Genomic DNA, 55,643 nt, shown 5'->3' on the forward strand with positions numbered 1-55,643 from the left:
CGGTTCATGATGGCGACCAGCAGGCCGCGCAGGCGCACGAAAGTAGTTTCATCCGCCAGGTTAAAACCAGCGAGATCCAGCGCCACCGGCTGCTGTACGGGGGAGGGGAGTAACGTTTCAATGGCGTTCAGCAGGCGGCGAAGAACTGCGGGCTGCGTAATGTCAGATTCGGGCAGCAGCGACAGGCGCTGGCAAACGCCCAGCAGGCCAAAAGAGGTGGTTTGTGCTTCATCGTGATGCGCCATCTCTATTAATAGCGGCTGAAGCGCATTCGGCCAGCGGCTGCCGGAAGTGTTCCACAGCAGTAGATGAGCCTCTTTGAAACTGGCGTCGGGTGAAATTAACTGGCATTTCATTGGATGACCTCGGCGGTGATGCGTTGTTGATAGGCGTCCAGCCATGCACGGTCTGCGGGGCGAATAAGCGTTTTGTTGCCTTCGCGAGCGGTGAGGAAGACCTGAGCCGGTTGGTCAGGGGTGGCGACCGAGAAAGAGAAGTTATCGATAGTTGTGGCGGCACCGTATTCGCCGCGATTGTTCATGCAGACGACGGACAGGTCGCCCGCGCGGCCATAGCGCGCAATCAGTTTCGCTTCAAGATCGTAAACCGCCGACTCGGCTGCCTGCTGCGGCGACATGCCGCGCGCCATGCGGCTGACGATTTCATAGCTGATGCAGCCTTTCATCAGGTCTTCACCGAGGCCGGTAGCGGTAGCGGCACCAATTTCGCTGTCGGCATAGAACCCCGAGCCGGAAACCGGCGAGTCGCCAACTCTGCCGGGGCGTTTCATAAACAGGCCGCTGGTGGAGGTGGCTACCGACATTCTCTGCTGAGCGTCCAGGGCAATCACGCCGACGGTATCGTGCCCGGTGTAAGGGCTGAGGCCGCGATCCAGGGTTTCACGCTTGCGTTTGAGGTAGTGGTTATGGGCGCGGCTGGTCAGCATTGTTTTGCTTTCAAAGCCCCGGCTTCGCGCCCACTCTTCGGCACCTTCGCCGACCATAAAGCTATTAAATCGCTCCTCGCTGAGCGCTCTTGCCAGCAGAATAGGGTTGGCGATGTTTTTTACTCCGGCAACCGCGCCCAGCGCAAGGCTGGTACCGTCCATAAAGGCGGCATCCAGTTCCACCTCTCCGCGTTCGTTAGGCAGCCCGCCGAAGCCGACCGATTTGTAGAAGGGATAATCTTCCACGCATTTTACCGCGTGAACGACCGCATCGCTGGCCGAACCGCCCTGTTGTAGCTGCCCGGCGGCCTCGCCGATACCTTCCCACGCCATACGCCAGGTGGCGATCGTTCCCCATTTTGCTGATAACGTCATGTTTAACTACTCCGTGGCGGGTTTACTTTCAGTCGTGGCAACGGGCGCTTCGCTGGCCCGATACTGCCGGTCGACGACTTTGAGGAAGGGCAGATAGATGATTGCCCCGATGCACAGGTTAATAAGCTGGATAACCGCGCCGCTGAGATGGCCGGTAACGATAAACCCGCTCAGCACCGGCGGCAGCGTCCACGGGATATAAACCCCGGTGGTGGTGGCGACCATGCCGACCGACATCGCGATGTACTGCACCGTAACCAGCACCAGCGGCACCAGATTAAACGGGATAAGCATTATTGGGTTCATGATAACGGGCAGGCCAAACAGCACCGGCTCGTTAATATTGAAGAGGGAGGAGCCTGCGGCGAGGCGCGAAACGTTTTTGATGTGCTGGCTGCGGGCGAACAGCAGCATAGCAATCACCAGAGACAAAGTTGCGCCCGCGCCGCCCATCCAGATCATGTCATAGAACTGCTCGGTAACCACGTGCGGCGGCGGCATTCCGGCCTGGGTGGCGGCGAGGTTGTCCATCTGGTTTTCCATCCAGAATGGCCGAAGAATACCGTTTACCATCGAGCCGGAGTTAATACCCACCGACCACAGGCTGGTAATGCTGAAGCAGGTAAACAGCGCGCCGATATAAGAGGTGCCAAAGTGGCGAATCGGCGTGGCGAGCACTTCATAAACGAATTGGTGAATGGTGTGGTAGTCGGTTTTAGCGAACAGCACCCGCACCGCCAGGGCGATGACCAGAATCAGTAATGAAGGGATAAGAGCGGCGAAAGAGCGTTGCACGGCAGGCGGCACGCCGTCGGGCATTTTTATCACCCAGTTCTGGCGCAGCATCCAGGCAAACAGTTCGGTGCTGGCAAGCGCGCCCAGCATAGCGACGAACAGCCCTTTTGAGCCCAACCACTCCATGGGAATAATATTGCCGACATCAGGATGTTTGGCGAACGGCGTGAGGATCAGAAAACAGGAGAGCGATAAAATACCGGAAGACATTCTGTCTATGTCGTAGCGCTCCGCCAGCCGGTAGGCCACCAGGAAGCTGATAAACAGCGCCATGGTTGAGAAGATCGCATTGAAAGGAATTTCGACGGTGGCGGACCATCCCTCGCCAAAAATGGAGGCCATAAACTGCTGGTATACGGTGCTCGGGAACGAAGAGATCACCAGCAGAATTGAGCCAACGATAATAAACGGCATGAACGAGATATAGGCATCGCGAATGGCGCCTAAATGACGCTGCTGCGCCATCTTAGCGGCCAGGGGCATCAGCCGGGCTTCTATTGCGGCCATCAGGTTTTTCATTTTACCGCTCCGTAAGTAATCACAAGAGACAATTCTTGCGTGTGATTACCTTAGTGATTGTTCAGAGCGAATAAAGTGAGTTAATTCACAGATGAGCCATATAAGTATCATATGATTACTTGATTTTTTTTGTGGGGTTTTTAGCGCAGAGAGAATAAAAAAGCCCCGCATAACGGGGCGTGGTGACGGTACGCGGGGCTATTTGTAGATGGTGGCTGTGCCGTAGAGGCGATTATCGCCGCCGGCCGAGTTGATGACATAGCCGGTCGCACCCTGTTCTTTGGCTTTTTCGGCCAGCTTGGCTTGCAGACCGTCAAGCGTGCCGGCTTTGGCGGTTACCGTACCGACCGGACGCATCTGGCCAAGGTTTGCGTCACTCATTTCCTGGGCTGCCATTGAGGCAAAAGGCAGTGCAGCAAGAGAGATAACCGCAGAGAAATACAGCAGTTTTTTCATCTTTACATCCTCTTGAGCGTTAGGAGCGGAACACCTTTATCTTGTCTGACAGTTAAAGTCTAGTTCCCCTGCGGGCAGGTAATGACGGAAAAAATTGATGGACTTGTGCTTATTTTTTGAACGATAAAACTTGACCAAAAGCTGACAAAAAAGCCACAAATAAGTGGCTGATTTATCGTGTTTTTAGCGGGCGTCCGGGCGGATCAGATCGAAACGCAGCGATTCGTCTATGGTGTAATAGGCCGAGGGGCCACCAGCCCGCAGTATCGGTTTTGCCAAAGCGGTCTGGTAAACGCCGTCGATAAGCAACTCTTCATCTATATGCACGGCAACCACTTCGCCCAATACCAGCCAGCTGTTCAGCTCGTCGCCATCGGCGGCGGTCAGGCGAATGCATTGAGAGAGGCGGCATTCGAAGTTAACCGGGCTTTCGGCCACCAGACAGGCTTTAACCTTTTTCCCGGCAACCGGCGTTAAGCCTGCCCGCTGGAACTCATCCTCGCCTCTGGGCAGCGTGGCGGAGGTTTCATTCATCTGTTCGGCAAGGGGGCGGGTCGCCAGGTTCCAGACGAATTCTTTGGTGTCGAGAATGTTTTGCACGCTATCTTTCCAGCCGCTGCTGGCGAAACCAATTATCGGTGGGCGATAATTGAAGCAGTTAAAGAAGCTGTAGGGCGCAAGATTGCGCTGCCCCTGCGGATTGTAAGAGGCTATCCAGCCGATAGGGCGAGGGCCGATGATGGCGTTCAGCGGATCGTGCCCTAAGCCGTGGCCCTCTGAAGGTTCGTAGTAGTAACGTTTTTTACTCATAGCGCACCTGAATTCGTGTTGGAAGAGCCAAATCGCCGGGGATGTATTTACCCGGCGCGGAGAGCAGAGTATCTTACGCGCCCACACAAGGAGAAGCCCCGATGAAAACCCCAGCCGCAACTAAACCCGGTTTACACCCGCGTAACCGCCACCGCAACCGGTATGACTTTGCCGCTTTAACCGAAAGCAGCCCGGCGCTGGCGGCGTTTTTGCGTCAGGGGCCGCACGGCGACACCACGGTAGATTTTGCCGACCCGCTGGCGGTTAAGGCGCTTAACCAGGCGCTGTTGGCCCACTTCTACCAAATTAAGCAGTGGGATATTCCCGAAGGTTTTCTCTGCCCGCCGGTTCCGGGGCGCGCGGATTATATACATCATTTAGCGGATTTACTGGCTGAGAGCAACGGCGGCGTGGTGCCGACTCAGGCTACGGTGCTGGATGTTGGCGTGGGTGCCAACTGCATCTATCCGCTGATTGGGCAGCACGAATACGGCTGGCGCTTTACCGGCTCGGAGCTTGATGAGGACGCGCTGCGTGGCGCAATGCAAATTCTTGAGGCGAACCCTGGCCTTAACCGCATGATCCGTCTGCGCCGCCAGAAAAATGCCGACAATATTTTAGACGGCATCATCCACAAGAACGAAACCTACGATGCGACGCTTTGTAATCCGCCTTTCCATGATTCGGCACAGGCAGCCCGCAGCGGCAGCGAACGCAAACGCCGTAATCTGGGCCAGGATGCAGGAGCTGCGCTCAACTTCGGCGGCCGCGAGCAGGAGCTGTGGTGCGAAGGCGGTGAAGTCGCGTTCGTCAGCAAAATGATCAAAGAGAGCAAGGCTTTTGGCCGCCAGGTGCTGTGGTTCACTTCTCTGGTTTCTAAAGGCGAGAACCTGCCCGCGTTGTACCGCGTGATGCAGGAAACCGGGGTGGTGAAAGTGGTGAAAAAAGAGATGGCGCAGGGCCAGAAGCAGAGCCGCTTCATCGCCTGGAGCTTTATGGATGACGCCCAGCGGGCCCGCTGGGCGAAAAACCGCGGTAAATAATTAAACCGTGGGGTTAGCGGGCGGCAGCGTTTCCATCGCCGTTGCCGCCTGAGCCGTATCGGTGCCCGGCTGGATAACCTGCACGCTTTGCACCGGCGGTCTTATCCCGGCCGCATCGAAGTGTTTTTTTACCATCCCGTCCAGGGCGTAGCGCACCGTCCACTGCTTTAACGGCAGCGTGGTGAAGGTGACCCGGACGGTAAAGGCCTGGTTGGTGAGCCCCACAATTCCTGAGAAAGTGGGTTCCCCGATGACCAGCATGCGAGTCTCTTCTTTGCCCATTAGCTCTTCCACTGCCTCTCCCAGAATGCGGTTAACCTTATCCACATCTTCCCGCCTGTCGACGTCATAATTGGCGACAAATGAGCCTATCCCCCGCACGAAGTTCGCAAAGGTGGTTATCGAAGACCACGGAATAATGTGGTAAGCCCCGGTGTCCTGGCGTACGCCAACCGAGCGGATGGACATTTTTTCAACTGTGCCGGTAATCGCGCCGATGGTGACGTAATCCCCGTTATTCATGCCGTTCTCGAACTGGATAAACACCCCGGTGATAATATCTTTCACCAGCGTCTGGGAGCCGAAGCTGATAGCCAGACCCAGCGCCCCGGCCCCGGCCAGCAGTGGCGCAATGTTTACGCCGACTTCCGAAAGCAGGATCATGATTGTGATGGTGCTGATAATAACCGCAAGCGCGTTACGAAATAGCGTCAGCAATGTTCGGGTACGCGCGCTCGGCAGGGGGCGACCATGAATATCTGAGGTGAGCCGGTTCTCAATCAGGCTTGCCAGCAGCGTCCAGCCGACCGCCGAAAAGAACAGGATCAGCAGAATGCGGATCAGGATATCGACGGCTTTCTCTCCGGCACCGTGGGCCAGCCATTGCCAGACGTCGAACAGGCCCCAGGCATCCAGCAGCAGCATCACGGCGACGCATACGGTAAGAATGCGCGCCAGCTTCAGCGTGGCGGAGATCCAGCCGTTCAGGCGCTTTTGCAGCTCAGGATAGCTGCGCTGTACTTCCGGGGAGAGCGTGATGGTTTTGGCTATCCAGCGCGAGAGCATGCCGGAAATAAATGCCGCCACGCCGATAATCGTCAGGCTGTGCAGCGTGGCGCCCATCATAAATTTCAGGCTGTTGCCGGGATCGAACAGCGACAGGAAAAATAGCGCCACAAAATAGGCCGAAGCAAGCCAGTGCCAGATCAGCGCAAAGGCGCGAATAAACAGGCTGAAAAAGGCCATCGACCGGTCGGCAAGGTGAATCAGGCTCTGCTGGATAGGGCGCTTATTGTGAAAAATCAGATACTGCGCCCAGAGGGTTATCAGCAGCATCACGATGATATTTATGGTGGCGCTGGCCTGCGGGTTGACCTGGCTTGCGGTAATTGGCACGGCCACCATCAAACCATAGCCGATAAAAGTGCTCAACCAGGCAAGCCGCACGCTCCAGTAGCGGGCGGTCTGGTCGCTGATGGGAAAGGGGCGCAGGGCCGGAAAGCGGGGGCTGAAAATGAGCCGCAGTACGGCCCTGAAGAACTCTATTAGCCCAAAGGCATTAAGAAACAGCCCCTGCTGGCGGGCAATAGTCGGATTGCCAGCGTTCATTTTGTCGCTGAGCATTTGGCCAACGAACAGCGTGAGCGCCAGCAGAACGATATCTACCGCAAAGGCCGCGAGGATGGCTAACGGCAGGTGAAGCCAGCTGGCACGATCCCGATTTTTTTTTCGCCCCCAGTCGCCCATTTTTGCCCACAGCGGCGTAACGCAGGCGCGCAGCAGAAAATAGAACACAAAGACGGCACAGGCCAGCAGCGCAAAATGGCTCAGCGCATTGAAGAAAGTCTGCTGGTTAAAGGCTTTCCTCGGTGCGCTGGTGATGCTCTGATGCAGCTGTTCGAAGCGTTCGACCAGTTCACCGCCGTAGCGGCGGCTGACGTCGGTGACGTTCTCAAGAACCGTTTTATCGCTGGCAAGCTTATCGGGCGGGGTAATGGCGGGAACGGTTCGGGAGGCATCGTCGGCGGCAACTTTGCGCAACTGATCGATCAATTCCGTGCGCGATTGTGGGTTCTCCAGCACGTCGGCAAGCGCTGCGTAAGCTTTTTTCTTCTGTTCAACGGTGGGTTCTGCAGGGGCAGAGTGACTGGTTTGAGTGGTCGCCGCAGCAACCGCTCCTGGCAGGGTAACAGCGTGGCCTGGCAGTGTTATCAGGCTAATAAGCAGTAGCAAGATCCCTCGCACGACGCTCCTCCGGGCTGAAAATTTCGGGCAAAGGAGTAAGTATAGTGGGCTGGGCGAGAGTGAATAAAAAAGCGGGATTTTTCCGGGGAGTGCAGGGCGGCAGGCCGGAGCCGCCGCCCTGAAAGGTGATTATGCGACGTGCTGCAAGAACTCGCGCAGGCGCGGGCTTGGCGGGTTGTCGATAAGCTCCTGAGGGTTACCGTCTTCCGCCACGCGACCTTTATCGATAAAGATCAGGCGGGAGGCCACTTTGGCGGCAAAGCCGACTTCGTGGGTCACGATAACCATGGTCATGCCTTCTTCTGCCAGATCCTGCATAACCTTCAATACTTCGTGGCGCAGTTCCGGGTCGAGAGCAGAGGTTGGCTCATCAAACAGCATCATCTTCGGCTTAACCGCCAGCGCACGGGCGATTGCCACGCGCTGCTGCTGGCCGCCGGAAAGCTCGGACGGATAGTGATGAGCACGCTCGGCCAGGCCCACTTTAGCTAACAGTTCTTTTGCCAGCTTTTCGGCCGCGTCTTTCTTCATGCCGCGCACGCGAATCGGGCCAAAAGCGACGTTTTCCAGCGCCGTCAGGTGCGGGAACAGGTAGAACTGCTGGAACACCATACCGGCTTCCTGGCGGATCAGCCGGTCATCAACTTTTGGATCGTTAACTTTCAGGCCGTCAACAATCAGGTCGCCGCTGGTAATCTCTTCCAGCTTGTTGATGCAGCGCAGCAGGGTGGATTTGCCGGAGCCGCTTGGCCCGATAATAACCACCACTTCACCCTGTTTGATGTTCAGGTCGATATTGTGCAGCACCTGGGTTTGGCCGAAGTGCTTGGATACGTTTTTAAATTCAATCACAGGATTTTCATCCTTCTTTCAAGGCGACGCAGCACGAAGCTCAGCACCAGAGTAATAATCAGATAGAAGACCGCAACGGCGCTCCAAATCTCCAGCGCGCGGAAGTTACCGGCGATAATTTCCTGACCCTGACGAGTCAGCTCTGCTACACCGATAACGATGAACAGCGAGGTGTCCTTAATGCTGATGATCCACTGGTTACCCAGCGGCGGCAGCATACGGCGCAGCGCCAGCGGCATAATAACGTGGCGAATGGTTTCACGCTTAGACAGGCCGAGCGCCAGGCCAGCTTCCTGGAAACCTTTATGAATAGAGAGCACCGCGCCGCGGGTAATTTCCGCGATATAGGCTCCGGAGTTGATCATGATGGTGACGACCGCCGCGCTGAACGGATCGATGCGCAGATCGTTAAAGGCCATCGGCAGGGCGAAGTAAATAAACATGACCTGCACAACGATTGGCGTGCCGCGAATCACTTCGATGAAAACCAGCGCTACGTGGTTAGCAATCCAACCGCCGTAAGTACGGGCAAAGCCCGCCACTAAACCAATTACTAAACCGCCGCAAAGCCCCAGGATTGAAATCCATAGGGTCATCTTAGCGCCTTCAAACAAGATGGGAATTGCAGGCCAAATGGCGCTCCAGTCAAACTGCATGATGTGTTCCTGTTGTCTACCGTGGTTTCTCCCCCTGGCCTGAGGGACAGGGGAATTTAATAATAAGAGGGGCGAAAGGCGCCCCTCAGGTATTACGTTAAAGCCTTAGAATTATTATTTTGGCTCGGTGCCGAACCATTTTTTGTAGATTTCGTTGTACTGGCCGTTCTCTTTCAGGGTTTTCAGCGCGCCGTTGATTTTGGTACGCAGTTCGTCGCTGCCTTTCGGCAGAGCGATACCGTATTGCTGCGCTTCCAGAGACTCGCCTACCGCTTTGAACTGACCGTTACCGGCGGTTTTGATGAAGTAAAGAATGTTTGGTGTGTCGTGCAGTACCGCGTCGGCGCGGTTAGTGCCCAGTTCCATGTAGGCGTTATCGATGTTCGGGAACTGACGCAGATCTTTAGTTTTGATGTTCGCTTTCGCGTAATCAACGGAACCTGTACCGCCTTTCACCGCGACGATTTTACCGTCCAGGTCTTTCACGCTTTTAATGTCGTTGTTGTTAGCTTTAACCATGACCAGCAGGCCGCTTTTGTAGTAGCCGTCGGAGAAATCGATTGCTTTCTCACGCTCAGGGGTGATGGTGATACCGGCCAGCGCGACGTCAACGTTTTTGGTTTGCAGCGCAGGGATGATGCCGCTGAAGTCCATTGGCTTCAGGGTGTAGTCCAGCTTCAGCTCTTTAGCGATGGCCTGCCACAGATCCACATCGAAGCCGACATATTTGTCGCCTTGCTTGAATTCAAAAGGAACGAATGCGGTATCGGTCGCAACGACCAGTTTTTTGTCAGCGGCATGGGAAGATACTGCAAAAGCGAGGGTGAGTGCAGCCAGTGAAACTTTCAAAATCGACTTCATAGCATTTCCTTTGTTAATCCACGGGGCGATCCCCTGCGTAAGCGGCGACTCATGAAAGAATCGTGCCAGATTTGCAACTTACTGTTTTGCAAGGATGTGATTTTTTAACATTGCATATTGAGCGTTGCAAGCCGGTCATAACGCACCGTTATGGTGCTCCATTTTGGTGCGAAAATTCGGCGAACAGGGTGGGGGTTAGTTTTACCGCGAAATCAGTGGACAAAACAATCACTCATTAACGATTGTGTGAGGTGATTATTACATTTGATTAACTTAAGGCTATGAATTGAGCAATGGTCTGCGCTGTTTTGGTGCAACATCCTTCCCCGGGCGGGGAAGGATTCATAGGAAATTTATATGTCTTACTCGATGTTAGACTCGATAAACCACAGGAATTTGTCCAGATCGCGTGAAGCGGCGGTCAGAATATCTGCGGTATCTTCGTCTTTAGCTTCGCCCACGGCTTTACGGACGTCGTTGGCGACGATGGCATAGCGGTCGGCCAGCTCTTTCAGATGCTCCTGGACGGTGTGAATGTCCAGCGGATAGCTTTTCAGAGGCGTTTTGCTGTTAATAACCTGAGTGGTCCCCAGTGCTACGCCGCCCAGCTGTACCGCGCGTTCTGCCATGGTGTCGAGATGCTCGGTCAATGCAGTACGGAAGCCGTCCAGCATTTCATGGACCGCAATAAAGTTAGCACCGCGCATGTTCCAGTGAGCCTGTTTGGTAATCAGCGACAAGTCGATGAACTGGACGACCTGGCGATTCAGCAGCTCAATGGTGGCTTTTTTCTCGCTGTCTTTCACATCATTGCGGGTATATAGCAGGTTTGTAGATTTAGTTTTTACCAGTTTAGCGGTACTCATAATCTTTCATCCTCTTGATGTTGGTGTCCCAATGAATTACCGGGAATAAGTATAGCACCGCTTTTAAATTTTGCGGGTTGAGAGAATACCTATCAAACCAATAGCAAAGAGAAGGTGGAAAAGATAAATGCATTGTGAAACAGATGGTTATCTGTACATTAAAACTTATGTCAGAAAACATGAATAAATATGACAGCGGAAAGAAAATAATTCTTATTGAGTATTACATATTGCAATAAATATAGTGCTGACGGCTGTCTTAGCATTTAATGCGATGAATTATCACCGCATTAAATGAAGGGGCGTGGGTTAATTGATATCAACTTCTTTAATCTGAGTTTCACGCTTCATGGTCAGCGTGGAACCGGCGGACGCGGCGATGATACAAAGCAGGGCCAGCCACTGGATAAGCGTGAGGTGCTCGCCGAGGAACAGCATCCCGGACAGTGCCGCAAGGCCCGGCTCAAGGCTCATTAACGTCCCAAAGGTACGTGTGGGCAGCCGCGTCAGGGCAATCATCTCCAGAGAGTAGGGCAGCGCGGTGGACAGCACGGCAATCGCCAGCCCTATCGGCAGCAGCGACCATTGCAGTAGCGAGCCGCTCGCCTCCCAGACGCCGAGCGGCACGAAGATAACCGCCGCAATCAGCGAACCAAAAGCTACCGTTGCCGGGCCGTGCTCCGCCCCGGCTTTTTGCCCGGTAATAATGTAAACCGCCCAGCAGGCCCCCGCGCCCAGCGCAAAGGCGGCCCCGGTGAGGTCAACCTGCGAGATATCCTGGCCGAGAGGCAGCAGGAACCACAGGCCCGCCACCGCCAGCACGACCCAGATAAAGTCTACCGCTCGCCTCGAACCAAAGAGGGCAACGGCCAGCGGCCCGGTAAATTCCAGCGCCACGGCGATACCCAGCGGCACGGTGCGCAGGGAAACATAAAACAGATAATTCATGCTGCCCAGGGCCAGGCCGTAAAACAGCAGGGGTAAGCGCTGCTCAGGCTTAAAGCGCAGGCGCCACGGCTTAAATATGACCACCAGAATGAGCGTACCGAGCAGCAGGCGCAGGGCGGTAACCCCCTGAGGCCCGATAGCCGGGAACAGCGACTTAGCCAGCGAAGCGCCGCTTTGAATTGAAGTCATGGCAATAAGCAGCACCACGATGGGTAACCAGCGCGGCATGTTACGGGGAGTTTGCGGCATCCTGCATCCTGTCAGTTTTTGTCTGCATTTAGTCAATAAAGTAAAAGTTCGCCCAGTCTAATGGATTAACTTATGGCTGGTTGATAATTCATTAAGAAAATTTCTCATCACCTGGAGTAGGATCTTCGCAGTTTTTGTCAATTTACGTCAGAAATAAATTCAGAATTATCTGAATGACGATGTTGTTAAAGGGGTTAATATTTGCCGCTGGAGTGCATAATTCCCCTGATATTTTAGCGAGTTAACATGTAGTGGAAATGTTATGTTACATGAAAAGGTTCGTTAGACAACACAATTGGCGAAGAGTTTCTGTCATGGTTTTGTTATATTTAAAACTTAGGACTTACTTGAAGCACATTTGAGGTGGATATTATGAAAAAAATTGCATGTCTTTCAGCACTGGCCTGTGTTCTGGCCGTTTCCGTAGGTACCGCATCTGCAACTAGCACCGTAACCGGTGGTTATGCGCAGAGCGATATGCAGGGCGTTGCGAACAAAGCTGGCGGTTTCAACCTGAAATACCGTTACGAAAATGATACCCCGCTGGGCTACATCGGCTCCTTCACCTACACCCAGAAAAGCGATACCTCTTCTGACGGTATCTACACTAAAGGCCAGTACTACGGTATCACCGCTGGTCCTGCTTACCGCATCAACGACTGGGCAAGCATCTACGGTGTTGTAGGTGTTGGCTACGGTAAATTCCAGGCGACCGAATACCCAGCTGCTCACGATTCCGTTAGCGACTACGGCTTCTCTTACGGCGCAGGCCTGCAGTTCAACCCTATCGAAAACGTTGCTCTGGACTTCTCCTACGAGCAGAGCCGTATTCGTAGCGTTGACGTTGGCACCTGGATCGCTGGCGTAGGCTACCGTTTCTAATATCCCCCTCAGGGATAGAAATAAAAAATCCGCCCCTGTGGCGGATTTTTTTTATCTGTCATTCGCTGACCCGCTTACCGCGTTCTGGTCTCAAAAACATCCGTCTGCAGGTGAGTATAGTCCACTTTCTTCAGCCTGAAGTTGGTGATGTACGTCGGCCCGGCTTTTTGCTCGGAAATAAACTTGTACTTCGGCGTCAATTCTTTTGCCTTAATCCCGGTCCACGCTGAGAAGAAGTTCAGGAAATCATTGGCGCTGCGGCGCGCTTTAATAAGCCTGTGGCTGGTGTCATCGCTGGACACCACCATAAAGGGCACCTGGAAGTTTTGCTGGAACTTGTCGTCATGGGCCAGATATTGCACGTCGGTACCGCGCTCTTTAAACGCCAGGCCGTGGTCAGAGAAATAAACCATAGAGAAGGTGTTGCCGGTGTTTTGCAATTGCAGGTAGAGCTGCTTTAGCAGGTCGTCGGTCTGCGTCATGCTGTAGATGTAGCAGGAGGTTTCTTTTGACTGCACAAAGTCTTTGTATTTGCCCTGAGTACGGTCGCAGGCCTGAGGATGCGAGCCCATCAGATGCAGGACTATCAGCTGCGGGGTGTTACGCTGAGTGGCGAATACCTGTGCGGTCATCTTTAACAGCGCTTCATCACGGGTGTTTTTGTCCGCTTCAAAGTCACCGCTTTTCAGGAATTGCACTTCGTCGGCACGCTTCGCAATGCTGGCGATGGCCGTGTCGTACTCGCCTATCTGCCCCTGGTTTGAGAACCACCAGGTCTGGAAACCTGCGCGGTTAGCCAGCGTCACAAAGTTATCCTGATATTGAGGCTTGTCATCCACCACGCGATTCAGCGTCAGCCCCAGCGATTTTTGCGTGGAGCCGCTGGCGGAGACGTAATCCATAAAAATATTACCTTTAACCTGGCTGGCGAAAGGGGTGTTATCCCAGTGGCCGCCAAATGCGCCCAGGGCGTCACGGCGGGCGCTTTCACCAATCACTACTACATAAGTGTGATATTTGGGCTGTACCGCCAGGACATTCCAGGAGTCCTTCTGCTGCGAAAGCTCCTTCATCCGGGATTGCTCGTCGAGCACTTCCTTGTTATTTACCACCACGTCTTTAACAAAACGCACCACCGGGTAGCCGGTATCTTTAAATTTAAAGACGCCGCCGTAGGCGAGGTTTGTTACCGGGGCGACAAAAAAGCTCACGAGGCTGATAGCCAGACATACGCTATCGAAATGACGCCACGCGCGTTTTTCTTCACGCCTGCGGCGCACGGCCAGCACGCCCAGCGCCAGAATAAACAGCGACACCACATAGCTGTACCACGGGAAGATGGTCATTATCTCCGTGGACTCTTCGAAATTGGTTGAGTGCAATGCCAGCAGGGTATTGAAATTTGGCGCGCCGTAGGCCTGGCCAAACGGGAAATACATTGCCGCAACCAGGCTGCAAACTGCCAGCAGGGCTTTTTGTACGCGAGGAGCAGCCCGCCAAAGCAATAGCAGGACGCAGCTAAAAGCCACGGCATAAAGCAGGCTGAATTCGTAGCCGAGTGCAAAATTAATCAACAGGGATTGTAGAAAATAAAAGCCAGTCCACGGATTCAGAGCGATTCCGCGAGCAGTCAGGGTATCTTTAACTGTTACATTCATCTTTATTATGGTCTTGCAAAACGCCATGCGGTGACCCTGGCGATAAGGGTAGAGCCTGCCTGACAGACGGAAACGAAGGGGAATAGCACCGCATCTGCGAGCCGCTTCATGTGCAGGGCTGCAAGAAGATAGAGCCGTAAGATAAGAATATCAACTGATAACGGGCAGCTGTTTTGCGAGACGGATTGCAAATCCGACAAATGATGGGGTTAAAGCCGGGCCTGACGGGCCGCTAAGAGGGATTTTGGATAATGATTGTTACAAAAAGATGACCATTAGCGAAAAAAATAAGGGCAGAAACAGGCAGGGCGACTGCCTGAAATTACTGCTTTTCTTCGCCCTGCTGGGGTTTGCCTGAAACCCAATCACAAATCATGTTCAACAGCATTAAGCGTACCTGGAAAGGGGAGTGAGTAAACACGTTGATGCACCTCTTGAATTCGTTCATAGCGTCCTCCTGTTAGCCAAACGGTCGTTTATCCATAAACAAACCTGACTGCATTACATACAGGTATAGCACAGGCTATATTTTATAGCCATGGCTATTTCGTTAAATTTTTGTGGATAGCCAATGCTGGTTTACAATAAAGCCTTCCGTCGTCAGATGACGACGCCGCGCCACTGGAAGAGGAAGCACTATGAGCCGTCGGGTAGGGCAAAAGAACAGCGAAAAAGTGACGCCATTACCGAATATTGAAGAGCATGTCGAAGGCTTCAGGCAGGTGCGTGAGGCGCACCGCAGGGAATTAATTGATGATTATGTTGAGCTGATTTCTGATTTGATTCACGAGGTGGGCGAGGTTCGCCAGGTGGACATGGCCGCACGTCTTGGGGTTTCCCAGCCGACGGTAGCCAAGATGCTTAAACGCCTGGCCTCGGTTGGCCTGATCGAGCAAATTCCGTGGCGTGGGGTATTTTTAACGCCGGAAGGTGAAAAGCTGGCTCAGCAGAGCCGCGAGCGCCATCAAATCGTCGAGAATTTCTTTCTCGCTCTGGGCATCAGCCCGGAAACCGCACGTATTGACGCTGAAGGGGTAGAGCACCACGTTAGCGAAGAGACGCTGGAGGCATTTCGTAAGTTCAGCGCAGAGCGGGGTCTCGGCTGATAATGCTCATTCGCCTTGCGCGGCCTTTCCTGCGCGATCGTTTCCTGCATTTATTACTGTTGATCGGCATCGCCCTTAGCCTGGCGGTGCCGTTCCGTCCTGCTCTTTGGCCTGCCGCCATCGACTGGCACACCATTATTACCCTAACCGGCCTGATGATGCTGACCAAAGGCGTCGAGCTAAGCGGCTACTTTGATGTGCTTGGGCGCCGGATGGTGGCGCGCTTTGCCAACGAGCGGCAGCTGGCGCTGTTTATGGTCAGCGCTGCGGCACTGCTTTCTACCTTTCTGACCAATGATGTGGCGCTGTTTATCATCGTGCCGCTGACTATCACGCTGAAAAAACTCTGTTCGATTCCGGCAAGTCGGCTGATTATTTTTGAGGCGCTCGCGGTGAACGCCGGTTCGCTGCTGACGCCAATCGGCAACCCACAAAATATTTTGCTGTGGGGGCGCTCCGGGCTTTCGTTCGCCGCATTCAGCTGGCAGATGGCTCCCCTGGCGCTGGCGATGATGTTAAGCCTGCTGGTGCTGGCGTGGTTCTGTTTTAAAGCCAAATCGCTGCATTACCATAATGATGCAGGCGACGGTGGCTGGCAGCCAAAGCTGGTTTACTCCAGCCTCGGCTTTTATATCGTTTTTATCGTCGCGCTGGAGATGCAACTGGAATTATGGGGGCTGGGGCTCGTCGCCGTTGGTTTCCTGGTGCTGGCGCGTCGCGTGCTGCTGAGCATTGACTGGAGCCTGCTCGCGGTTTTTGTGGTGATGTTTATCGACGTTCACCTCGTTACTCAGCTTCCGGCGTTGCAGCATTCGCTTCACGACGTAGCTCAGCTTTCTTCACCCGGTTTATATACGCTTGGCATCGTGCTGTCGCAGTTTATCAGCAACGTCCCGGCAACCATCTTGTTGCTCAACTATGTTCCTGCCTCGCTGTTGCTGGCTTTTGCAGTGAATATCGGCGGCTTTGGCCTGCTGCCCGGCTCGCTGGCGAACCTTATCGCGCTGCGCATGGCGAACGATCGCCGGATCTGGTGGCGCTTCCATCTCTACTCCCTGCCGATGCTGCTGTGGGCGGCGCTGGTGGGATACGGTTTATTACGGATATTGGTATGAACTGATTCAGGCAGAAACAGGCAAGGAATGAGCAGAAATCCCCCATTCCACAAAGTGGCGCTGCGCGTATAACTGTCAGTCCGCGCTTTTCCTTCCTGAAACCCTGAACACGAGGTACCGCTATGCGTTATAAAACATTAGGTAACACCGGCCTGTTTGTTTCAGAACTTTGCCTGGGCACCATGACCTTCGGCGGAGAAGACGGCATCTGGGGAAAAATCGGCCAGCTGGAGCAGGGCGAGGCCGACAAGCTCGTTGGCCGCGCGCTGGATGCCGGGATTAACTTTATCGACACCGCCAACGTCTATTCCGGCGGTCGCTCGGAGATAATCACCGGACAGGCGCTGAAAAACCTGAAGGTACCGCGTGAAAACGTCGTTGTGGCAACAAAGGTCTTCGGCGAAACCGGCACTGCCGGGCCTAACTCCCGAGGCTCATCGCGTTTTCATATTCTCAACAGCGTAAAAGAGAGCCTGCGGCGGTTGCAGCTCGATTATATCGATCTTTATCAACTGCACGGTTTTGACCCGGCAACGCCAATTGAAGAAACCCTTCGTGCTCTGGACTCGCTGGTACAGCAGGGGCTCGTTCGCTATATCGGCGTCTCTAACTGGGCGGCATGGCAGATAATGAAGGCGCTGGGCATCTCAGAACGCCTAGGGCTGGCGCGTTTTGCTTCTTTACAGGCCTACTACACGATAGCCGGGCGCGACCTGGAGCGTGAACTGGTGCCGATGATGCAGAGCGAAGGCGTCGGGCTGATGGTCTGGAGCCCGCTGGCGGGTGGCCTGCTGAGCGGTAAATATGACCGCGACGGTAAAGCCGAAAGCGGCAGCCGCCGCCTGGCGTTCGACTTCCCTCCGGTCAATAAAGACAGAGCGTTTGACTGCGTAGACGTGATGCGAGAGATAGCAGAGTCTAAAGGGGTTTCCGTGGCCCAGATTGCGCTGGCGTGGCTGCTGCATCAGCAGGCTGTTACCACCGTTATTATCGGCGCGAAGCGTGTTGAGCAGCTTGATGACAATGTTGCCGCCACCGGGATTCGCTTTAGCGAGGAAGATCTACAGCGGTTGAATGAGGTCAGCGAGCTGCCGCGCGAATATCCGGGCTGGATGCTGGAACGCCAGGGTGAATATCGCCGGGAGCAGCTTAAGAATCAGTAAAGAAGGATCCTCCTCTCCGTTGAGGAGAGGAGAAGATTACCGTGCCAGCTTTAAATGCAATAAAGGGAAAGGATTCCCTTCGCCATCCAGGTCTGAACGCCCCGTCTGTACAAAACCCATATGCCGGTAAAAACCAACGCCCTGCGGGTTTTGCTCGTTAACGTCCACCTCATCAACCTGCAAATGCTCAATGGCGTATTGCAGCAGCAGTTTGCCTACGCCCGTCCCACGGCTTTGCGGGGCAACAAACAGCATTTCAATGCGGTTTTCATGGCAGCCAATAAAGCCCAGCGGCTGCCCGGCGTCGTTCTCTGCCAGCTGCATTGGGATTTGCGGCATATACAGCTCGCGCACCTGCGGCCTCAGGTTGCTGATGTCGTCATCGGTTAAAAAATCATGGGTAGCCCGCACGGCGGCTTCCCAGATTTCTGCCAGGGCATCAAAATCTTCTGGCGTAGCTTTTCTTATATTTATCATCGTCTTTTATCTATCCTGCGGGATAGCGCTCATCAGTTAAACGGTGCTTCTTTTTTCAGAACCTTATCAATCACGTCCAGCACGCCCTGCTGGTTGCAGTTGCCCGCCTGGAAGCGTGCGATGCGTTTGATTTTGTCCGGCGCGTTAGCCATCGCAAAGCCAAAACCGGCCTGAGTCAGCATCTCGATGTCGTTGCCGCCGTCCCCGAAGGTGACGACTTCGCTGTCTTTAATGCCCCATTTGTCCTGCAGGATACGCAGTCCGTTGGCCTTGTGGATACCCGGAATTATCAGATCTATAGAGCCGTGGCCGCTGGTGACCGGCACCACGATGCCGTCAAACTCAGCGCTCAGCGCATCCATCGTTTCGTCCAGCAAATTGTCCGGCAGGTTGAGGGCGAATTTAAAGAACACATCGTCGAGATTCGAGAAACTGTCGACGTGCTCAAGGCGGTGGTAATACTTAGCCGCCATCTGCTTAAAGTCATCGTCGTAGTCGTTCAGGGTGTAGCCGTTGCGTTTGCCGCAGGCAATTATCTCGACGTGAGGCAACGTCAGCAGGTGATCGACAACGGTATTGAACTCCTGTTTTGTCAGCTCGCCGTTAAACAAGTCCTCGCCTTCGCTGACGACCCAGCCGCCGTTATCCGCCACGAAAGAGATTTCATGCGCGATATCCGGGAAGAACGAGATCAGCTGGAAATACTGGTTGCCGCTGGCGACCACAAAGCGGATCCCTTGTTCCTTCATCTGCTGGTATTGAGCGGCAAAGCGTTCACGGTTGTAGTTTTTACCGTCGTCGAGAAAAGTGCCGTCCATGTCCACTGCAATCAACTTGATGCTCATTGAACTCTCCGTTATTCCGTTTCAAAAACTTGTTGAGCGGGCTGCTGCGGTTTAGCCACGGCGCGGGCAACCAGGGCCGCAATCGCCATCAGCGTCAGTACAACCAGCATGGCGTGGCGCAGCCCATAATGTTCTCCGAGGAAGCCCAACAGCGGCGGCCCCACTAAAAATGCAACGTAGCCGGATGCGGCGACAACGCTCACGCGGCTGGCCGGGTCCGGGCCGGTATCTCCGGCGGCGGAAATGGTCAGCGGGAAGCCCAGCGATGTTCCCAGTCCCCAGAGAATGACGGACACGCCGGCCAGGAAAGCGCTATCTACAAATATAATCATGCCGATGCCGAGCACGCCCATAATGGCGCACGCCCGCACCACGATAACGCGGCTATAACGGTCAATAAACCAGCCGCCGGTAAAGCGCCCGACGGTCATGCCGAGGGTAAAGCCAACGTAGATAAGCGACCCGGAGGTGGGGCTAAAACCGTGGCCGTCGACCATCAGCAGCGGTAGCCAGTCGTTGGCCGAGCCTTCGGCAAAGGCCATCGCCAGCACCACGAAGCCAATCAGCAGCAGCTGAACGTCTTTATAAAACGGGCGATGCGGTTCGTGCGCCTCGCTTTTTTCCGGGTTGTCTTTCCCCACGCCGTGCGGCACGGCGGTAAGCGCTACCAGAATGGGCACTATCACCACCAGAGCAATCATCAGCAAATGGCCCCAGGAGATAACGTTCCAGGCGGTGAGGCTCAGGCCAATCCCGGCCCCAACCAGCGTACCGAGGCTAAAGAAGCCGTGCATCATCGGCAGCACGGTTTTCTTCATCAGGCCTTCGATAATCGCGCCCTCGACATTCATTGCCACTTCGGCTGACCCCAGGCCGCTGCCGAGCAGAGCCAGACCAAAGGCAAACAGGGCAGGCGAAGCGAAGTAGAGCGCGAGGCTCATCACCAGCATACCGATGACCATCAGCGCCATGCCGCTGCGAATAATGGTGCGGGTGCCAAAGCGCTTAACCAGCCAGCCGGAGCAGAGAATTCCGCCCATCGAGCCTACCGACAGGCCAAACAGCACAATGCCCATCCCGGCCGTTGAAACGCTGAGCGTATCGCGGATTGCGGGCGTGCGCGTTGCCCAGGATGCCATCACCAGGCCCGGGAGGAAGAAGAAGGTAAACAGCGCCCAGGTGCGGAGCCTGAGGGCTTTTCTCTGCGTGACTGACATGAACAACAACCCATAAAGAAGGGAACATGAGCGGCAGATTAGCAAGGATGTGTACATTTGTACACATACCTAATAGACTCTTTTAATACTCCGAATTTCAGGCAGGTAATAATGAGCAAAGCCCCGCGCCGTAACGATCCTGAACGCCGCTCGCGCATTCTGCGGGCGACGCTGGATATGGTAGTCAAACACGGCATCAGCGATATTACTCACCGCAAAATTGCCGAGCAGGCGGGCGTATCTTTAGGCTCGATGACCTATTACTTTTCCGGGATCGAGTCGCTGCTTTGTGAAGCTTTTACCCTGTTTGCTCACCAGATGTCGGACAGCTACCGGGAGCGTATGCAGCAGGCCAGAACCCGCGCCGACGCCTGCGAAGCCATCGTCGATATGATCTGCGGCGGCTGTGTAGCCACGCCTTACAACATGCAGGTGATGTACCAGCTCTACGCCTATGCCAGCTGCAATCCGCAGCTAAAAGACATCATGCAGGAGTGGATGATCCGCAGCCAGCAGGCGCTGGAGCCGTTCTTCGACCCGCTGACCGCCAGAGCGTTAGATGCATTCCTGGAAGGGATGACCCTTCACTACGTCACCGACCGCGCGCCGCTCAGCCGCGACGATATGCGGGTGATGGTGGCAAGGATAGTTGGGGAAGAGGGTTGACGCCCTGCGCCGCCGCGACAGCCTCCAGATATGTACTGATGGTTGTTTTGTGTTCAAATAAGGACTAGACTCCCAGCGTTAGTTGATGAGAGTCGCATTGTGCCGATCAAGATAATCCGACCTTCTCTCCGGCCTCACCAGCCGGATTAAAAAGCCCAACCTCACCCGTTGGGCTTTTTTTGTGCAGCATCTCGAGCAAATCCACATGGTTTTACCGGTTAATCCAATAATCCCTTATCATCCGTTTCGTTAGCTAAGAGCGCTTAACTGGCCGTCAGCATTCAGGGAGCTGTGCTGACAAACCGACTTGCGGAGTGCGAGTGTTTGTTAAGTCCTGGCCGAAACCCGGATGGTGCCGGAGCGGGTATCTTGGTCAGAGTGCGACTCTCATCAGCTAACATGGCGAGAAACCGTACGACAGGCAATGTAGAGATTTCGTATCGGTACTATCGTGCTCCAGATATGGAGTGATAACGGATGAACGCAGTCATTGATACTGTAATCATCGTTCTAAGGGTGCTGATAGCATTTCTGGAACTGATCCGGGCTTTCGTTGAAAAACGTTAACTAGTCGGAAACGTAAATAAGGCCGCTAAGCTAACCACTTAGTGGCCTTTAATATTGGTTAAAAGCTTAGTTTTGGTGTTCGAGCAGGAAAAAGGTTTTAACGCTGAGGGAAGGTATTATTTTCAGGGACGTTAAAAAAATAAAAACCCATCAACCTTGAACCGAAAACGGCGGGGTTGATGGGCTCCACAAATTGGGGACATCAAAGAAAAGCAGTGGCACTAATTCAGACTGACGCCCCGTCAGAAAGTTCGCTCAGGTATAAAAAAAAAGTATATTTCTTTGTCTGTGCCCGAGATCACAATCCGGGCCATATCACGACTATCAACGTACCGGCCAGAGTTAACAACACGTTAGCGATAGCGTAGGTGCCCGCGTAGCCCAAAGCAGGAATGTTGCTGCGGGCCGTGTCGCTGATGATTTCCATCGCTGGCGCACAGGTTCGTGCCCCCATCATCGCCCCGAACAGCAGCGCGCGGTTCATGCGCAGGACGTAAGCCCCGAACAGGAAGCAGATAACCACCGGCACCAGGCTGACGATAAGGCCGGAGATAAGCATCTGCCCGCCAACCGCGCCGAGGCCGTTGCTGATGCCGCTGCCCGCGCTCAGGCCAACCCCGGCCATAAACACCATCAGGCCAAACTCTTTCACCATATTCAGCGCACCCTGAGGGATGTAGCCGAAGGTCGGATGGTTGGCTCGCAGGAAGCCGAGCATGATGCCGGAGAACAGCAGCCCGGCGGCGTTGCCGATGCCGAAGCTAAACGAGCTGAACTGGAAAGTAATCATCCCGACCATCAGGCCGATGATAAAGAAGGCGCAGAACGCCAGCAGGTCGGTAATCTGGCTGTGAATGGAGATAAAGCCGATGCGCTCCGCAACCGTTTTTACACGCCTTGCGTCGCCGCTGACCTGCAATACGTCGCCTTTGTTGAGCACGATGTTGTCGTCAATTGGCATCTCAATCTGGCTGCGGATCACGCGGTTCAGGAAGCAGCCGTGGTCGGTCAGCTTCAACTGCCCGAGGCGGCGGCCAACGGCGTTATGGTTTTTGACCACAATCTCTTCGGTGACGATACGCATATCCAGCAGGTCGCGGTCGAACACCTCTTTACCGTTACGGAAGCTCGGGTCGAGGCGCGAGTGCGCGTCCGGGTAGCCCACAAGAGAAATCTCGTCGCCCATCTGCAATACCGCGTCGCCGTCCGGGTTCGCCAGAATACCGTTGCGGCGAATACGCTCGATGTAACAGCCGGTCTGGCGGTAAATGCCCAGCTCGCGCAGGTTTTTGCCGTCCGCCCACGCAACCAGCTCCGGGCCAACGCGGTAGGCGCGGATCACCGGGAGATAGACCTTGCGGTTAGCGTCGGTGTCCAGGCCGCGCTCGCGGGCGATGTGCTGGGCGCTGGTTTGCAGATCCTGATGTTGTAGCTTCGGCATATAGCGCGCGCCAACAATCAGGCTGACCAGGCCAATCAGATAGGTAAGGGCGTAACCGAGGCTTAAATTATCCAGCGAAGTAGCCAGCTGCGCGCTGGCCATGCTCGAATGCCGCAGCGTATCCCCCGCGCCAACCAGCACCGGCGTAGACGTCATAGCGCCCGCTAGCATACCGGCGGTGAGGCCGATGTCCCAGCCAAACAGTTTGCCCAGGCCAAGGGCAATCACCATCGCGCTGCCAACCATTACCAGGGCCAGCATCAGGTAATTTTTGCCGTCGCGGAAGAAAATAGAAAAAAAGTTCGGCCCGGCTTCTACGCCGACGCAGAAAATGAACAGCATAAAGCCAAGATTTAACGCATCGGTATTGATCGCGAAGTGTTGCTGCCCGAGTAATAAAGAAACCACTAAAACACCAATGGAATTACCCAGTTGCACCGAACCGAGGCGTAATTTACCCAGGCAGAGTCCAAGCGTGAGTACCACAAATAACAAAAGGATGTAATTCCCGTTTAACAAATCTGCGACGTTTATATTCACGAAGGCTAACTTCTTGTTTACCAGTAAGCTGTTGAAAGAGATAGAGTTATGAGCTAATGTTTTGACGGGTCAGTTGATAACGACCGGCAATTATCAGGCATTAAAATATCTCACGAGACGACCGAATTTCCGCCGCTAGTTTAATCTTTATGAGTATCAGCGGCTAGTAAGAATATTGTGCTAATTGTGGCAATGCTTTATCGGCATGGATGGCCAAAGTTTTATCAAACTGGGTAAAGGCTCTGCGTGGAAACCCGCAGATTATTTTCTACCAGAAGCAGATGTCAGGAGGTGAGATGCACAAGCGAGGGCAACGGTGGCTGGGGATAACCTGCTGCTTTGTGCTATTTATTTTGGTTTTTCTTTCGCTACATTTACATGTAATGGGGCGGTTTATAGCCAGCGGGCATTATGAGCTGGGGCTGCTTTTCTTTCTCTTCCCCGGCGCGGTAGCCAGTTTCTTTTCTAAAAGCGACAAAGTGGTGAAACCCCTGGTGGGCGCCATGCTCGCTTCGCCTGTCTGCCTGTTAATTGCTCAACTTTTTTTGTCCACTCCCCGCTCATTCTGGCAGGAGATAGCCTGGCTGCTTAGCGCGGTGTTCTGGTCTTCGTTGGGCTCGCTGTGTTATCTGCTGTTTGTGCTGTACCGCAGCAACGCCCGCGCCAATAAAAAAACCGACCTTTAACAGTCGGTTTTTTGGGCAAGCTTTAACTCATTGCGCGGTCTGGAACAGGTTCAGATGCTCTTTCGCATAAGCTTCAAAGTCAGTGCAGCCGCCAATATGCTTTTGATCGAGGAAAATCTGCGGTACGGTTTCAACCGGTTTACCCACGGTTTTTTCCAGGTCAGCCTTGGTGATGCCTTCGGCGTGGATATCCACATAGCGGAAGTTAAAATCATCACGCTCGGCGGTCAGTTTCTCAGCCAGTTCTTTAGCGCGAACACAATATGGGCAGCCAGGGCGTCCAAAAATCACTGCAAACATGCTCTCTCCTCAGTTTTTTTATGGCCGATACGAAACGGCGAATGAACTTATAATGCCGATATCCGTCACATTTTGAAAGAAGGCTGTGCCTGTTAGTTTGATGACCGTAAGCTATCTGGCATCAATTTCGAGCCTTTTCGACTCAACCTGATTTAAAAAAACCAAAGGAAAAAAGATGACGCCGACCATCGATCTGCTTCGTTCGCACCGTTCAATTCGCCATTTTACCGCCGAGCCGATAACCGATGAGCAGCGCGAGGCCATTATTGCCGGTGCTCAGGCGGCCTCCACCTCCAGTTTCTTACAGTGCAGCTCTATTATTCGTATTACCGATAAGGCGCTGCGCGAGCAGCTGGTGCCGCTGACCGGTGGGCAAAAGCACGTCGCAGAGGCCGCGGAGTTTTGGGTGTTCTGCGCCGATTTTAATCGTAATTTGCAAATTTGCCCGGACGCCCAGCTTGGGCTGGCGGAGCAGTTGCTGCTTGGCGCGGTCGATACCGCAATTTTGGCGCAAAATGCTCTTACCGCCGCGGAATCGCTGGGGCTGGGCGGTGTGTATATCGGCGGCATTCGTAATAACATCGAGGCGGTTGGTGAGCTGCTCGGCGTGCCGAAATATGTGCTGCCTCTGTTTGGGCTTTGCCTCGGCTGGCCGGATGCACAGCCAGACGTGAAGCCGCGCATGCCCGCAGCGATGCTGGTGCACGAAAACCGCTACCAGCCGCTGGATCGTGAGCTATTGAACGAATACGACGAACAGCTTGCACAATATTATCTGAGCCGCGACAGCAACACTCGCCGGGATACATGGAGCGCCCATATCAGCCGCACCATCATCAAAGAAAACCGTCTGTTTATGCTCGACTATCTGCACAAGCAGGGGTGGGCTACACGCTAAGTAAAATGGCGGCCTGGCCGCCATTTCTTCAATCAATACATTTTCCGTATTAATCATTGCCGCAAACGGTATTGGTTCCTTAAGACGCTGAGTCGCTATAACTGCTGCAGTTATTTCGACAATCTGACAAGGAGCATCTGATGCCGACTACTGCTTTTGACAACTCTCCGTTTTACGCCGCCGATATTATCCGTTCCCGCATTAACGGCCTGGTGCCGCGCGTCGCTTTTATTCTGGGCTCCGGGCTTGGCGAGCTGGCGGAAAAAATAGAGCACCCGGTGGTCTTTTCCTACGACGAGCTGCCAGGCTTCCCGGTTAGCACCGTTCACGGTCATGCCGGTGAGCTGGTTATCGGCACGCTGGCGGGCGTCCCGGTAGCCTGCATGAAGGGACGCGGACACTTTTATGAAGGCCATGGAATGTCGGTCATGACCAGCGCAATTCGCACCTTCAAACTGCTGGGATGCGAAATTCTGTTCTCTACCAATGCCGCAGGCTCCCTGCGCCCTGAAGTTGAGCCCGGCAGCCTGGTTGCGCTTAACGACCACATTAACACCATGCCGGGCACGCCAACCGTCGGGCCTAATGATGAGCGGTTTGGCGAGCGTTTCTTCTCGCTGGCAAATGCCTATGACGCCGACTTTCGTGGCGTATTGCAGCAGGTCGCGCAGGAGCAAGGGTTCCCGCTACACGAAGGGGTATTTGTTTCCTATCCCGGCCCGAACTTTGAAACCGCAGCCGAAATCCGCATGATGCAAATTATCGGTGGCCATGTTGTTGGCATGTCGGTGGTGCCGGAAGTGATTAGCGCCCGCCACTGTGGCCTGAAGGTTGTTGCCGTCTCGGCTATCACTAACCTTGCGGAAGGTCTGGGCAAGATCCAACTTTCCCATGAGCAGACGCTGAAAGCTGCCGCGTTGTCGCGCCAGAACTTTATCAATCTGATTTGCGGCTTCCTCGGCAAACTCGCCTGAGCCTGACCGACCAATCCGGGGAAAACGCATGGCGATTAAACTGCGCTTGAAAATCATGTTGTTTTTGCAGTATTTCATCTGGGGAGCGTGGCTGGTTACGTTCGGCTCTTACATGATCAATACCCTCGGTTTTAAGGGGGCAGACGTAGGAATGGTTTACAGCACCAAAGGCCTTGCCGCTTTGCTGATGCCGGGGCTGGTCGGGATCATTGCCGACAAATGGCTACCGGCGAACCGGGTCTACTCTGTGTGCCATTTGGTGTGTGCGGGCATGCTGGTCTGGGCGGCCTGCATTAACCAGCCGGGGCTGATGTTCTGGGCAATGCTGGGCAACGCGCTGGCATTTATGCCTACCATTGCGCTGTCAAATACCGTCTCTTATGCCTGCCTGGAAAAAGCGGGGCTGGACACGGTAAGCCATTTCCCTCCCGTAAGAGTCTTTGGCACGGTAGGCTTTATTGCCGCGATGTGGACGGTCAGCCTGATGCAAATCGAGCTGAGCAATATGCAGCTTTATATCGCGGCGGTCGCTTCGGTATTGCTGGCGCTGTATGCCCTGACTTTGCCGACTATTCCAGTGGTCAAAAACCAGGCCGCCCGCAGTTGGGTAAGCCGCCTGGGGCTGGACGCGTTTGTGCTGTTTAAGAAGCCGCGTATGGCGGTGTTCTTCCTGTTTGCCATGCTGCTCGGGGCGGTGCTGCAAATTACTAACACCTTCGGCAACCCTTTCCTGCATGACTTCGCCCGGCAGCCCGAGTTTGCCAGCAGTTTTGTGGTGCAGTATCCGTCTATTTTGCTGTCGGTCTCGCAGATGTCGGAAGTGGCCTTTATCCTGACGATCCCATTCTTCCTGCGCCGCTTTGGCATTAAGCAGGTGATGCTGATGAGCATGGTTGCCTGGGTGCTGCGCTTTGCGCTGTTTGCCTGGGGAGACCCATCGGCCTTCGGTTTTGTGCTGCTGTTGCTCTCGATGGTGGTTTACGGCTGCGCCTTCGACTTCTTCAATATCTCCGGCTCGGTATTTGTTGAGCAGGAAGTTGACTCACGCATCCGCGCCAGCGCGCAGGGGCTGTTTATGACTATGGTAAACGGGATTGGTGCTTACCTCGGTGCGATTATCAGCGGTTATGTTGTTGATTATTTCACGGTGGACGGCGTGAAAGACTGGACCACAATCTGGCTGGTATTTGCCGCTTATGCGCTGGTGCTTGCCGTGGTCTTTCACTTCAGCTTCCAGTATCGCCACCGGCGTGAAGTCGATTCTTCGGCATCGCTCGCACATTAAGGCTCCCGGGCTTACAGCACCGGCCCGGGATGGTAATTTATGGGGCTTGCTACTCAGGGAGCCTCATGAATACTTCTCAGCGCATCTACCGAACCGATCTTAAATTACTGCGTTATTTTCAGGCCGTGGCCGAGGAACTGCATTTTGGCAGGGCGGCCGCGCGGCTGAATATGTCTCAGCCGCCTCTGAGTTTCCACATTAAAGAGCTGGAAGCGCAGCTTGGCACGGTACTGTTTATCCGCCATTCCAGGCACGTTGCCTTAACTCATGCCGGAGAAGTCCTGCTGGAAGAAACCCGGCAACTGCTGAGCAATGCAAACCTGGCGCTGGCCCGGGTGGAGCAGATTGGGCGCGGCGAGGGCGGGCGCATTCATCTCGGCATCGTCGGAACTGCTATTTGGGGCGGCCTGCGGCTGGGGCTACAACGCTTTATTGCCGATTACCCGGCTATTGATATTACCTTTCGCGAGAAATCCCCCGGCGATCAGCTGGCGCTGCTGGAACGCCACGAAATAGACGCCGGGATCTGGCGCATGGAAACCTCACCGCCGGGTGGCCTGAAGAGTGAAAAACTGCACGATGCAACTTTTATGGTCGCCATGCCGGAGCAGCACCCGCTGGCCTGCCAGCAAACGGTAGACATTGCCCAGCTCAGGCGGGAACCATTTGTCACCATGACGGCGGTACACTCAGACTGGACGTTTTTGCAGCGAGTATGTCGCGAAGCAGGGTTTACGCCGCGAGTCGTCAGGGAGGCGGTAGAGCCGCAAACGGTGCTGGCGCTGGTGAGTATCGGCTTTGGGTTGACGATTATGGCGGACAGCTACGCGCAAATGAGCTGGCCAGGCGTAGTGTTCCGCCCGCCGACTAAACCGATCCCCGCCGATCTCTATGCGGTGTTCGATCCGGTGCATCTCACTTCGACAACTCAGCAGTTAATTGATGCCCTTAAGAAGTCTCCGGGCCGTTTGCCCCATCGTTGAAAAGCGAGGGGAGTGATATGATATCCGGGCGGTTAATTTTGGTCTGGTTGCTCAGAGGTGCAGGTTGAAAATCGCTATTTTATCCCGGGATGGAACGCTCTATTCGTGCAAGCGCCTGCGTGAGGCGGCCATGCGCCGTGGTCATCTGGTGGAGATAATCGATCCCCTTTCTTGTTATATGAACATTAATCCGGCTGCGCCTTCGGTGCATTATAAAGGGCGGCAATTGCCGCATTATGATGCGGTTATTCCGCGTATTGGCTCGGCGATTACTTTTTACGGCACGGCGGTTCTGCGGCAGTTCGAAATGCTCGGCAGCTACCCGCTGAATGAGTCGGTGGCGATAACCAGAGCGCGCGACAAGCTGCGCTCATTACAGCTGCTGGCTAAGCAGGGAATCGATCTCCCGGTGACAGGTTTTGCCCACTCGCCCGATGACACCAGCGACCTTATCGATATGGTTGGCGGTGCGCCGCTGGTGGTTAAACTGGTAGAAGGCACCCAGGGGATTGGCGTGGTGCTGGCAGAGACGCGGCAGGCGGCAGAAAGCGTTATCGACGCTTTTCGCGGCCTCAATGCCCATATCCTGGTGCAGGAATACATCAAAGAGGCGAAAGGGCGCGATATTCGCTGCCTGGTAGTTGGAGACAAGGTCGTTGCGGCGATTGAGCGTCAGGCCAAGCCTGGAGATTTCCGTTCCAATCTTCACCGCGGCGGCTCGGCCCGGCAGGTCACGATTACCGAACGCGAGCGTGAGATTGCGCTCAAGGCCGCCAGTACGCTCGGGCTGGACATCGCCGGGGTGGATATTTTACGCGCCGAGCGTGGTCCTCTGGTGATGGAGGTTAACGCTTCACCCGGTCTGGAAGGTATTGAAAACACGAGCGGCGTTGATATCGCCAGTCTGATGATTGGCTGGGTCGAGCAGCAGGCACAGCCTGGCTACTGTCTTAAAACTGGTGGGTAATCGCCAAATCGGCGCTTATTCATAGTATGACGTGTCATTTTTGCGTAAGATGACGCGTTAATTTTTGAACCGGTAATGAGGTTTTTGCGTTTATGGATTCACTCGTCGTCCCGACTCTGGACACTTTACGCCGCTGGCTGGATGAAATTGGCGTGAGCTTCTTCGAGTGCGATACCTGCCAGGCATTGCATTTGCCCCATATGCAGAACTTTGATGGCGTATATGACGCGAAACTCGATCTTGTAGACAACATCATACTGTTTTCCGCCCTGGCTGAAGTTAAGCCGTCTGCTCTGCTACCGCTGGCTTCCGACTTGTCGTCGATCAACGCCAGTTCTCTGACGGTAAAAGCCTTCCTCGACATTCAGGACGATAATCTGCCAAAGCTGGTGGTTTGCCAGTCTTTATCCGCTTCTGTTGGCATCACGCGCGAGCAGTTTGCCGCTTTCGTTCAGCAGAGCGAAGAGCAGGTGTCGATGGTCATTCTCGAGGCCTGCGCTAACCAACTGTTGTTTATCTCTGAAGAAGAAGAGCAAGACAGCACAATTATTCAGACTCACTCTGTGCACTGATCCTTCTCCCTTTTAACGCAGTGGCTGCCACAGCCGCTGCGTTCCGCATATTTTTATTCTGCATTACTGGCTTTCAGCCGAAATAAATCCCTGCCATATCGCGACTTTTCGCCGACTGTATAGACGAAAGATGCATAAAAAGTTGATAAAAGGCGTTTTTTCATCCGGGCTATAGTCTCGAACCCTGGCTACAGTTATTCTTGCGTGGCTCTAAAATCGAGCGACATCTGCGCGAAGGCTGCCCGCTTTTTTTCTTTGGGCAATGAATAGAGATGCATGAATCTTGCATGTCTTAAACGGCATGCGGCTACCGCTGATAAGTCACATTGCGTAAATTCGGCTCATTCGAGCCTGGTTTGGCCTTTATTCAGAAGGAATGAAATTATGTTCGACCAACGTAAAAAATGGTTGTCGGGAATGGTTGCCGGCGCGCTGATGGCCGCTTCGGTTACGGCAATCGCCGCCGAGCAGAAGACGCTGCACGTCTATAACTGGTCTGACTATATTGCGCCGGATACTCTGGCAAACTTTACGAAAGAGACCGGCATCAAAGTGGTCTATGACGTGTTTGATTCCAATGAAGTGCTGGAAGGCAAATTGATGGCGGGCAGCACCGGTTATGACCTGGTGGTGCCGTCTTCGCAGTTCCTGGAGCGCCAGGCGCAGGCCGGTATCTTCCAGCCTCTGGACAAGAGCAAGCTGCCGAACTACGCAAAGCTTGACCCGGAAATGCTCAAGCTGGTGGCCCAGAACGACCACGATAACAAATACGGCATCCCTTATATGATGGTCACCACCGGCATCGGCTACAACGTCGAGAAGGTGAAGGCGGCGTTGGGTAAAGATGCTCCGGTTAACAGCTGGGATCTGATCCTCAAGCCGGAAAACCTCGAAAAACTGAAAGGCTGCGGCGTCTCATTCCTGGATGCGCCGAGCGAAATCTATGCCACAGTGCTGCACTACCTGGGCAAAGATCCGAACAGCACCAACCCGGCGGATTACACCGGGGCGGCTAACGACCTGCTGATGAAGCTGCGTCCAAATATCCGCTATTTCCACTCTTCTCAGTACATTAACGATCTGGCTAACGGTGATATCTGCGTCGCTATCGGCTGGTCCGGCGATATCCTGCAGGCGGCAAACCGCGCTAAAGAAGCTAAAAATGGCGTGAATATTGCTTATTCCATTCCTAAGGAAGGGGCGATGGTCTACTTCGACATGTTTGCTATGCCGACGGATGCGAAGAACAAAGACGAAGCTTACCAATTCCTGAACTACCTGATGAAGCCGGACGTGGTGGCCAATATCAGTAATCATATTTACTACGCAAATGCTAACAAAGAGTCGGTACCGCTGCTGAGCGCCGAAGTGCGCGATAATCCGGGCATATACCCGCCTGCGGATATTCGTGCCAAGTTGTTCACACAAACCGTTATGCCAGCAAAAATTGACCGCGTGATCACCCGCGCGTGGACTAAGGTTAAAACAGGCAAGTAAGCCCTGAACCGCAATGCAGCGGGCGGCTGCACCAGAGTTGTGCAGTTGCCCCAGCCTGAACAGAAGCCCTTGTTTCTGAACGGGCTAAAAGTACGGCAACCGGGCCGTACCTTCTTTTTGCTTTTGCCGGAGAGCAACAGAATTGAACGACGCAACCCCTCGCCCGCAGTCCAAAACACGTAAAGCGCTAACCCCGCTGCTGGAAATCCGCAACCTGACTAAATCTTTTGATGGCCAACATGCCGTGGATGACGTCAGCCTGACTATCTACAAAGGCGAAATATTTGCTCTGCTCGGCGCTTCCGGCTGCGGCAAGTCCACGCTGCTGCGCATGCTGGCCGGGTTTGAGCAGCCGAGCACCGGGCAAATCATGCTTGATGGCGTGGACCTGGCGCATGTCCCGCCGTACCAGCGGCCGATCAATATGATGTTCCAGTCTTACGCGCTGTTTCCGCACATGACCGTAGAGCAAAACATTGCTTTTGGCCTCAAGCAGGACAAGCTGCCGAAGGCCGAAATTACCAGTCGCGTAGCCGAAATGCTTACGCTGGTGCATATGCAGGAGTTCGCAAAGCGCAAGCCGCACCAGCTTTCCGGCGGCCAGCGTCAGCGCGTGGCCTTGGCCCGCAGCCTGGCCAAGCGGCCAAAATTGCTTTTGCTGGATGAGCCGATGGGCGCGCTGGATAAAAAACTGCGTGACCGGATGCAGCTTGAAGTCGTGGATATCCTGGAGCGCGTGGGCGTGACCTGCGTTATGGTGACTCACGACCAGGAAGAGGCGATGACCATGGCCGGGCGTATCGCGATTATGAATCGCGGCAAGTTCGTACAAATCGGCGAGCCGGAAGAGATCTACGAGCACCCAACTACCCGCTACAGCGCCGAATTTATCGGCTCGGTTAACGTTTTTGAAGGCCTGCTCAAAGATCGACAGGAAGACGGGCTGGTGATTGACAGCCCGGGATTAATCCACCCGCTGAAGGTTGACCCGGACGCTTCGGTGGTTGACGGCGTGCCGGTGTTCGTAGCGCTGCGCCCTGAAAAAGTGATGCTGTGCGAAGAGCCGCCCGCAGACGGTTATAACTTTGCCGTCGGCGAAGTGGTGCATATCGCCTACCTTGGCGACCTGTCGATTTACCACGTTCGCCTGAAGAGCGGGCAGATGATAAGCGCTCAGCTGCAAAACGAGCACCGCTACCGTAAAGGTGCCCCGACCTGGGGCGACGAAGTTCGTCTGTGCTGGGATGCGGACAGCTGCGTGGTTCTGACGGTTTAAGGGGGCGAGATGATAACTCTTTCTGAAGGTCCGGCAGAGCCGGTGGCGGCGCAGCCGGGCGGTTTCCGGCGCTGGCTCGCCCGTATGCAAATGGCCCACGGGCGCAAGCTGGTTATTGCCCTGCCTTATGTGTGGCTGATCCTGCTGTTTATGCTGCCGTTCCTTATCGTTTTCAAGATAAGTCTGGCCGAGATTGCCCGCGCTATTCCGCCGTACAGCGACCTGGTTAGCTGGGCTGACGGACAGCTGTCCATCACCCTGAACCTGGCAAACTACTTCCAGTTGACGGACGATCCGCTCTATTTTGAGGCTTATCTGCAATCGTTGCAGATTGCGGCTATTTCCACGTTGTGCTGCCTGCTGCTGGGCTACCCACTTGCCTGGGCGATTGCCCACAGCAAGCCTTCCACGCGTAATATCCTGCTGCTTCTGGTTATCCTGCCGTCGTGGACCTCGTTCCTGATCCGCGTGTATGCGTGGATGGGGATCCTGAAAAATAACGGCATATTAAATAACGTCCTGATCTGGCTCGGCGTTATCGATCAGCCATTAACGATCCTGCATACCAATCTCGCGGTTTATATCGGTATTGTTTATGCCTACCTGCCGTTTATGGTGCTGCCTATTTATACCGCGCTGACGCGTATTGACTATTCGCTGGTGGAAGCCTCTCTGGACCTGGGCGCTCGCCCGCTGAGAACCTTCTTCAGCGTGATTGTGCCTTTGACCAAAGGCGGGATTATTGCCGGTTCGATGCTGGTGTTTATTCCGGCGGTGGGGGAGTTTGTTATCCCCGAGCTGCTCGGCGGACCGGACAGCATCATGATAGGGCGTGTGCTGTGGCAGGAGTTCTTCAATAACCGCGACTGGCCGGTGGCCTCTGCGGTGGCGATTATCATGCTGCTGTTGCTGATTGTGCCGATTATGTGGTTCCACAAATACCAGAATAAAGCGGCGGAGGGTAACGCATGAATAACTTGCCGGTAGTGCGCTCCCCCTGGCGTATCGTGATTTTAGTGCTCGGCTTTACTTTCCTGTATGCCCCGATGCTGATGTTGGTTATCTACTCGTTTAACAGCTCGAAGCTGGTGACGGTTTGGGCAGGCTGGTCAACGCGCTGGTACGGCGAGCTGTTCCGCGACTCGGCGATGATGAGCGCCGTGGGATTGAGCCTGACGATTGCCGCTGCTGCCGCAACGATGGCGGTTGTTCTGGGCACCATCGCCGCCGTGGTAATGGTGCGCTTTGGCCGTTTTCGCGGCTCCAGCGGCTTTGCTTTTATGCTCACCGCACCGCTGGTTATGCCGGACGTGATTACCGGACTTTCGCTGCTGCTGCTGTTTGTGGCGCTCGCGCACGCTATCGGCTGGCCGGGCGACCGGGGAATGCTCACCATCTGGCTGGCGCACGTCACGTTCTGTACCGCTTATGTTTCGGTGGTTATCAGCTCGCGACTGCGTGAGTTAGACCGTTCGATTGAAGAGGCCGCAATGGATCTCGGCGCAACGCCGCTGAAAGTCTTCTTTGTGATTACGGTTCCGATGATAGCCCCGGCGATTGTTTCCGGCTGGCTGCTGGCGTTTACCCTTTCGCTGGATGACCTGGTGATTGCCAGCTTCGTTTCCGGGCCGGGGGCCACCACGTTGCCGATGCTGGTATTCTCCAGCGTGCGCATGGGCGTTAACCCGGAAATCAATGCCCTGGCGTCGATTATTCTCGGCGTGGTTGGCTTTATCGGCTTGATTGCTTGGTGGTTTATGGCGCGAGCAGAAAAGCAGCGGCTGCGCGATATCCAGAGTGCAAGACGTAGTTAAAACGCCTAAAATCTGCAATGATATGCCTCCGGTGCCGCGCCAGTCGCGGCACCGTGACGTAAGGAACGCGAGGTTGTAGAAATTATCAGGAAGCAGCGGTCATCTCATGCAAAACTAAACGTCCCCACTTTAGTGATGGTGGCGGCCATAGGTATCATCACCACCCGATGCCTCGATTTGCTGCTGCTGTTTAATATGCTTGGGGTGCGCGGGGTCTTAGATTTTGTTCACCGCAGCGTGCAAACCTGGAGCCTGACTCTGGTCTTTTTCTCAAGCCTGGTGCTGCTTTTCGTGGAGTTACGCTGCGCATTTGTGATTATCAAAGGGCGTAACTGGGGCCGCTGGGTCTTTCTGCTGACCCAGGTTATTTCGATTGGTTATTTATGGTCCGCCTCTCTCGGCTGGGGTTATCCGGAGCTGTTCAGCATTGCCGGAGGCTCGAAGCGTGAAATCTTCCGCTCGCTGATAACCCAAAAGCTGCCGGATATCCTGGTTCTGCTGCTGCTATTTGTCCCCGCCCGCAGTCGGCTTTTTTTCAGACTTCAATAAGCGCGGAGTGCTACAATCTGCGCCCTCGTTTTTTCTCAGGGTTACTACGCTATGCAATGCTCGCTCTACGACGCCGGTCGCTGTCGTTCCTGCCAGTGGATTGAACAGCCGGTTGAAGACCAGCTTTCCGCCAAAATGGCCGATCTTCGGCAATTGCTGGACGGCATTGCGGTGGGCGAGTGGCTTGAGCCGGTAAGCGGCCCTGAGCAGGCATTCCGTAATAAAGCCAAAATGGTGGTCAGCGGCAGCGTGGAAAAACCGCTGCTCGGCATGCTGCACCGCGACGGCACGCCGGAAGATTTAACCGACTGCCCGCTTTATCCCGCATCGTTCGGGGCGGTTTTCACCGTCCTTAAGCCGTTTATCGCCCGTGCCGGGCTGACGCCGTATAACGTGGCGCGTAAACGCGGCGAGCTTAAATACCTGCTGCTGACAGAAAGCCAGCTCGACGGCGGCATGATGCTGCGTTTTGTGCTGCGCTCCGACAGTAAGCTGGAACAGCTAACGGCAGCGTTGCCGTGGCTTCGGCAGCAGCTTCCCCAGCTAAAAGTCATTTCGGCTAATATTCAGCCGGTGCATATGGCGATTATGGAAGGCGAGCAGGAAATTCCTCTGACCGGCCAGCGAGCGCTGGAGGAGTCGTTTAACGGCGTGCCGCTGTTTATTCGCCCGCAAAGCTTCTTCCAGACGAATCCGCAGGTTGCTTCCCGGCTGTATGCCACGGCGCGCGACTGGGTACGGGCTTTGCCGGTTAAGCATATGTGGGATTTGTTCTGCGGAGTCGGGGGCTTTGGGCTGCACTGCGCGACGCCGGAAATGAAGCTAACGGGCATCGAGATTGCCCCGGAAGCGATAGCCAGCGCCCGCCAGTCGGCGGAAAAGTTTGGTCTTAAAAATATTCATTTTCAGGCTCTGGACTCCACGCGGTTCGCCGTGGCGCAGCAGGATATTCCCGACCTTGTGCTGGTGAATCCGCCGCGCCGTGGAATTGGCCGCGAGCTGTGTGATTACCTGACGGTGATGGCGCCGAAGTTTATCGTTTATTCGAGCTGCAACGCTCAGACAATGGCGAAGGATATTAAGACGCTGCCGGACTACCGCGTAGCGCGTACTCAGCTGTTTGATATGTTTCCGCATACTTCGCACTACGAAGTACTGACCCTGCTTGAATACTGCCCCCCGGCCTGACCTTCTCCCCCTCGGGGAGAAGGTCAGGCCGGAAGTTTTTTATCAGGAAGAAGGTCGCTTACTGCGGGAACCACTCATTATTGATTTTCTGATAAGTCCCATCGGCTTTAATCGCCGCCAGGGCATCATTTAGCTTTTTCAGCAGCGCCTGATTATCCGGGCGCACGGCAATACCTAAGCCGGTGCCAAAATATTGCGGGTCGGTCACGTGCTCGCCAACGGTACCGAGCTGCGGGTTGGTTTTCAGCCACTCGTTGACCACCGCCGTGTCGCCAAACACGCCGTCAATACGGCCATTTTTCAGGTCGATAATCGCGTTCTGATAGCTGTCATAAGAGACGGTTTTGACTTCAGGGTGCTTATCCTGGAGGTATTTCTGGTGCGTGGTGCCGTTTTCCATCCCGATGCGTTTTCCCTTCAGATCGTCCAGCGATTTGTACTGGCCCTTTTTCGCAATCACCACCGCAGAGTTGGCGTAGTAAGGGTTGGTAAAAGCGACCTGTTTGGCGCGCTCGGGCGTGATATCCATCCCCGAAATGACCGCATCATATTTGCGGAACTTCAGCGAGGGGATCAGGCTGTCAAATGCGTGGTTGGTAAAGGTACAGTCAGCCTGCATTTGTTTGCATAAGGCTTTTGCCAGATCGATATCAAATCCGACGATTTGATTCGCGGCATCCAGAGATTCAAAAGGAGGGTAGGTTGCCGAAGAGCCGAAGCTGATTTTTTCCGCCGCGGCCGCGTTGAATGCGGCTGTGGCAAGCATTGCGGCTAACAGTAACTTCTTCATAGGTGTTGCTCCCGTCTGTCAGTATTGTTATTAATCGCCTTTTTTGGCGTTAAATAACCCTGTCACAAAATGAATTTATATTCAATAAAAATGTATTTTTATGTGTTGTGGCATTACGGGAGCCTCCTTCAGATAGCCTGACGTAATCGTGAACCCAGTGAACCGCCCGGATGAAAGAGGGCAAAATCCTGACGACTGAAGCCCCGTTCCTGTAGCAGGGTTACGGCAAGGGCATCTCCGAGCACGAGGGCCAGCGTGGTGCTGCTGGTGGGAGCAAGATTAAGCGGGCAGCATTCCCTTGCCACCTGAGAAGAGATAACCACGTCGCTGTTTTTTGCCAGCGTGGACCCTGGGCCGCCGCAAATTGAAATAATCGGCAGGCCAATATGTTTAAGCGTCGGCAGCATATGAATAATTTCAGCGGTTTCACCGCTATTAGACAGGATAAGCATCACATCTTCACGGCTGACCCGGCCCAGGTCACCGTGTAGCGCCTCTGCCGGATGCAGGTAGAATGAAGCCGTGCCGGTACTGGAGAAGGTGGATGAAATCTTTCGTGCAATATAGCCCGGCTTGCCGATTGCGCAGGCGATAACTTTACCTGATATATTTAAAATTATTTTTATAGCTTCAGCGAATTGCTCATTAATATTAGTGGTTGCACTAATTATTACCTCTGCCTCTTCTGTTAATACGTTACGGCCTCTATTAATTAGGTGCTGAGTTTTTATTTCATTATCCATCTTTATTTCCTTAAAATATCCATCCTGATTATGCAATGCCCGGGCACCATACCATTTTATTTTCTGGTTTAGTGAATGAACTGTGAATTTGTGATTTTATTCACAACCACGTATTTAAAAAGCCGTTAGCTTAAAAATAGAGTGAAGCTAGCACTCAAAGAGAAAAAGTCATGACACGTTATTCTAAGGCGCAGAGGGTGCGTCGTATTATTGAAATGCTTAACGCTAATCAATCTATTACCATAAATCAGTTAGCTGAATACTTTACGGTTTCACATATGACGATTCGCCGTGATGTTGAGTCGTTGCAAAAAGTGGGGCGGGTAAAGGTTATATTTGGTGGGCAAGTCATTAGAGGTTTCATTAACGATAGCCCTGAATATAAAAGTAAGGCACAGGATAATATCGAGTGGAAAAAGTCGATTGCGCTTCAGGCTTATCAGCTATTGCAGCCAGGAGAAATAGTGTTTCTGGATGGCGGCACTACGGTAAAACAGCTGGCCTGGTTGATTGATATTCCACTAACGGTAATCACTAACGATATTTCTACTGCCTATATCCTGAATGATAAGCCGGATGTGAAGCTGATTATTTGCCCCGGTGAACTTGTAAGAGAAAGTCGCTCATCTTATTGCAGCGAAACTCTGCGCTATTTAAGTGACCACTATACCGATCTGGCTTTTATCGGTGCTGATGGCTTTGACGATAATTATGGGGCAATGACGACCACGCAAAGTAAAGCTGACTGTAAATGGATGGCGGTAAATCGCGCGGCAAAGTCGGTGTTGCTGGTTGATGAGAGCAAAAGAAATGTGTTCTGCCATTACAAAATAGCCGATCTGGCTTGTTTTAATCAGGTCATCGTCAATAGCGAGCCGCTTATGACGTGATATTCATTCGATACAGAGAGGGAAGCACTGTGAAAGTTGCAATAATAGCGGACGATTTAACCGGCGCGAATGCCACCGCCGCGCTGCTGAGCGCCAGGGGGTTCACAACCATGACCTGCCTGGACACTCACGACGAAAAAGAAGCGCACTTTGACGTCATTTCGTTTTCCACCGACTCGCGCTCGGTTGCCGCCGCGGAAGCCTACCGCCGGGTTGCGGAGCGGATTGCCGGAATCAATCCCGAGCATACCTTAATCAGCAAGCGTATTGATTCAACCCTGCGCGGCAATATGGGAGCAGAGGTGGACGCGGTTATCGATAGCTTCCCGCATCTGATGGCCGTGGTGGTCCCCGTTTACCCGTCCAGCGGGCGTATTTGCGTAGGCGGTTCTCTGCTGGTGGATGGCATACCGCTGCAAAATACCGCCATGCGTAACGACCCAAAGAATCCAATGGTGGAATCTTCTGTGGTGGAGCTGTTCCGCCAGCAGACCAATAAAAACGTCGGCTATATCTGTTTGCGTGATGTGCTAAGCGGGGAAAATAATCTCAGTAAAAAACTCAGGGAGCTGTATCGCAACAACGTGCGAATTGTGGTTATTGACGCGACAACCGGAGACGATATTCTGCAAATCGCCCTGGCGGTGCAGAAAGCAAAACTGCCCTGTTTCTGTGTGGACCCTGGCGTCTTCACCGCCCAGCTGGCATGGATACGATTTTCTGCAGGCCAAAGAAGAACCAATAAAATTTTATTAGCCATCGGCAGCGTTTCAGACTTAACCCAGCGGCAAATAAAAAAGCTGCGCTATGAGCGTGAGGTCTATATTGAAACGCTTTCACCCGAGCGTTTAATAGATATTTCGCTATTGCCGGAAAGTGCTGCTCCGTTGGTTGAAAGTCTTATTGATAAAACGCGCACCTTTGACGTTGTGGGAATCGACTCTGTTGAGGCACCCGAGCATATTTGCTCGCTGGATGGGCTTGCCAGAAAATATGAAGTCGATAATCACGAAGTCAGCTGCATGATTAATCGTGGGATGGCCGAAGTGGTGGCTCAGGTTTTAATCAAAGAAAAATCACCGATTAGCGGCCTGTACGGCAGCGGCGGTGATGTCATGGTCAGCATTACCAAGCGCTTAAAAGGGCGTGGCGTAGTATTAAAAGATGAAGTTGAGCCTCTTACCGTCTACGGAAAATTAGTCGGCGGCCTGTCCGATGGCCTTCCCCTTATTACTAAAGGCGGCTTTGTAGGTAATGACGATACGCTGGTTCACTGCGTCGATTATTTAGTGACAAAAGTTTCAGGGAAAACGGAAGTCACAGAAGCTGTTTAAATATAAAAGGAGTTAATCATGAAACCGTTGGTTGTTATTCCAATGGGGGATGCTGCTGGCATCGGCCCAGAAATTACCGTTAAAACGCTGGCCTCAGAGGAGGCGAGAAAATATTCAAGAATGCTCGTTATCGGCAATAAAGCGGTACTGGAAGAGGCCGCAAAATTTTCTGGCGTACCGATATCAATTAATGCCATTGCCGGTGTTAACGACTATCTCGACGAGCCGGGGATAATGAATGTTATCGAGGTTGGCGAATTGGATCTGGCATTACTCAAGCCGGGTGAAATTCAGGGGCAATGCGGCAGGGCGGCATATGAGTGCATTGAAAAAGCGGCCAGTATGGCGCTGAGTGGGGAAGCCGATGCGGTGGCCACCACGCCAATAAACAAAGAGTCGCTTAAGGCGGGAGAGGTCAATTTTATCGGCCATACAGAGATTTTTGCCCACCTTACCGGCGCTCACGACCCGTTGACGCTTTTCCAGGTTCGCACGCTGCGGGTTTTCTTCCTGAGCCGCCACCTTTCTTTGGTTAAAGCCATCCAGAGCCTGACGCCTGAAAAAGTGTGTGATTACGCCGTGCGCTGCACGCGGGCATTGCAGCAGCTCGGCGTGCCTGAGCCAAGGCTGGTGGTGGCCGCAATAAACCCTCACGGCGGGGAGCACGGCCTGTTTGGCCACGAAGATGATGAAATCCTTCTCCCGGGCATTGAGCTGGCGCGCACGAAGGGCGTGATGATTGAGGGGCCAAAATCTGCCGACAGCGTGTTCCATTTTGCTTTGCAGGGCGCATGGGACGCGGTGCTTTCGCCGTATCACGACCAGGGGCACATCGCCACCAAAATGGTGGATTTTCACCGCACCATTTCAATCACCGGCGGTATGCCAATTCTGCGGACTTCGGTTGACCACGGTACAGCAAACGATATTGCCGGTAAGGGAATTGCCGACCCCGTTAGCCTGATTGAGGCCGTCAGGCTGGCCGCACTTTATGCCCCCGGGTACAAAAAATAATAGCGAGCGGCGGGCGTAACGGCTCGCCGCCTTAAGCGAGGTGAGTATGTCTGATAATCCAGTAACAACCGCGTCGGCGGGAATAAGCCCCAGGCTGAAGGGGCTGTTGGTACTTTGTATCGGCTTAGTGATTTTTAATCTTGGCGGCACCGGCGAGGCGGAGTTAAACAGCTTCCGCGTCATCGGCGGCCTGCTGGTAGCCATCGCCGCACTGCTTTTCATGATCCTCAAAACGCGCATTCCGGCTTTTCCGGCGCTTATTATTGCGGCGGTTATCACCGGCTCATTGGGTGGCATGAAAAGTGAATTGATGATTGCCTCCATCACCAAAGGCTTCGGCGGGACGCTGGGCAACATCGGGATAGTTATCGGCTTTGGCGTGATGATGGGCTCGTTGCTTCAGATGAGCGGTGCATCAAAGCGCATGGCGCTTTCCTTCATCAACCTGTTGGGCAAGGGGCGTGAAGAGCTGGCGCTGGTGATGATCGGCCTGATTGTTTCCATGGCGGTATTTTGTGATTCCGCATTTATCGTCCTGGTGCCGCTGGTGAAGGCCATCTCGCGCTCAACCGGGAAATCGGTGGTGGGACTGGGAGCGACGTTAGCCGCCGGGCTGGTGATTAGCCATAGCATGATCCCGCCCGCGGTGGGGCCATTTGGCGTGGTATCGCAATTCAATATGCCTATCGGCAGCTTTATGCTGTGGAGCATGGTGGTGGCCGTTCCGGTGGCTATCGCTGGCTTCTTATATACCCGGCATCTGGGAAAAACCATTTTCCTGATGCCAACCGAAGACGGCAGCGGCTTTACCCGTGAGCGCCCGCAGGCAGGAGCCGAAACTACCCAGCAGGAGGAGGATCTGCCGGGGAAAGCTATCTCTTTTGCCCCGCTGTTAGTGCCGATCGTACTGATCCTGCTGGCGACCTTCCTGAAAGAATTTGGCTATCTCGCGAACGGCGGCGACTCCTGGCAGCACTCTGTAGCGCAGATGTTTGTCGCCGTTGGTCATCCGGTCACGGCGGTGGGGGCGGGTCTGTTGATTGCGATTATTGGCCTCGGCAGCCGCTATGATCGCAAAGAAGTGACCCTGAATATGGAAAATGCGATTCGCTCGGCGGGGATCATTTTCCTGGTGATTGGCGGCGGGGGAGCGCTTGGCATGGTGCTGCGTGATTCTGGCGCGGGGAATATGATTGCCGAATACATCATCCAGATTGGCGTGCCGGGCGTGCTTCTGCCGCTGGCGATCTCTACGCTGGTGCGTTTAATTCAGGGTTCCGGCACGGTAGCGATGATTACCGCCGCGAGTATTACTGCGCCCATGATTGGAACCTTAGGCGTTGACCCGATTATCGCCGGGCTGGGCTGTACGGTTGGCTCGTTTATGTTCTCCTACTTTAACGACGCCTACTTCTGGGTCGTTAACCGCTCGCTTGGAGTGACGGAGGTTCAGGAGCAAATTAAGGTATGGAGCATTACTTCGACGGTTCTCTGGGCGACCGGAGTTGTTACGCTGCTGCTGATTAATGCGCTGTTTTTCTAAGCGGAGTTGAGATTAAAAAGGGAACCCGTTGGGGTTCCCTTTTTGCTTAGCTGCGGCGTTCAAACGCCAGCGCCCTGCGCTCAACGAAGCGCATCAGCAGCGTCAGAAGTCCGTTAACAATCAGGTATACCAGACCGGCAGCGCCAAATACCGCCACGTCGTAGGTGCGCCCGTACAGCAGCTGGCCGTAGCCCATCACTTCCATCAGCGTGATGGTGTAAGCCAGAGAGGTGCTTTTGAATACCAGCACCACTTCGTTGGAATAAGACGAGAGAGCGCGCTTAAAGGCGTAAGGCAGCAAAATTGCCAGCTGGTCTTTCTTGCTCATCCCCAATGCGCTGCACGACTGCCACTGACCTTCCGGAATGGCTCGAATAGCACCGTAAAACAGCTGCGTTGTATAAGCGGCGCTGTTAAGCGACAGGGCAATTAAAGCGCACAGCCAGGGTTCGGAAAGCAGGTGCCACAGCACCGGATAGTGCTGGAGCGACGGGAACTGACCCGGGCCGTAGTAAATCAGGAAGATCTGCACCAGCAGCGGGGTGCCGGTAAATAGCGTGATGTAGACCCGCACGATGTGTACCAGCCCCGGCGTTTTCAGCGTCAGAACGATGGTGAACAGCAGCGACAGCAGCAGGGCAACCGCAATGGAGGCGGCGGTCAGCGTCAGGCTGGTGTGCAGACCCTTCATCAGCTCCGGTAAATACTCGAGCATCAGCCTGGTCTCCGTTCAAAGCGCGTCGCACGCAGGTCTATCCTTTTCAGGATGTACTGGCTCAGCAGGGTGATAACGAGGTATATAGCGGCGGCAATCACGTACCAGGTAAACGGCTCCTGGGTACGGGTGGCGATGCTTTTGGTTTGCAGCATCAGGTCGTTAACGCTGATAAGCGAAACCAGCGCGGTATCTTTTAACAACACCAGCCACTGGTTACCCAGCCCCGGCAGCGCGTGGCGCCACATCTGCGGCATCACCAGGCGGAAGAAGATCGCCGTTTTTGACAGCCCAAGCGCCTGGCCGGACTCCCATTGCCCCACCGGCACGGCTTTTAGCGCACCGCGCAGCGTTTGCGAAGCGTAGGCCGAATAAAGCAGGGAGAGGGCAATTACGCCGCACAGGAACGGGCTGACGTCGAAGTTCTCAATCTGCATTTGTACCGGGAACGAGGCAAAGCCAAGGTTAACGGTAAAGCCGTCCGAAAGGGTGAGCAGCAGCTGGGAAGAGCCGAAATAGATAAACAGCACCACCAGAATTTCCGGCAGGCCGCGGAACAGCATCACCAGCGCCGAACCCGCCCATGCGACCGGGCGCCATTTGGCGGACTCCCAAACGGCAAACAGCATCGCCAGAACCAGGCCGACTATCAGGGCGCAAACGGCAAGGCCGACGGTCATCCCGGCGGCGCTTGCTAATGGAAACAATTCGTTCATCGAGTCGATTACTTCTGGAACCATTTGTCGTAGATGGCTTTGTAGGTGCCATCTTGTTTCACTTTATCCAGCGCGGCGTTGAATTTGCTTTGCAGGTCAGTGTTGCCCTGGCGCAGAGCGATGCCCAGGCCGGTGCCGAAGTAGTCTTTATCGGTCACTTTGTCGCCGACGGCGGTCAGCTCAGGGCTGGCTTTCAGCCACTCGGTCACTACAGCGGTGTCGCCGAATACCGCATCAATACGACCATTTTGCAGATCCAGTTTCGCGTTCTGGTAGCTGTCGTAAGGCACGGTGGTGATTTCCGGGTGTTTATCGGTGATGTATTTCTGGTGAGTGGTGCCGTTCTGGATGCCCACTTTTTTGCCTTTCAGCGCGCTAATGTCGGCGAATTTGCCTTTCTGGCCAACGAACAGCGCCGAGTTATCGTAGTAAGGCTTAGTGAACAGAACCTGCTTTTCACGCTCAGGGGTGATATCCATCCCGGCCATAACCGCATCAACGCGGCGGAACTTCAGGCTTGGGATCAGGCTGTCAAACGCCTGGTTGGTGAAGGTACAGGTGGCGTCGATCTGTTTGCACAGAGCGTTAGCCAGGTCGACGTCAAAGCCGACGATTTTGTTGTTGGCATCGATAGACTCAAACGGAGGGTAAGAGGCTTCGGTAGCAAAACGAATAGTCTGTGCGGCAGTAGCTGAAAGACTCAGGGTGGCTAAAAGCGTGGCCAGAAGAACTTTTTTCATTGTCGTTTTCCCGTTCAACATCAGTGTGAGAGATAGAATTTAAACGCATCGGTTTGCGGGTTGGCAAAGCAACTCGCATCACCTTGTTCGATGATATGGCCATTTTCCATATACACCACGCGGCTGGCGGTTTTACGCGCCACTTCCACTTCGTGGGTCACAATGACCTGAGTAATGTTGGTTTCCGCCAGCTCGCGAATAATGCTGACAATCTGGGCGGTAATTTCCGGGTCCAGCGCGGCCGTTGGCTCGTCGAACAGCAGGATCTGCGGTTCCATCATTAGCGCACGGGCGATGGCGACGCGCTGCTGCTGCCCGCCGGACAGGTGCAGCGGGTAGCGATCCATATACGGCTTCAGGCGCAGGCGCTCAAGCAGCTTATCGGCACGCTCACGCGCCTTGTCTTTGCTTAAGCCCAGAACGCGGCAGGGAGCTTCGATCAGGTTTTGCAGCACGGTGAGGTGCGGCCAGAGATTGTACTGCTGGAAGACCATGCCGACATTCTGACGCAGTTCGCGAATGGCTTTGTCGCCAGGCGTTCTGGAGAAGTCGAATTCATTGCCCGCAATGCTGAGCTTGCCGGAGCGCGGCATCTCCAGCAGGTTGAGTACGCGCAGCAGAGAGCTTTTGCCTGCACCGCTTGGGCCAAGCAACACCAGCGTCTCGCCCTGCGGGCAATTTAGTGTGATGTCGAACAGCGCCTGGTGGGCACCGTAGAAGCAATTAATGCCGTTTAGTTGAATACTCATGCGATGCAGTTGAATAGCGATTGAGGCCGCAAAGGTTACCTTTAACAGAATAGTTATGCAATCTTTGTGCGTTAAAACTTAAAAAGAACTGCTTTTGTGGTTTAAAAATAGCACAAAATCGCGGGGCGGGTGGTAGCTAAGTATAAACGTCGGCATTCTGAAATAATGCCAGATTATTTACAGGGGTTATGTTTTTTCCACCCGCCATCCGTAAGCGAAAATTGCCGTTATTGGCCTTCGATTGCCTGGCGCAGGCTGCCTGTCGGCGCATGGCTTGTCGCGCCGAGATAGCGCACATCATCCACCGTCCAGCACTGCCCTTCGCGAGTCATCAGAACTTCATCTTTCCAGGTCTGGCTACCGCGGGTCAGCTCTACGCGCAGCGGAATATTGCGGGCGTCGGTATTGGGGATCGTTGAAGCCGAGGCGACGCTGGCCTTGTCCGGTCCCTCAGACTGGCTGGAGAAGATGTCGCTGCGGGCGAAGGCGCTTTGCGCCGTGGACGAGGTGCTGGCTTTTTGTAACTGCTGGAACAGCGAGTCGCTGAGGTAAGGGCGCAGTGCGGCGACCGAACTCAGGCCTTCGCCTTTATGCGCGATACGGTAGTCGTAGAACTGCTGAGCGACCTCATCAGGCCCGCCATTTATGCAGGGGCCGCTGCGGGTGCCGATGTCTTTAAAGGCCGGGGTGACGGTGGTACATGCCGAGAGCACCAGGGCACAGGGGAGAAGAAGCAAAGCTGAGCTGCGCATTTTTATTTCCTTATTTTCTCAGGAGGACTACCTTAGCATAGCGTATTGGCTCAAAATCGCGTGGCGATTGCCGGTCTAACACATTGATGGCAAAGAAGAGGAGAACGTGATGCAGTTTACAACGACGCCGGGCCTGGAAGGCCAAACCATTACCGAATACTGCGGCGTGGTGACCGGGGAAGCGATTCTCGGGGCCAACATTTTCCGCGATTTTTTTGCCGGGGTGCGCGACATCGTGGGCGGCCGCTCCGGCGCGTACGAGAAAGAGCTGCGCAAGGCTCGTGATATCGCGTTTCGTGAAATCCAGCAGCAGGCCGAAAGCCTGGGCGCTAACGCAGTTGTTGGCATTGATATTGATTATGAAACCGTGGGCAAGGACGGCAGCATGCTGATGGTCTGCGTCAGCGGAACGGCGGTGAAAACGCAAAAATGAAAGCAAGGATTTTAGCGCTCGGCCTGGCGCTGCTGCTGGCAGGTTGTGCAGGCCAACAAGGAATTGTCGATCACGGCAGCTATAAAGTTGATACCCGCCATCAGGCGCAGGCGGCTTACCCGCGGGTGAAAATACTGGTGATTCACTACACGGCGGACGATTTCCCGGGGTCGCTCTCCACGCTCACCGACCGCAACGTCAGCTCTCATTATCTCATTCCTGCTAACCCACCTCTGTCCGGCGGCAAGCCCGTTATTTGGCAACTGGTGCCTGAAGAACAACTGGCCTGGCACGCGGGAATAAGCTTCTGGCGCGGTGCAACGCGCATCAACGATACGTCGGTTGGCATCGAACTTGAGAATCAGGGCTACACCCGGGAAGGGGCGGTTCAGCGATTTTATCCTTTTAACCCGCCGCAAATTGCCGTGCTGGAGTCTCTGGCTCAGCAGATTATTGCCCGCTATAACATTGCCCCGCAAAACGTGGTGGCCCACGGGGATATTGCTCCCCAGCGTAAGGTTGACCCCGGCCCGCTATTTCCGTGGCAGCAGCTGGCCGAAAAAGGTATTGGTGCCTGGCCGGATGCGGCTCGTGTAGCTTTTTATCTCAACGGGCGTAGCCCGTATCAGCCGGTGGAGAAAGCGAACCTGCTGGATTTGCTGTCTCGTTATGGTTACCAGGTGACGCCGGGAATGAGCGAGGAGGAGCAAAAGCGGGTGATTGTTGCCTTCCAGATGCACTTCCGCCCGGCCAACTATAGCGGCGAGGCGGATGCACAAAGCCAGGCGATTGCCGAGGCGCTGCTCGAGAAATACGGGCAGGCTTAACCGCGGTGCAGCGTGCCGTGGTCTTTTAGCCACAGCGCGGTGCGCCGGATCCCCTCATCCAGCGTGATGATAGGCTGGTAGCCCAGCTCCGTTTCCGCGCGGGTGGTGTCCAGGGTTAAATCGAAGTTCAGCTTGGAGACGCCGTAGTGGGTGAGCGCCGGCTCTTTGGCTGACTTATTGCCGAAGTGCTCAAGGCTGCGGGCGATAATATCCAGCATCGGGTAGGGCACCGAGCGAATGCGGCATTTGATGCCCAGCTCGTCTATCAGCTTCTGGACGATGGTGCGCAGCGGGCGAGCTTCCATATTTGTGATGTTATATGCGCGCCCGGAAGGCAGGTCGCCCTTCTGGGTGGCCAGCCACATCGCATGTACCGCGTTTTCCAGGTAAGTCATATCTACCAGCGCATCGCCGCCGCGCGGCAGCAGCACGCTACCGTAATGGCGCATCATCTGCACCAATCGCGGGAAGAACACTTTATCGTGCGGGCCGAACAGGCTTTGCGGGCGCAGAATGGTAAAGCGCGTGTTGGGGTTAGCCTGCGCCAGCAGCTGAATGACCTCTTCGCTGGCGGCCTTGCTGCGGGCAAATTCATTAGCAAAGCGTACCGGGCGAAAATCTTCTTTGATGTTGCGGTGATGGTGGTAGTCAAAGTAGAGCGACGGCGACGAGATATGAATAAAGTCGCGTACGCCCCAGGCCACGGCCCATTCGCCCAGGCGGCGGGTTGCGCGCACGTTGGCGAGGTCAAAGGCCTGCTGCGTGCCCCACGGTGAGGTAAAGCTTGAGCAGTGCCAGAGCGTGTCGACATCCGCAAGCATCACTTTTGCCTGCGAGGAGACCAGCTCCGTCAGATCGGCATGAACAAACTCGGCGCCCATTTTTTGCAGCAGTTTGCCCATGGCTTCGTTACGCCCGGTTGCCCGCACGCTGACGCCTCTGGCGCGTAAGTATTCGACCGCGTTTCGGCCTAAACCGCTGGTTGCGCCCGTGACCAGTACCTTCATGTCGACCAACTCGTTATATTTAAGATTAACGCTGCGCATTTTTCCGTGAAACGGCGGCGCATGCAATGGGAAGACTGAAAGATTCGGAGCTAACCTTACCTTTTGATCGAGTTTTGTTCCGCTAAATGAACAATTCGCCGCGCCATGCCCTTAAAGATAAACAGATGGGCGGGGATCATCACCAGCCAGTAGAGCAAACCGGCGCAGCCGTGCGGGTGCCACCAGGCCCTGACGTCTAGCTTGCGCTGGTTGCCGTCATCCTGCAGCGTAAAGGAAAGTCGGCCCAGCCCCGGCGCTTTCATACCAAATAATAGCGTAAGCTCTTTTTCAGGCTCGGCAATAATCACTTTCCAGCTATCCACGCTGTCGCCCACCTCAAGCAACGGTCTGTCCGGGCGGCCTTTTGCCAGCTTATGGCCGACGGCGAGATCCATAAGCGCGCGGGTTTTCCACAGCGCATTGCCAAAGAAGTACCCCTCTTTGCCGCCTAACTGATTAATAACCTGCCATAACTCACGGGCGCTGGCGTGGGTGGTCAGCGTGCAGCCAGCCTGTTTAGCGAAGAAACCATAGTCGGGCCGCCAGCGGGCAAAAGCCTGGGCGTCGTAGCCCCAGTCCTGAGAGTTGGCGAGCTTGTGCTCGTTAGCCAGCGTCAGGCGCACGGCATCGTCAAAGTCGATAAGCCGCTGGGGGATAAGCTCGCGCAGGCTGCGGTCGTCCGCCAGCAGGTCGTGCTCAAGGCCCTGAATCAGCGCCCTGGCAATACCCGGCGGCACGGAGGTGATGACGTTCAAAAACCAGACCGAAATCCAGCTGGTGGGCAGAGGAATCGGGATAAGCGGGCGACGGCGGCCGCTGACGGCCATAAAGCGCTCGAACTGCCGTTGATAGCTGAGCACTTCCGGACCTGCCGCCTCGAATAAGCGATGTTCGGTTGCCGGGTGGTCCAGCAGCGCCACAAGGTAATAAAGCAGGTTATCAAGCGCGATGGGCGAGGTTCTGGAACGCACCCAGCGCGGCGGCGTGAGCACCGGCAGGTTGTAAACCATGTCGCGCATCACTTCAAACGCGGCTGAACCCGCGCCGACGATTATCCCCGCCCGCAGCTCGGTTACCGGTACGCCGGAATCACGCAGGATATCAGCGGTAATTTGCCGGGCCAGCAGGTGTTTTGAATGCGTATCTCCACTCTTCGCCTGAAGCGAGCTGAGGAAAATAATTTGTTTAACCGGATGTTCGGTTAGCGCATCCCGCAGATTGAGCGCCGCCTGGCGTTCGAACTCTACAAAATCGCCGCCGTCTCCCATGCTGTGGATCAGGTAATAAAGCGTATCCACGCCTTCCAGCAGCGCGCCCAGCCGGTGCGGCCAGCGTAAATCAATGTGGCGGCATTCTACGCCGGGCCACGGCTGTTTCTTCAGCCAGTCAATGCGGCGGGCAGCGGCGGTAACGTGATGCCCATCCGCTACCAGCATAGGCACCAGATGCTGGCCAATATAGCCGCTGGCGCCAAGTACCAAAATCCTTTGAGGTTCAGCCATCGTCCCTGACTCCCGGTTAATTCTGGAGGAATGCGCGCCAGTGGGCGACAACTTCGGCCAGCTGGCTGCGGCTAACGTCCAGATGCGTCACCAGGCGAGTGGCAGGGCCAGCGCTAATGATGACGCCGCGCTCGCGCATATAAGGGCCAAGATCTTCGGCTTCTTCTGCCGTCATGCGAACAAACACCATATTGGTGTCCTGGCGCATGACGTCTACGCCGATTTCACGCAGTTCACCCGCCAGCCAGTGGGCGTTATCGTGATCTTCCTTCAGACGTTCAACATTGTTTTTCAGAGCATACAGCCCGGCAGCCGCCAGAATGCCAGCCTGACGCATACCGCCGCCGGTCATCTTACGCCAGCGCACGGCACGCTTGATGTAATCTTTGCTGCCGACCAGCAGGGAGCCTACCGGCGTGCCGAGGCCTTTTGACAGGCAGATAGTGAAGCTGTCGCAGTAGCGGGTAATCTCTTCCAGCTGGCAGCCGTAAGAAACGACGGCGTTAAAGATACGTGCGCCGTCAACGTGCAGCGCCAGATTGTGCTTGCGGGTGAACTCCCAGGCCTGCTGGAGATATTCACGCGGCAGCACTTTGCCGTTATGGGTGTTTTCGAGGCTGAACAATTTGGTACGGGCGAAGTGAATATCGTCCGGTTTGATCTTCGCCGCGACTTTATCAAGCGGCAGAGTGCCGTCGCGATCTGCTTCGATAGGCTGAGGCTGAATGCTGCCGAGAACTGCCGCGCCGCCCGCTTCGTAAAGGTAGTTATGCGCGGCCTGGCCAACGATGTACTCTTCGCCGCGTTCGCAGTGACTCAGTAACGCCACCAGATTTGCCTGGGTACCGGTCGGTAAGAACAACGCCGCTTCTTTACCGCTGATTTTGGCCGCGTATTCCTGAAGTTCGTTAACGGTTGGGTCATCGCCGTAAACATCATCCCCGGTCGGGGCGGCAATCATTTGCTCCAGCATTTCGCGGGAAGGACGGGTAACGGTATCGCTGCGTAAATCGATCATGGCGGGTCCTTATTCGGGAGGAAGCGCCCGGAGCTTCTTTGCCGGGCGCTGATGGCAACCTTCTGTTTTACCGGAACCAGTTGGTTTTCGCCAGTTCGATAACTTCGTCGCCCCTCCCGCTGATGATGGCACGCAGCATGTACAGGCTGAACCCTTTGGCCTGTTCAAGTTTGATTTGCGGGGGAATGGCCAGCTCTTCTTTCGCCACCACAACGTCAACCAGTACCGGGCCGTCGGTACTGAAAGCCTGTTCCAGCGCCGAATTCAGATCTTCCGGTTTTTCAACGCGAATGCCGGTAATGCCGCAGGCTTCGGCGATGCGGGCAAAGTTGGTGTCCTGTAGTTCGGTGCCGTCGGTAAGGTAGCCTCCGGCTTTCATCTCCATCGCGACAAAGCCGAGCACGCTATTGTTAAACACCACGATTTTGATCGGGAGCTTCATTTGTGCCACGGACAGGAAGTCGCCCATCAGCATGCTGAAGCCGCCGTCGCCGCACATCGCCACTACCTGGCGGTCCGGCGCGGTGGCTTTAGCGCCCAGCGCCTGCGGCATAGCGTTAGCCATTGAACCGTGGTTGAACGAGCCGAGCAGGCGGCGCTTGCCGTTCATCTTCAGGTAGCGTGCCGCCCAGACGGTAGGCGTGCCTACGTCGCAGGTGAAAATGGCATCGTCCGCCGCATAATGGCTGATTTGCTGTGCCAGATATTGAGGGTGAATCTGCTTGCCTTCGCTCGGTTTAGCCAGCTCGTCCAGCCCTTCGCGAGCCTTGCGGTAATCCTCCAGCGCTTTGTCGAGGAAGCCGCGGTCGGTTTTTTCTTCCAGCAGCGGCAATAGAGCGCCAAGCGTGGCTTTGATATCGCCCACCAGCGCCATATCCACCTTACTGTGCGCCCCGATGCTGCCGGGATTGATATCGATCTGGATGATTTTGGCATCCGTTGGGTAGAACGCCCGGTAAGGGAACTGGGTGCCGAGCAGGACTAGCGTATCGGCGTTCATCATGGTGTGGAAGCCGGAAGAGAAACCGATTAGCCCGGTCATGCCGACATCGTAAGGGTTGTCGTACTCAACGTGCTCCTTGCCGCGCAGGGCGTGAACAATGGGAGCTTTTAGCGTGGCGGCCAGCTGTAACAGCTCTTCGTGCGCCCCGGCGCAGCCGCTACCGCACATCAGGGCGATATTGCTGTTGTAGCGCAGCAACTGAGCCAGTTTTTTCAACTCATCGTGATGCGGGACGACAACCGGCTGCGGAGCCGGATACCAATTTGTGGTAGCGGTTTCCGGGGCGAGCTTGAGCGCCACATCCCCCGGCAGCACGACCACGGAGACGCCGCGGTTGAGCACGGCTTTACGCATGGCAATCGCCAGCACCTGCGGAATTTGCTCCGGGGAGGAGACCAGCTCGCAGTAGTGGCTGCATTCGCGGAACAGCTCTTCGGGGTGGGTTTCCTGGAAATAGCCGCTGCCGATTTCGCTGGAGGGAATATGTGCCGCAATAGCCAGCACCGGCACGCGGTTGCGGTGGCAGTCATAAAGCCCGTTAATCAGGTGCAGGTTGCCCGGCCCGCAGGAGCCAGCGCAGACCGCCAGTTCGCCGGTAAGGTGCGCTTCGGCCCCGGCGGCAAAGGCGGCGACTTCTTCATGCCGCGTCGGCATCCATTTTATGGTGCCCATACGGTTAAGGCTGTCGCTGAGCCCGTTAAGCGAGTCCCCGGTGACGCCCCAAATACGTTTGACGCCCGCGCTCTCAAGAGTTTTGGCCAGCCAGGCCGCTACGGTTAGTTTCATCGGTTTTCCTTGTCCAGGGTGATAGCGCTTACAAGCTTAGTTCAAATCCCGGTAAGGGCCGGTAAAACCCTGCCAGAAACTGGGGCTATTTGTTACCGAATATTAAGTGTAAATTATTCTCGTTATCATTTTAAAAGGGTGGCAATTCATATGGTTACTAAATTGTTAAATGCAGTGAATGGCGCGCTAAATAAAGACGATCTGGGAAAATTATTGCTGCGCCTGGCGGTAGGTGGGCTGATGCTGTTCCACGGCCTGCACAAGCTATTTGGCGGCGTGGGCGGGATTAAAGGCATGTTGGCCTCGCACGGCGTGCCGGAATTTGTTGCTTATGGCGTGCTGCTGGGAGAAGTTCTTGCGCCGCTGTTTATCATCCTGGGGATCCTGACGCGGCTGTCTGCGCTCGGTCTGGCCTGTACGATGATTGTTGCCTGGCTGCTGGTGGGCGTGGGTGAAACCTTTATGCTGGATAAAACCGGCGCCTGGGGTATTGAAAGCCTGATGTACTTCTTCCTCGGGGCGCTGGCGATTGCCTTCTGCGGGGCGGGGCGCTATTCGCTGGCCGGGAAGTCAGCCTGGCGGTAGGGGAAAAAGAGGCGCTCCTTTGAGCGCCTCAGTTATTTTAGGCCAGAACCAAATCGCCCTGCGGCTGGCAGGAGCAGGCCAGCACGTAGCCGTCGGCAATCTCCTCTTCGGTTAAGGTCATGGTGCTGGTGACGCTATAGTCGCCGGAAATAACCTTCGTTTTACAGCAGCCGCAGACGCCAGCGCGGCAGGCGGCATTCACCGGTACGCTGTTGCTTTCCAGCGCAGTCAGCAGCGTGCTGCCCACCGGCGCGTAAAATTCACGCATTGGCTGGAGTGTCGTAAATTTCAGGCCGCTTTGCGCCGGAGCGGAGGCTGGCGTGAAGAATTTCTCCTGGTAAAACGCCGTAACGCCAAGCTGCTTCACCTCGCGTTCAACCAGCTCCATATAAGGCGCCGGGCCGCAGGTCATGACGGTGCGTGCGGCAATATCCGGCACGGCAGCCAGAAGCTCGCGGCTCAATCTCCCGGAGATAAATCCGTGAGCGGCGTTGGTCTCGGCTACCAGCGTGACCGGATAGTTACGCCATTCGTCAGCAAAAATTACGTCCTGAGGCGAGCGTACATTGTAAATCACCTGTACATCCGCCTGCGGACGATGTTTCGCCAGCCAGCGTCGTATTGCCATAATCGGGGTTACGCCGCAGCCCGCCGCCATCAGGAGATAGCTATCGGCGGCGATATTTTCGCAGCTAAATTCCCCCTGCGCTTCGGAAAGCCACAGATAGTCACCGGCTTTTACTTCTCCGGTCAGCCACTGCGAACCCGCGCCGCTCTCGATGCGGCGCACCGTCAGGGTGATGAATTCACTCAGGCCCGGCGTGGAAGAGAGCGTGTAAGCCCTCAACGTTTCGCTGCCGTTGCGAACGCTTACCAGGGCGTACTGTCCGGCTTTGTAAGGATAAAAGTCGTGATTAATCAGCGACAACGTCCAGACGTCCTGCGTCTCCTGGTGAATATGGTGTACCTGCATGCGGTAAGGACAAAGCGGCGTTGGCATGGTCATAGCAGTTCCTCAGGCGCTCATTAACTGTTGGATATCTTGCTCAACGGTGGTGATGGCGCGCAGGCCAAATTTCTCGTTAAGCACCGCCAGCAGGTTTGGCGTGAGGAAGCCCGGCGCGGTTGGACCGGTCACAATATTGGTCACGCCAAGAGACAGCAGGGTCAGCAGAATAACGATCGCTTTTTGCTCGAACCAGGAAAGTACCAGGCTGAGCGGCAGGTCGTTGACGCCGCAGCCCAGTTTCTCTGCGAGAGTCACAGCCAGAATGATTGCCGAGTAGGCGTCGTTGCACTGGCCTGCATCGACCAGGCGCGGCAGGCCTTCAATGTTGCCGAAGTCCAGCTTGTTAAAGCGGTACTTGCCGCAGGCGAGGGTGAGGATCAGGCAGTCCTGCGGCACGCTGGTGGCGAAGTCGGTGAAATAGTTACGTTCCCCGCGCGCGCCGTCGCAGCCGCCCACCAGGAAAATGTGGCGCAGTTTTTCGCGGCTCACCAGATCGATGAGCGTGTCGGCCGCGCCCAGCAGGGTCTGACGGCCAAAGCCGACGGTTATCAGATGTTCGATTTCGCTATACGGGAAGCCAGCCATCTGCTGAGCCTGGGTAATCACCGGGCCGAAGTTATCTCCTTCGAGGTGGCTGACGCCCGGCCAGCCGACGATGCTGCGGGTCCAGATACGGTCGTCATAAGCGCCGACGGTTGGGTCGATGATGCAGTTGGAGGTCATCACGATTGGGCCAGGGAAGCGGGCGAATTCGCTTTGCTGATTCTGCCAGCCGCTGCCGTAGTTGCCGACCAGATGTTTAAATTTACGCAGTTCCGGGTAGCCGTGCGCGGGCAACATTTCACCGTGGGTATAGACGTTGACGCCTGTGCCTTCCGTTTGCTCCAGCAGGTTGTAGAGGTCTTTGAGGTCGTGGCCGGAAATCAGAATACACTTGCCTGCCACCGGGCGCACGTTGACCTGAGTCGGCGTTGGGTGGCCGTATTTGTCGGTTTCGCCGCGATCCAGGATGCTCATCACTTTGAAGTTCATCTGGCCGATTTCCATCGAGCACTCCAGCAGAGCCCCCATATCCGCAGGCCAGGTACCGAGCCAGGCCATAATTTTGTGATATTCAGCATAGATTTCGTTGTTGTACTGGCCGAGGACGTGCGCGTGCTCC

Annotated in this window: 58 protein-coding genes (2 of these 58 cut by a window edge); 27 read left to right on the forward strand and 31 right to left on the reverse strand. The window is 54.9% G+C overall.

The annotated features are described in order from the left end of the window. The 5 genes from HMPREF0201_RS05610 to HMPREF0201_RS05630 all read right to left on the reverse strand — a co-directional run. Positions 1–356, reverse strand: partial view of a leucyl aminopeptidase family protein gene (locus HMPREF0201_RS05610; RefSeq protein WP_016535532.1) — the 5' end (the start) only. It extends 1,087 nt beyond the left edge of the window; 356 of the gene's 1,443 nt are visible here — the first part of the coding sequence; it begins with the start codon at positions 354–356; the stop codon falls past the left edge of the window. Continuing rightward, positions 353–1,321 (reverse strand): glycosylasparaginase, encoded by a 969-nt coding sequence (locus HMPREF0201_RS05615; protein WP_016535533.1) that lies wholly within the window; start codon positions 1,319–1,321, stop codon positions 353–355. The genes HMPREF0201_RS05610 and HMPREF0201_RS05615 overlap by 4 nt, the downstream gene beginning before the upstream one ends. Positions 1,322–1,327: 6 nt before the next feature. Further along, a complete protein-coding gene (gene celB, locus HMPREF0201_RS05620) occupies positions 1,328–2,635 on the reverse strand; it encodes a PTS cellobiose transporter subunit IIC (RefSeq protein WP_016535534.1) in 1,308 nt (435 codons plus the stop codon). 198 nt (positions 2,636–2,833) lie between these two features. Beyond that, a complete protein-coding gene (gene bhsA, locus HMPREF0201_RS05625) occupies positions 2,834–3,091 on the reverse strand; it encodes a multiple stress resistance protein BhsA (RefSeq protein ID WP_016535535.1) in 258 nt (85 codons plus the stop codon). Between the two features lie 183 nt (positions 3,092–3,274). Continuing rightward, complete coding sequence (locus HMPREF0201_RS05630; protein ID WP_016535536.1) at positions 3,275–3,901, reverse strand: flavin reductase family protein; 627 nt, start codon at positions 3,899–3,901, stop codon at positions 3,275–3,277. A gap of 101 nt (positions 3,902–4,002) precedes the next feature. Between HMPREF0201_RS05630 and rlmF the strand changes: the two genes are divergently transcribed. After that, positions 4,003–4,944, forward strand: a complete 942-nt coding sequence (gene rlmF / locus HMPREF0201_RS05635; RefSeq protein WP_039898025.1) for a 23S rRNA (adenine(1618)-N(6))-methyltransferase RlmF — start codon at positions 4,003–4,005, stop codon at positions 4,942–4,944. Here rlmF and ybiO read toward each other — a convergent pair whose 3' ends face one another. The 6 genes from ybiO to rhtA form a co-directional block, all read right to left on the reverse strand. Continuing rightward, on the reverse strand, positions 4,945–7,188 hold the full coding sequence (gene ybiO, locus HMPREF0201_RS05640) for a mechanosensitive channel protein (protein ID WP_016535538.1): 2,244 nt from the start codon (positions 7,186–7,188) through the stop codon (positions 4,945–4,947). Between the two features lie 129 nt (positions 7,189–7,317). Beyond that, positions 7,318–8,040 (reverse strand): glutamine ABC transporter ATP-binding protein GlnQ, encoded by a 723-nt coding sequence (glnQ, locus tag HMPREF0201_RS05645; protein ID WP_008461025.1) that lies wholly within the window; start codon positions 8,038–8,040, stop codon positions 7,318–7,320. Then, positions 8,037–8,696 carry a glutamine ABC transporter permease GlnP gene (gene glnP / locus HMPREF0201_RS05650; RefSeq protein ID WP_016535539.1) on the reverse strand — a complete coding sequence of 220 codons (660 nt, stop codon included), beginning with the start codon at positions 8,694–8,696 and terminating at the stop codon, positions 8,037–8,039. The genes glnQ and glnP overlap by 4 nt, the downstream gene beginning before the upstream one ends. Positions 8,697–8,810: 114 nt before the next feature. Next, positions 8,811–9,557 (reverse strand): glutamine ABC transporter substrate-binding protein GlnH, encoded by a 747-nt coding sequence (gene glnH / locus HMPREF0201_RS05655; RefSeq protein ID WP_016535540.1) that lies wholly within the window; start codon positions 9,555–9,557, stop codon positions 8,811–8,813. Between the two features lie 362 nt (positions 9,558–9,919). After that, positions 9,920–10,423, reverse strand: coding sequence for a DNA starvation/stationary phase protection protein Dps (gene dps / locus HMPREF0201_RS05660; RefSeq protein WP_016535541.1), 504 nt, complete (start codon positions 10,421–10,423; stop codon positions 9,920–9,922). Positions 10,424–10,732: 309 nt separating this feature from the next. Next, entirely contained in the window at positions 10,733–11,620 is an 888-nt protein-coding gene (rhtA, locus tag HMPREF0201_RS05665) for a threonine/homoserine exporter RhtA (protein WP_039898026.1), read from the reverse strand. A 372-nt stretch (positions 11,621–11,992) separates the two neighbouring features. Between rhtA and ompX the strand changes: the two genes are divergently transcribed. Then, positions 11,993–12,502 (forward strand): outer membrane protein OmpX, encoded by a 510-nt coding sequence (gene ompX / locus HMPREF0201_RS05670; RefSeq protein WP_016535544.1) that lies wholly within the window; start codon positions 11,993–11,995, stop codon positions 12,500–12,502. A 74-nt stretch (positions 12,503–12,576) separates the two neighbouring features. Here the strand turns inward: ompX and HMPREF0201_RS05675 are convergent, their stop codons facing one another. Together HMPREF0201_RS05675 and mntS are read right to left on the reverse strand one after the other, a co-directional pair. Beyond that, complete coding sequence (locus tag HMPREF0201_RS05675; RefSeq protein ID WP_039898027.1) at positions 12,577–14,160, reverse strand: phosphoethanolamine transferase family protein; 1,584 nt, start codon at positions 14,158–14,160, stop codon at positions 12,577–12,579. 322 nt (positions 14,161–14,482) lie between these two features. Beyond that, complete coding sequence (mntS, locus tag HMPREF0201_RS05680; protein ID WP_016535546.1) at positions 14,483–14,608, reverse strand: manganase accumulation protein MntS; 126 nt, start codon at positions 14,606–14,608, stop codon at positions 14,483–14,485. 190 nt (positions 14,609–14,798) lie between these two features. Here mntS and mntR point away from each other — a divergent pair, with 190 nt between their 5' ends. From mntR to HMPREF0201_RS05695, 3 genes are all read left to right on the forward strand, one after another. Next, entirely contained in the window at positions 14,799–15,266 is a 468-nt protein-coding gene (gene mntR / locus HMPREF0201_RS05685; RefSeq protein ID WP_016535547.1) for a manganese-binding transcriptional regulator MntR, read from the forward strand. Positions 15,267–15,268: 2 nt separating this feature from the next. After that, the gene (locus HMPREF0201_RS05690) at positions 15,269–16,381 is read left to right on the forward strand and encodes an SLC13 family permease (RefSeq protein ID WP_016535548.1); all 1,113 of its coding nucleotides are present in this window, start codon (positions 15,269–15,271) and stop codon (positions 16,379–16,381) included. Positions 16,382–16,503: 122 nt separating this feature from the next. Next, positions 16,504–17,544, forward strand: coding sequence for an aldo/keto reductase (locus HMPREF0201_RS05695; RefSeq protein WP_016535549.1), 1,041 nt, complete (start codon positions 16,504–16,506; stop codon positions 17,542–17,544). 36 nt (positions 17,545–17,580) lie between these two features. Here the strand turns inward: HMPREF0201_RS05695 and HMPREF0201_RS05700 are convergent, their stop codons facing one another. Genes HMPREF0201_RS05700 through HMPREF0201_RS05710 form a run of 3 tightly spaced genes read right to left on the reverse strand, consistent with a single transcriptional unit; the run spans position 17,581 to position 20,083 of the window. After that, the gene (locus HMPREF0201_RS05700) at positions 17,581–18,021 is read right to left on the reverse strand and encodes an acetyltransferase (RefSeq protein ID WP_016535550.1); all 441 of its coding nucleotides are present in this window, start codon (positions 18,019–18,021) and stop codon (positions 17,581–17,583) included. 32 nt (positions 18,022–18,053) lie between these two features. Beyond that, positions 18,054–18,866: a Cof-type HAD-IIB family hydrolase gene (locus tag HMPREF0201_RS05705; RefSeq protein WP_016535551.1), complete on the reverse strand. Its 813-nt coding sequence runs from the start codon at positions 18,864–18,866 to the stop codon at positions 18,054–18,056. 11 nt (positions 18,867–18,877) lie between these two features. Continuing rightward, positions 18,878–20,083 carry an MFS transporter gene (locus tag HMPREF0201_RS05710; RefSeq protein ID WP_016535552.1) on the reverse strand — a complete coding sequence of 402 codons (1,206 nt, stop codon included), beginning with the start codon at positions 20,081–20,083 and terminating at the stop codon, positions 18,878–18,880. A gap of 111 nt (positions 20,084–20,194) precedes the next feature. Here HMPREF0201_RS05710 and HMPREF0201_RS05715 point away from each other — a divergent pair, with 111 nt between their 5' ends. Both HMPREF0201_RS05715 and dinQ read left to right on the forward strand, forming a co-directional pair. Continuing rightward, entirely contained in the window at positions 20,195–20,749 is a 555-nt protein-coding gene (locus tag HMPREF0201_RS05715; protein ID WP_016535553.1) for a TetR/AcrR family transcriptional regulator, read from the forward strand. 477 nt (positions 20,750–21,226) lie between these two features. After that, the gene (gene dinQ / locus HMPREF0201_RS23510; protein ID WP_368656437.1) at positions 21,227–21,316 is read left to right on the forward strand and encodes a damage-inducible type I toxin DinQ; all 90 of its coding nucleotides are present in this window, start codon (positions 21,227–21,229) and stop codon (positions 21,314–21,316) included. Between the two features lie 298 nt (positions 21,317–21,614). Here dinQ and HMPREF0201_RS05720 read toward each other — a convergent pair whose 3' ends face one another. Continuing rightward, positions 21,615–23,297 carry an aspartate:alanine antiporter gene (locus HMPREF0201_RS05720; RefSeq protein WP_016535554.1) on the reverse strand — a complete coding sequence of 561 codons (1,683 nt, stop codon included), beginning with the start codon at positions 23,295–23,297 and terminating at the stop codon, positions 21,615–21,617. 296 nt (positions 23,298–23,593) lie between these two features. Between HMPREF0201_RS05720 and HMPREF0201_RS05725 the strand changes: the two genes are divergently transcribed. Continuing rightward, positions 23,594–23,983, forward strand: coding sequence for an inner membrane protein YbjM (locus HMPREF0201_RS05725; RefSeq protein ID WP_039898028.1), 390 nt, complete (start codon positions 23,594–23,596; stop codon positions 23,981–23,983). Positions 23,984–24,010: 27 nt separating this feature from the next. Here the strand turns inward: HMPREF0201_RS05725 and HMPREF0201_RS05730 are convergent, their stop codons facing one another. Further along, complete coding sequence (locus HMPREF0201_RS05730; protein ID WP_008461049.1) at positions 24,011–24,283, reverse strand: GrxA family glutaredoxin; 273 nt, start codon at positions 24,281–24,283, stop codon at positions 24,011–24,013. A 175-nt stretch (positions 24,284–24,458) separates the two neighbouring features. Here HMPREF0201_RS05730 and nfsA point away from each other — a divergent pair, with 175 nt between their 5' ends. From nfsA to rlmC, 12 genes are all read left to right on the forward strand, one after another. After that, positions 24,459–25,181, forward strand: a complete 723-nt coding sequence (gene nfsA, locus HMPREF0201_RS05735; protein WP_016535556.1) for an oxygen-insensitive NADPH nitroreductase — start codon at positions 24,459–24,461, stop codon at positions 25,179–25,181. Between the two features lie 140 nt (positions 25,182–25,321). Next, positions 25,322–26,155: a xanthosine phosphorylase gene (xapA, locus tag HMPREF0201_RS05740; RefSeq protein WP_016535557.1), complete on the forward strand. Its 834-nt coding sequence runs from the start codon at positions 25,322–25,324 to the stop codon at positions 26,153–26,155. A gap of 28 nt (positions 26,156–26,183) precedes the next feature. Then, entirely contained in the window at positions 26,184–27,440 is a 1,257-nt protein-coding gene (locus tag HMPREF0201_RS05745) for a nucleoside permease (protein WP_016535558.1), read from the forward strand. Between the two features lie 65 nt (positions 27,441–27,505). Continuing rightward, positions 27,506–28,423, forward strand: coding sequence for a LysR family transcriptional regulator (locus tag HMPREF0201_RS05750; protein ID WP_039898029.1), 918 nt, complete (start codon positions 27,506–27,508; stop codon positions 28,421–28,423). Between the two features lie 64 nt (positions 28,424–28,487). Then, positions 28,488–29,390 (forward strand): 30S ribosomal protein S6--L-glutamate ligase, encoded by a 903-nt coding sequence (gene rimK / locus HMPREF0201_RS05755; protein WP_039898030.1) that lies wholly within the window; start codon positions 28,488–28,490, stop codon positions 29,388–29,390. A 92-nt stretch (positions 29,391–29,482) separates the two neighbouring features. Then, positions 29,483–29,962 carry a YbjN domain-containing protein gene (locus HMPREF0201_RS05760; RefSeq protein WP_016535561.1) on the forward strand — a complete coding sequence of 160 codons (480 nt, stop codon included), beginning with the start codon at positions 29,483–29,485 and terminating at the stop codon, positions 29,960–29,962. Positions 29,963–30,346: 384 nt separating this feature from the next. Next, positions 30,347–31,459, forward strand: a complete 1,113-nt coding sequence (gene potF, locus HMPREF0201_RS05765; RefSeq protein ID WP_016535562.1) for a spermidine/putrescine ABC transporter substrate-binding protein PotF — start codon at positions 30,347–30,349, stop codon at positions 31,457–31,459. Between the two features lie 142 nt (positions 31,460–31,601). Continuing rightward, positions 31,602–32,735: a putrescine ABC transporter ATP-binding subunit PotG gene (potG, locus tag HMPREF0201_RS05770; protein ID WP_016535563.1), complete on the forward strand. Its 1,134-nt coding sequence runs from the start codon at positions 31,602–31,604 to the stop codon at positions 32,733–32,735. A gap of 9 nt (positions 32,736–32,744) precedes the next feature. After that, positions 32,745–33,707 carry a putrescine ABC transporter permease PotH gene (gene potH / locus HMPREF0201_RS05775; RefSeq protein WP_016535564.1) on the forward strand — a complete coding sequence of 321 codons (963 nt, stop codon included), beginning with the start codon at positions 32,745–32,747 and terminating at the stop codon, positions 33,705–33,707. Then, positions 33,704–34,549, forward strand: a complete 846-nt coding sequence (gene potI, locus HMPREF0201_RS05780; RefSeq protein WP_016535565.1) for a putrescine ABC transporter permease PotI — start codon at positions 33,704–33,706, stop codon at positions 34,547–34,549. Before potH ends, potI begins: the two co-directional genes overlap by 4 nt. A gap of 81 nt (positions 34,550–34,630) precedes the next feature. Next, a complete protein-coding gene (locus HMPREF0201_RS05785) occupies positions 34,631–35,098 on the forward strand; it encodes a YbjO family protein (protein ID WP_039898031.1) in 468 nt (155 codons plus the stop codon). 51 nt (positions 35,099–35,149) lie between these two features. After that, positions 35,150–36,286: a 23S rRNA (uracil(747)-C(5))-methyltransferase RlmC gene (rlmC, locus tag HMPREF0201_RS05790; RefSeq protein ID WP_016535567.1), complete on the forward strand. Its 1,137-nt coding sequence runs from the start codon at positions 35,150–35,152 to the stop codon at positions 36,284–36,286. Between the two features lie 58 nt (positions 36,287–36,344). On the opposite strand, the gene artJ (HMPREF0201_RS05795) is transcribed toward rlmC, so the two are convergent. Both artJ (HMPREF0201_RS05795) and HMPREF0201_RS05800 read right to left on the reverse strand, forming a co-directional pair. Beyond that, entirely contained in the window at positions 36,345–37,076 is a 732-nt protein-coding gene (gene artJ / locus HMPREF0201_RS05795) for an arginine ABC transporter substrate-binding protein ArtJ (RefSeq protein WP_016535568.1), read from the reverse strand. A gap of 128 nt (positions 37,077–37,204) precedes the next feature. Next, positions 37,205–37,819, reverse strand: a complete 615-nt coding sequence (locus HMPREF0201_RS05800) for a KpsF/GutQ family sugar-phosphate isomerase (RefSeq protein WP_055696349.1) — start codon at positions 37,817–37,819, stop codon at positions 37,205–37,207. A 170-nt stretch (positions 37,820–37,989) separates the two neighbouring features. Here HMPREF0201_RS05800 and HMPREF0201_RS05805 point away from each other — a divergent pair, with 170 nt between their 5' ends. The 4 genes from HMPREF0201_RS05805 to HMPREF0201_RS05820 are packed head-to-tail and all read left to right on the forward strand — an operon-like array spanning position 37,990 to position 42,600. After that, a complete protein-coding gene (locus HMPREF0201_RS05805; protein WP_016535570.1) occupies positions 37,990–38,709 on the forward strand; it encodes a DeoR/GlpR family DNA-binding transcription regulator in 720 nt (239 codons plus the stop codon). A gap of 29 nt (positions 38,710–38,738) precedes the next feature. Beyond that, positions 38,739–40,043 (forward strand): four-carbon acid sugar kinase family protein, encoded by a 1,305-nt coding sequence (locus HMPREF0201_RS05810; RefSeq protein WP_039898032.1) that lies wholly within the window; start codon positions 38,739–38,741, stop codon positions 40,041–40,043. A gap of 18 nt (positions 40,044–40,061) precedes the next feature. Continuing rightward, positions 40,062–41,057: a 4-hydroxythreonine-4-phosphate dehydrogenase PdxA gene (pdxA, locus tag HMPREF0201_RS05815; protein WP_016535572.1), complete on the forward strand. Its 996-nt coding sequence runs from the start codon at positions 40,062–40,064 to the stop codon at positions 41,055–41,057. 46 nt (positions 41,058–41,103) lie between these two features. Further along, the gene (locus HMPREF0201_RS05820; RefSeq protein ID WP_016535573.1) at positions 41,104–42,600 is read left to right on the forward strand and encodes a GntP family permease; all 1,497 of its coding nucleotides are present in this window, start codon (positions 41,104–41,106) and stop codon (positions 42,598–42,600) included. A gap of 46 nt (positions 42,601–42,646) precedes the next feature. Here the strand turns inward: HMPREF0201_RS05820 and artM are convergent, their stop codons facing one another. The 5 genes from artM to HMPREF0201_RS05845 all read right to left on the reverse strand — a co-directional run bounded on the left by artM (position 42,647) and on the right by HMPREF0201_RS05845 (position 46,272). Then, on the reverse strand, positions 42,647–43,315 hold the full coding sequence (gene artM, locus HMPREF0201_RS05825) for an arginine ABC transporter permease ArtM (RefSeq protein ID WP_016535574.1): 669 nt from the start codon (positions 43,313–43,315) through the stop codon (positions 42,647–42,649). Then, on the reverse strand, positions 43,315–44,031 hold the full coding sequence (artQ, locus tag HMPREF0201_RS05830) for an arginine ABC transporter permease ArtQ (protein WP_039898033.1): 717 nt from the start codon (positions 44,029–44,031) through the stop codon (positions 43,315–43,317). The genes artM and artQ overlap by 1 nt, the downstream gene beginning before the upstream one ends. 8 nt (positions 44,032–44,039) lie before the next feature. After that, entirely contained in the window at positions 44,040–44,771 is a 732-nt protein-coding gene (gene artJ / locus HMPREF0201_RS05835) for an arginine ABC transporter substrate-binding protein (RefSeq protein WP_039898034.1), read from the reverse strand. A gap of 20 nt (positions 44,772–44,791) precedes the next feature. Further along, positions 44,792–45,520 carry an arginine ABC transporter ATP-binding protein ArtP gene (gene artP / locus HMPREF0201_RS05840; protein WP_016535577.1) on the reverse strand — a complete coding sequence of 243 codons (729 nt, stop codon included), beginning with the start codon at positions 45,518–45,520 and terminating at the stop codon, positions 44,792–44,794. 227 nt (positions 45,521–45,747) lie between these two features. After that, the gene (locus HMPREF0201_RS05845; protein WP_016535578.1) at positions 45,748–46,272 is read right to left on the reverse strand and encodes a lipoprotein; all 525 of its coding nucleotides are present in this window, start codon (positions 46,270–46,272) and stop codon (positions 45,748–45,750) included. A 109-nt stretch (positions 46,273–46,381) separates the two neighbouring features. Between HMPREF0201_RS05845 and HMPREF0201_RS05850 the strand changes: the two genes are divergently transcribed. Together HMPREF0201_RS05850 and HMPREF0201_RS05855 are read left to right on the forward strand one after the other, a co-directional pair. Then, on the forward strand, positions 46,382–46,705 hold the full coding sequence (locus HMPREF0201_RS05850; protein ID WP_016535579.1) for a heavy metal-binding domain-containing protein: 324 nt from the start codon (positions 46,382–46,384) through the stop codon (positions 46,703–46,705). Next, positions 46,702–47,532, forward strand: a complete 831-nt coding sequence (locus HMPREF0201_RS05855; RefSeq protein WP_016535580.1) for an N-acetylmuramoyl-L-alanine amidase — start codon at positions 46,702–46,704, stop codon at positions 47,530–47,532. The genes HMPREF0201_RS05850 and HMPREF0201_RS05855 overlap by 4 nt, the downstream gene beginning before the upstream one ends. On the opposite strand, the gene HMPREF0201_RS05860 is transcribed toward HMPREF0201_RS05855, so the two are convergent. From HMPREF0201_RS05860 to poxB, 4 genes are all read right to left on the reverse strand, one after another. Continuing rightward, a complete protein-coding gene (locus HMPREF0201_RS05860; protein ID WP_039899162.1) occupies positions 47,529–48,539 on the reverse strand; it encodes an NAD-dependent epimerase/dehydratase family protein in 1,011 nt (336 codons plus the stop codon). The genes HMPREF0201_RS05855 and HMPREF0201_RS05860 overlap by 4 nt on opposite strands. A 95-nt stretch (positions 48,540–48,634) precedes the next feature. Then, complete coding sequence (locus HMPREF0201_RS05865) at positions 48,635–50,080, reverse strand: SDR family oxidoreductase (RefSeq protein WP_016535582.1); 1,446 nt, start codon at positions 50,078–50,080, stop codon at positions 48,635–48,637. Positions 50,081–50,096: 16 nt separating this feature from the next. Next, on the reverse strand, positions 50,097–51,098 hold the full coding sequence (gene ltaE / locus HMPREF0201_RS05870; protein WP_039898035.1) for a low-specificity L-threonine aldolase: 1,002 nt from the start codon (positions 51,096–51,098) through the stop codon (positions 50,097–50,099). A gap of 67 nt (positions 51,099–51,165) precedes the next feature. Beyond that, complete coding sequence (gene poxB, locus HMPREF0201_RS05875) at positions 51,166–52,887, reverse strand: ubiquinone-dependent pyruvate dehydrogenase (protein ID WP_016535584.1); 1,722 nt, start codon at positions 52,885–52,887, stop codon at positions 51,166–51,168. A 150-nt stretch (positions 52,888–53,037) separates the two neighbouring features. Here poxB and HMPREF0201_RS05880 point away from each other — a divergent pair, with 150 nt between their 5' ends. After that, the gene (locus HMPREF0201_RS05880; RefSeq protein WP_016535585.1) at positions 53,038–53,472 is read left to right on the forward strand and encodes a DoxX family protein; all 435 of its coding nucleotides are present in this window, start codon (positions 53,038–53,040) and stop codon (positions 53,470–53,472) included. Positions 53,473–53,509: 37 nt separating this feature from the next. On the opposite strand, the gene hcr is transcribed toward HMPREF0201_RS05880, so the two are convergent. Both hcr and hcp read right to left on the reverse strand, forming a co-directional pair. Beyond that, on the reverse strand, positions 53,510–54,478 hold the full coding sequence (gene hcr, locus HMPREF0201_RS05885) for an NADH oxidoreductase (protein ID WP_039898036.1): 969 nt from the start codon (positions 54,476–54,478) through the stop codon (positions 53,510–53,512). 9 nt (positions 54,479–54,487) lie between these two features. Further along, a protein-coding gene (hcp, locus tag HMPREF0201_RS05890; RefSeq protein WP_016535587.1) for a hydroxylamine reductase crosses the window boundary here: on the reverse strand, positions 54,488–55,643 show its 3' portion. The gene runs 497 nt beyond the window's last position; 1,156 of the gene's 1,653 nt are visible here — the last part of the coding sequence; its start codon lies off the right edge, out of view; it ends in the stop codon at positions 54,488–54,490.

The organism is Cedecea davisae DSM 4568 (assembly GCF_000412335.2).
Classification (GTDB): domain Bacteria; phylum Pseudomonadota; class Gammaproteobacteria; order Enterobacterales; family Enterobacteriaceae; genus Cedecea; species Cedecea davisae.

Coding starts and splice junctions, on each gene's coding strand:
- artP (WP_016535577.1), bottom strand. CDS start 45,520: ATGAGTATTCAACTAAACGGCATTAATTGCTTCTACGGTGCCCACCAG.
- HMPREF0201_RS05675 (WP_039898027.1), bottom strand. CDS start 14,160: ATGAATGTAACAGTTAAAGATACCCTGACTGCTCGCGGAATCGCTCTG.
- mntS (WP_016535546.1), bottom strand. CDS start 14,608: ATGAACGAATTCAAGAGGTGCATCAACGTGTTTACTCACTCCCCTTTC.
- HMPREF0201_RS05715 (WP_016535553.1), top strand. CDS start 20,195: ATGAGCAAAGCCCCGCGCCGTAACGATCCTGAACGCCGCTCGCGCATT.
- HMPREF0201_RS05745 (WP_016535558.1), top strand. CDS start 26,184: ATGGCGATTAAACTGCGCTTGAAAATCATGTTGTTTTTGCAGTATTTC.
- artJ (WP_039898034.1), bottom strand. CDS start 44,771: ATGAAAAAAGTTCTTCTGGCCACGCTTTTAGCCACCCTGAGTCTTTCA.
- hcr (WP_039898036.1), bottom strand. CDS start 54,478: ATGACCATGCCAACGCCGCTTTGTCCTTACCGCATGCAGGTACACCAT.
- HMPREF0201_RS05865 (WP_016535582.1), bottom strand. CDS start 50,080: ATGGCTGAACCTCAAAGGATTTTGGTACTTGGCGCCAGCGGCTATATT.
- HMPREF0201_RS05805 (WP_016535570.1), top strand. CDS start 37,990: ATGACACGTTATTCTAAGGCGCAGAGGGTGCGTCGTATTATTGAAATG.
- HMPREF0201_RS05820 (WP_016535573.1), top strand. CDS start 41,104: ATGTCTGATAATCCAGTAACAACCGCGTCGGCGGGAATAAGCCCCAGG.
- HMPREF0201_RS05850 (WP_016535579.1), top strand. CDS start 46,382: ATGCAGTTTACAACGACGCCGGGCCTGGAAGGCCAAACCATTACCGAA.
- HMPREF0201_RS05845 (WP_016535578.1), bottom strand. CDS start 46,272: ATGCGCAGCTCAGCTTTGCTTCTTCTCCCCTGTGCCCTGGTGCTCTCG.
- HMPREF0201_RS05700 (WP_016535550.1), bottom strand. CDS start 18,021: ATGATAAATATAAGAAAAGCTACGCCAGAAGATTTTGATGCCCTGGCA.
- HMPREF0201_RS05760 (WP_016535561.1), top strand. CDS start 29,483: ATGGATTCACTCGTCGTCCCGACTCTGGACACTTTACGCCGCTGGCTG.
- mntR (WP_016535547.1), top strand. CDS start 14,799: ATGAGCCGTCGGGTAGGGCAAAAGAACAGCGAAAAAGTGACGCCATTA.
- HMPREF0201_RS05800 (WP_055696349.1), bottom strand. CDS start 37,819: ATGGATAATGAAATAAAAACTCAGCACCTAATTAATAGAGGCCGTAAC.
- ompX (WP_016535544.1), top strand. CDS start 11,993: ATGAAAAAAATTGCATGTCTTTCAGCACTGGCCTGTGTTCTGGCCGTT.
- dinQ (WP_368656437.1), top strand. CDS start 21,227: ATGAACGCAGTCATTGATACTGTAATCATCGTTCTAAGGGTGCTGATA.
- rhtA (WP_039898026.1), bottom strand. CDS start 11,620: ATGCCGCAAACTCCCCGTAACATGCCGCGCTGGTTACCCATCGTGGTG.
- HMPREF0201_RS05630 (WP_016535536.1), bottom strand. CDS start 3,901: ATGAGTAAAAAACGTTACTACTACGAACCTTCAGAGGGCCACGGCTTA.
- glnP (WP_016535539.1), bottom strand. CDS start 8,696: ATGCAGTTTGACTGGAGCGCCATTTGGCCTGCAATTCCCATCTTGTTT.
- potH (WP_016535564.1), top strand. CDS start 32,745: ATGATAACTCTTTCTGAAGGTCCGGCAGAGCCGGTGGCGGCGCAGCCG.
- artM (WP_016535574.1), bottom strand. CDS start 43,315: ATGCTCGAGTATTTACCGGAGCTGATGAAGGGTCTGCACACCAGCCTG.
- HMPREF0201_RS05615 (WP_016535533.1), bottom strand. CDS start 1,321: ATGACGTTATCAGCAAAATGGGGAACGATCGCCACCTGGCGTATGGCG.
- rlmF (WP_039898025.1), top strand. CDS start 4,003: ATGAAAACCCCAGCCGCAACTAAACCCGGTTTACACCCGCGTAACCGC.
- HMPREF0201_RS05695 (WP_016535549.1), top strand. CDS start 16,504: ATGCGTTATAAAACATTAGGTAACACCGGCCTGTTTGTTTCAGAACTT.
- artQ (WP_039898033.1), bottom strand. CDS start 44,031: ATGAACGAATTGTTTCCATTAGCAAGCGCCGCCGGGATGACCGTCGGC.
- glnH (WP_016535540.1), bottom strand. CDS start 9,557: ATGAAGTCGATTTTGAAAGTTTCACTGGCTGCACTCACCCTCGCTTTT.
- ltaE (WP_039898035.1), bottom strand. CDS start 51,098: ATGATCGATTTACGCAGCGATACCGTTACCCGTCCTTCCCGCGAAATG.
- HMPREF0201_RS05860 (WP_039899162.1), bottom strand. CDS start 48,539: ATGAAGGTACTGGTCACGGGCGCAACCAGCGGTTTAGGCCGAAACGCG.
- HMPREF0201_RS05710 (WP_016535552.1), bottom strand. CDS start 20,083: ATGTCAGTCACGCAGAGAAAAGCCCTCAGGCTCCGCACCTGGGCGCTG.
- celB (WP_016535534.1), bottom strand. CDS start 2,635: ATGAAAAACCTGATGGCCGCAATAGAAGCCCGGCTGATGCCCCTGGCC.
- poxB (WP_016535584.1), bottom strand. CDS start 52,887: ATGAAACTAACCGTAGCGGCCTGGCTGGCCAAAACTCTTGAGAGCGCG.
- dps (WP_016535541.1), bottom strand. CDS start 10,423: ATGAGTACCGCTAAACTGGTAAAAACTAAATCTACAAACCTGCTATAT.
- potI (WP_016535565.1), top strand. CDS start 33,704: ATGAATAACTTGCCGGTAGTGCGCTCCCCCTGGCGTATCGTGATTTTA.
- artJ (WP_016535568.1), bottom strand. CDS start 37,076: ATGAAGAAGTTACTGTTAGCCGCAATGCTTGCCACAGCCGCATTCAAC.
- HMPREF0201_RS05730 (WP_008461049.1), bottom strand. CDS start 24,283: ATGTTTGCAGTGATTTTTGGACGCCCTGGCTGCCCATATTGTGTTCGC.
- HMPREF0201_RS05750 (WP_039898029.1), top strand. CDS start 27,506: ATGAATACTTCTCAGCGCATCTACCGAACCGATCTTAAATTACTGCGT.
- HMPREF0201_RS05725 (WP_039898028.1), top strand. CDS start 23,594: ATGCACAAGCGAGGGCAACGGTGGCTGGGGATAACCTGCTGCTTTGTG.
- pdxA (WP_016535572.1), top strand. CDS start 40,062: ATGAAACCGTTGGTTGTTATTCCAATGGGGGATGCTGCTGGCATCGGC.
- HMPREF0201_RS05855 (WP_016535580.1), top strand. CDS start 46,702: ATGAAAGCAAGGATTTTAGCGCTCGGCCTGGCGCTGCTGCTGGCAGGT.
- HMPREF0201_RS05705 (WP_016535551.1), bottom strand. CDS start 18,866: ATGAGCATCAAGTTGATTGCAGTGGACATGGACGGCACTTTTCTCGAC.
- nfsA (WP_016535556.1), top strand. CDS start 24,459: ATGACGCCGACCATCGATCTGCTTCGTTCGCACCGTTCAATTCGCCAT.
- rlmC (WP_016535567.1), top strand. CDS start 35,150: ATGCAATGCTCGCTCTACGACGCCGGTCGCTGTCGTTCCTGCCAGTGG.
- potF (WP_016535562.1), top strand. CDS start 30,347: ATGTTCGACCAACGTAAAAAATGGTTGTCGGGAATGGTTGCCGGCGCG.
- HMPREF0201_RS05880 (WP_016535585.1), top strand. CDS start 53,038: ATGGTTACTAAATTGTTAAATGCAGTGAATGGCGCGCTAAATAAAGAC.
- xapA (WP_016535557.1), top strand. CDS start 25,322: ATGCCGACTACTGCTTTTGACAACTCTCCGTTTTACGCCGCCGATATT.
- bhsA (WP_016535535.1), bottom strand. CDS start 3,091: ATGAAAAAACTGCTGTATTTCTCTGCGGTTATCTCTCTTGCTGCACTG.
- HMPREF0201_RS05690 (WP_016535548.1), top strand. CDS start 15,269: ATGCTCATTCGCCTTGCGCGGCCTTTCCTGCGCGATCGTTTCCTGCAT.